Annotated in this window: 42 protein-coding genes and 1 pseudogene (1 of these 43 running past the window's edge); 16 read left to right on the plus strand and 27 right to left on the minus strand. The window is 42.4% G+C overall.

Annotation, left to right across the window (positions count from 1 at the left end):
• From K1M91_RS13175 to K1M91_RS13185, 3 genes are all read right to left on the minus strand, one after another.
• Positions 1 to 689, minus strand: a 689-nt coding sequence (locus K1M91_RS13175) for a condensation domain-containing protein (protein WP_232802478.1), incomplete at its 3' end; no start/stop codon positions are given.
• Positions 690 to 705: 16 nt separating this feature from the next.
• Complete coding sequence (locus K1M91_RS13180; protein WP_232802480.1) at positions 706 to 5,367, minus strand: aminotransferase class V-fold PLP-dependent enzyme; 4,662 nt, start codon at positions 5,365 to 5,367, stop codon at positions 706 to 708.
• Positions 5,368 to 5,391: 24 nt separating this feature from the next.
• Positions 5,392 to 6,993, minus strand: a complete 1,602-nt coding sequence (locus tag K1M91_RS13185) for a cyclic peptide export ABC transporter (protein ID WP_232802482.1) — start codon at positions 6,991 to 6,993, stop codon at positions 5,392 to 5,394.
• A gap of 517 nt (positions 6,994 to 7,510) precedes the next feature.
• Here K1M91_RS13185 and K1M91_RS13190 point away from each other — a divergent pair.
• Together K1M91_RS13190 and K1M91_RS13195 are read left to right on the plus strand one after the other, a co-directional pair.
• Positions 7,511 to 7,734: pseudogene (locus K1M91_RS13190) on the plus strand (IS1634 family transposase); the annotation flags it as partial.
• A 668-nt stretch (positions 7,735 to 8,402) separates the two neighbouring features.
• Positions 8,403 to 8,579, plus strand: coding sequence for a hypothetical protein (locus K1M91_RS13195; RefSeq protein WP_232802484.1), 177 nt, complete (start codon positions 8,403 to 8,405; stop codon positions 8,577 to 8,579).
• A gap of 48 nt (positions 8,580 to 8,627) precedes the next feature.
• Here K1M91_RS13195 and K1M91_RS13200 read toward each other — a convergent pair whose 3' ends face one another.
• On the minus strand, positions 8,628 to 10,016 hold the full coding sequence (locus K1M91_RS13200; RefSeq protein ID WP_232802486.1) for a cobyric acid synthase: 1,389 nt from the start codon (positions 10,014 to 10,016) through the stop codon (positions 8,628 to 8,630).
• 156 nt (positions 10,017 to 10,172) lie between these two features.
• Between K1M91_RS13200 and K1M91_RS13205 the strand changes: the two genes are divergently transcribed.
• Positions 10,173 to 11,660 carry a hypothetical protein gene (locus tag K1M91_RS13205; RefSeq protein WP_232802493.1) on the plus strand — a complete coding sequence of 496 codons (1,488 nt, stop codon included), beginning with the start codon at positions 10,173 to 10,175 and terminating at the stop codon, positions 11,658 to 11,660.
• 19 nt (positions 11,661 to 11,679) lie between these two features.
• On the opposite strand, the gene K1M91_RS13210 is transcribed toward K1M91_RS13205, so the two are convergent.
• Complete coding sequence (locus K1M91_RS13210; RefSeq protein WP_232802495.1) at positions 11,680 to 14,385, minus strand: bifunctional acetate--CoA ligase family protein/GNAT family N-acetyltransferase; 2,706 nt, start codon at positions 14,383 to 14,385, stop codon at positions 11,680 to 11,682.
• Positions 14,386 to 14,611: 226 nt separating this feature from the next.
• Here K1M91_RS13210 and K1M91_RS13215 point away from each other — a divergent pair, with 226 nt between their 5' ends.
• Positions 14,612 to 15,946: a DEAD/DEAH box helicase gene (locus K1M91_RS13215; protein ID WP_232802504.1), complete on the plus strand. Its 1,335-nt coding sequence runs from the start codon at positions 14,612 to 14,614 to the stop codon at positions 15,944 to 15,946.
• Between the two features lie 116 nt (positions 15,947 to 16,062).
• Here the strand turns inward: K1M91_RS13215 and dbpA are convergent, their stop codons facing one another.
• Positions 16,063 to 17,448 carry an ATP-dependent RNA helicase DbpA gene (gene dbpA, locus K1M91_RS13220; RefSeq protein WP_232802507.1) on the minus strand — a complete coding sequence of 462 codons (1,386 nt, stop codon included), beginning with the start codon at positions 17,446 to 17,448 and terminating at the stop codon, positions 16,063 to 16,065.
• Positions 17,449 to 17,693: 245 nt separating this feature from the next.
• Between dbpA and K1M91_RS13225 the strand changes: the two genes are divergently transcribed.
• Entirely contained in the window at positions 17,694 to 19,691 is a 1,998-nt protein-coding gene (locus K1M91_RS13225; protein ID WP_232802509.1) for a methyl-accepting chemotaxis protein, read from the plus strand.
• Positions 19,692 to 19,712: 21 nt separating this feature from the next.
• On the opposite strand, the gene K1M91_RS13230 is transcribed toward K1M91_RS13225, so the two are convergent.
• Entirely contained in the window at positions 19,713 to 21,509 is a 1,797-nt protein-coding gene (locus K1M91_RS13230) for a bifunctional diguanylate cyclase/phosphodiesterase (protein WP_232802513.1), read from the minus strand.
• A 409-nt stretch (positions 21,510 to 21,918) separates the two neighbouring features.
• On the opposite strand from K1M91_RS13230, the gene K1M91_RS13235 reads away from it, so the two are divergent.
• Positions 21,919 to 22,647, plus strand: coding sequence for a GGDEF domain-containing protein (locus K1M91_RS13235; RefSeq protein ID WP_232802514.1), 729 nt, complete (start codon positions 21,919 to 21,921; stop codon positions 22,645 to 22,647).
• 92 nt (positions 22,648 to 22,739) lie between these two features.
• Here the strand turns inward: K1M91_RS13235 and sucD are convergent, their stop codons facing one another.
• The 8 genes from sucD to sdhC all read right to left on the minus strand — a co-directional run bounded on the left by sucD (position 22,740) and on the right by sdhC (position 32,248).
• Positions 22,740 to 23,612 (minus strand): succinate--CoA ligase subunit alpha, encoded by an 873-nt coding sequence (sucD, locus tag K1M91_RS13240; RefSeq protein WP_232802515.1) that lies wholly within the window; start codon positions 23,610 to 23,612, stop codon positions 22,740 to 22,742.
• The gene (gene sucC / locus K1M91_RS13245) at positions 23,612 to 24,778 is read right to left on the minus strand and encodes an ADP-forming succinate--CoA ligase subunit beta (protein WP_232802516.1); all 1,167 of its coding nucleotides are present in this window, start codon (positions 24,776 to 24,778) and stop codon (positions 23,612 to 23,614) included. Before sucC ends, sucD begins: the two co-directional genes overlap by 1 nt.
• Positions 24,779 to 24,883: 105 nt before the next feature.
• On the minus strand, positions 24,884 to 26,059 hold the full coding sequence (odhB, locus tag K1M91_RS13250) for a 2-oxoglutarate dehydrogenase complex dihydrolipoyllysine-residue succinyltransferase (RefSeq protein WP_232802517.1): 1,176 nt from the start codon (positions 26,057 to 26,059) through the stop codon (positions 24,884 to 24,886).
• Between the two features lie 17 nt (positions 26,060 to 26,076).
• On the minus strand, positions 26,077 to 28,890 hold the full coding sequence (gene sucA, locus K1M91_RS13255; protein ID WP_232802518.1) for a 2-oxoglutarate dehydrogenase E1 component: 2,814 nt from the start codon (positions 28,888 to 28,890) through the stop codon (positions 26,077 to 26,079).
• Positions 28,891 to 29,031: 141 nt separating this feature from the next.
• Positions 29,032 to 29,745, minus strand: a complete 714-nt coding sequence (locus K1M91_RS13260; RefSeq protein WP_232802519.1) for a succinate dehydrogenase iron-sulfur subunit — start codon at positions 29,743 to 29,745, stop codon at positions 29,032 to 29,034.
• 12 nt (positions 29,746 to 29,757) lie between these two features.
• Positions 29,758 to 31,524, minus strand: coding sequence for a succinate dehydrogenase flavoprotein subunit (gene sdhA, locus K1M91_RS13265; protein WP_232802520.1), 1,767 nt, complete (start codon positions 31,522 to 31,524; stop codon positions 29,758 to 29,760).
• Positions 31,524 to 31,868, minus strand: coding sequence for a succinate dehydrogenase, hydrophobic membrane anchor protein (gene sdhD, locus K1M91_RS13270; protein ID WP_232802521.1), 345 nt, complete (start codon positions 31,866 to 31,868; stop codon positions 31,524 to 31,526). Before sdhD ends, sdhA begins: the two co-directional genes overlap by 1 nt.
• Complete coding sequence (gene sdhC / locus K1M91_RS13275) at positions 31,862 to 32,248, minus strand: succinate dehydrogenase cytochrome b556 subunit (RefSeq protein ID WP_232802522.1); 387 nt, start codon at positions 32,246 to 32,248, stop codon at positions 31,862 to 31,864. Before sdhC ends, sdhD begins: the two co-directional genes overlap by 7 nt.
• A 390-nt stretch (positions 32,249 to 32,638) precedes the next feature.
• Here sdhC and K1M91_RS13280 point away from each other — a divergent pair, with 390 nt between their 5' ends.
• Together K1M91_RS13280 and K1M91_RS13285 are read left to right on the plus strand one after the other, a co-directional pair.
• Positions 32,639 to 33,925, plus strand: a complete 1,287-nt coding sequence (locus tag K1M91_RS13280; protein ID WP_232802523.1) for a citrate synthase — start codon at positions 32,639 to 32,641, stop codon at positions 33,923 to 33,925.
• Between the two features lie 89 nt (positions 33,926 to 34,014).
• Entirely contained in the window at positions 34,015 to 34,335 is a 321-nt protein-coding gene (locus K1M91_RS13285; protein WP_232802524.1) for a DUF4377 domain-containing protein, read from the plus strand.
• A gap of 76 nt (positions 34,336 to 34,411) precedes the next feature.
• On the opposite strand, the gene kdsB is transcribed toward K1M91_RS13285, so the two are convergent.
• The 5 genes from kdsB to K1M91_RS13310 are packed head-to-tail and all read right to left on the minus strand — an operon-like array spanning position 34,412 to position 40,383.
• Entirely contained in the window at positions 34,412 to 35,155 is a 744-nt protein-coding gene (gene kdsB, locus K1M91_RS13290) for a 3-deoxy-manno-octulosonate cytidylyltransferase (protein WP_232802525.1), read from the minus strand.
• A complete protein-coding gene (locus tag K1M91_RS13295) occupies positions 35,152 to 35,337 on the minus strand; it encodes a Trm112 family protein (RefSeq protein WP_232802526.1) in 186 nt (61 codons plus the stop codon). Before K1M91_RS13295 ends, kdsB begins: the two co-directional genes overlap by 4 nt.
• Positions 35,324 to 36,307, minus strand: a complete 984-nt coding sequence (gene lpxK, locus K1M91_RS13300; RefSeq protein WP_232802527.1) for a tetraacyldisaccharide 4'-kinase — start codon at positions 36,305 to 36,307, stop codon at positions 35,324 to 35,326. Before lpxK ends, K1M91_RS13295 begins: the two co-directional genes overlap by 14 nt.
• A gap of 1 nt (position 36,308) precedes the next feature.
• The gene (gene msbA / locus K1M91_RS13305) at positions 36,309 to 38,057 is read right to left on the minus strand and encodes a lipid A ABC transporter ATP-binding protein/permease MsbA (protein ID WP_232802528.1); all 1,749 of its coding nucleotides are present in this window, start codon (positions 38,055 to 38,057) and stop codon (positions 36,309 to 36,311) included.
• A 28-nt stretch (positions 38,058 to 38,085) separates the two neighbouring features.
• Positions 38,086 to 40,383 carry a DNA internalization-related competence protein ComEC/Rec2 gene (locus tag K1M91_RS13310; protein ID WP_232802529.1) on the minus strand — a complete coding sequence of 766 codons (2,298 nt, stop codon included), beginning with the start codon at positions 40,381 to 40,383 and terminating at the stop codon, positions 38,086 to 38,088.
• 33 nt (positions 40,384 to 40,416) lie between these two features.
• On the opposite strand from K1M91_RS13310, the gene K1M91_RS13315 reads away from it, so the two are divergent.
• Positions 40,417 to 40,938 carry a DUF2062 domain-containing protein gene (locus tag K1M91_RS13315; protein WP_232802530.1) on the plus strand — a complete coding sequence of 174 codons (522 nt, stop codon included), beginning with the start codon at positions 40,417 to 40,419 and terminating at the stop codon, positions 40,936 to 40,938.
• A 278-nt stretch (positions 40,939 to 41,216) separates the two neighbouring features.
• Positions 41,217 to 42,209, plus strand: a complete 993-nt coding sequence (locus K1M91_RS13320; RefSeq protein WP_232802531.1) for a porin — start codon at positions 41,217 to 41,219, stop codon at positions 42,207 to 42,209.
• 399 nt (positions 42,210 to 42,608) lie between these two features.
• On the opposite strand, the gene lolE is transcribed toward K1M91_RS13320, so the two are convergent.
• Genes lolE through K1M91_RS13335 form a run of 3 tightly spaced genes read right to left on the minus strand, consistent with a single transcriptional unit; the run spans position 42,609 to position 45,761 of the window.
• A complete protein-coding gene (gene lolE / locus K1M91_RS13325) occupies positions 42,609 to 43,841 on the minus strand; it encodes a lipoprotein-releasing ABC transporter permease subunit LolE (RefSeq protein ID WP_232802532.1) in 1,233 nt (410 codons plus the stop codon).
• Positions 43,841 to 44,551, minus strand: coding sequence for a lipoprotein-releasing ABC transporter ATP-binding protein LolD (lolD, locus tag K1M91_RS13330; RefSeq protein WP_232802533.1), 711 nt, complete (start codon positions 44,549 to 44,551; stop codon positions 43,841 to 43,843). Before lolD ends, lolE begins: the two co-directional genes overlap by 1 nt.
• Positions 44,544 to 45,761 (minus strand): lipoprotein-releasing ABC transporter permease subunit, encoded by a 1,218-nt coding sequence (locus K1M91_RS13335; RefSeq protein ID WP_232802534.1) that lies wholly within the window; start codon positions 45,759 to 45,761, stop codon positions 44,544 to 44,546. The genes lolD and K1M91_RS13335 overlap by 8 nt, the downstream gene beginning before the upstream one ends.
• A gap of 84 nt (positions 45,762 to 45,845) precedes the next feature.
• On the opposite strand from K1M91_RS13335, the gene K1M91_RS13340 reads away from it, so the two are divergent.
• The 5 genes from K1M91_RS13340 (at position 45,846) to K1M91_RS13360 (ending at position 53,164) form a co-directional block, all read left to right on the plus strand.
• Positions 45,846 to 46,415: a PilZ domain-containing protein gene (locus tag K1M91_RS13340; RefSeq protein ID WP_232802535.1), complete on the plus strand. Its 570-nt coding sequence runs from the start codon at positions 45,846 to 45,848 to the stop codon at positions 46,413 to 46,415.
• A gap of 3 nt (positions 46,416 to 46,418) precedes the next feature.
• The gene (mfd, locus tag K1M91_RS13345) at positions 46,419 to 49,883 is read left to right on the plus strand and encodes a transcription-repair coupling factor (RefSeq protein ID WP_232802536.1); all 3,465 of its coding nucleotides are present in this window, start codon (positions 46,419 to 46,421) and stop codon (positions 49,881 to 49,883) included.
• Between the two features lie 9 nt (positions 49,884 to 49,892).
• Positions 49,893 to 50,588: a CsiV family protein gene (locus tag K1M91_RS13350; protein WP_232802537.1), complete on the plus strand. Its 696-nt coding sequence runs from the start codon at positions 49,893 to 49,895 to the stop codon at positions 50,586 to 50,588.
• Positions 50,589 to 50,902: 314 nt separating this feature from the next.
• Positions 50,903 to 52,537 (plus strand): HAMP domain-containing sensor histidine kinase, encoded by a 1,635-nt coding sequence (locus K1M91_RS13355; RefSeq protein WP_232802538.1) that lies wholly within the window; start codon positions 50,903 to 50,905, stop codon positions 52,535 to 52,537.
• A 75-nt stretch (positions 52,538 to 52,612) separates the two neighbouring features.
• Positions 52,613 to 53,164 (plus strand): hypothetical protein, encoded by a 552-nt coding sequence (locus K1M91_RS13360; protein ID WP_232802539.1) that lies wholly within the window; start codon positions 52,613 to 52,615, stop codon positions 53,162 to 53,164.
• A 13-nt stretch (positions 53,165 to 53,177) separates the two neighbouring features.
• On the opposite strand, the gene K1M91_RS13365 is transcribed toward K1M91_RS13360, so the two are convergent.
• Genes K1M91_RS13365 through K1M91_RS13375 form a run of 3 tightly spaced genes read right to left on the minus strand, consistent with a single transcriptional unit; the run spans position 53,178 to position 56,796 of the window.
• Positions 53,178 to 54,905, minus strand: coding sequence for a polyamine aminopropyltransferase (locus K1M91_RS13365; protein ID WP_232802540.1), 1,728 nt, complete (start codon positions 54,903 to 54,905; stop codon positions 53,178 to 53,180).
• Positions 54,906 to 54,910: 5 nt separating this feature from the next.
• Positions 54,911 to 55,810, minus strand: coding sequence for a DUF350 domain-containing protein (locus tag K1M91_RS13370; protein ID WP_232802541.1), 900 nt, complete (start codon positions 55,808 to 55,810; stop codon positions 54,911 to 54,913).
• Between the two features lie 14 nt (positions 55,811 to 55,824).
• Entirely contained in the window at positions 55,825 to 56,796 is a 972-nt protein-coding gene (locus K1M91_RS13375; RefSeq protein ID WP_232802542.1) for a hypothetical protein, read from the minus strand.
• Positions 56,797 to 57,053: 257 nt separating this feature from the next.
• On the opposite strand from K1M91_RS13375, the gene K1M91_RS13380 reads away from it, so the two are divergent.
• Entirely contained in the window at positions 57,054 to 57,542 is a 489-nt protein-coding gene (locus K1M91_RS13380; RefSeq protein WP_232802543.1) for a DUF2919 domain-containing protein, read from the plus strand.
• A 32-nt stretch (positions 57,543 to 57,574) separates the two neighbouring features.
• On the opposite strand, the gene K1M91_RS13385 is transcribed toward K1M91_RS13380, so the two are convergent.
• A protein-coding gene (locus K1M91_RS13385; protein ID WP_232802544.1) for an NAD(P)/FAD-dependent oxidoreductase crosses the window boundary here: on the minus strand, positions 57,575 to 57,671 show its 3' end. It continues 1,190 nt past the right edge of the window; 97 of the gene's 1,287 nt are visible here — the last part of the coding sequence; its start codon lies beyond the right edge, outside the window; its stop codon occupies positions 57,575 to 57,577.

A 57,671-nucleotide genomic window follows, 5' to 3' on the forward strand; every position in this document is an offset into this window, starting at 1 on the left:
GGCGTTTTACCTTGACTGTATGCGCTATACAGCGCCATGAATTCTTTGATTAATATACCGACCGACCAGCCGTCTGAGGCAATATGATGGACACACAGCAATAATTGCCAGTAAGTTTCTGACACCTTGACCAAAGTTACTCGTATCATAGGAGCAACTTCTAAATCAAAATTTGAACTTGCTATTTCTTGCGTTAAGGCTTGTAAGCGTTGCTCACGCTCATGCTTATCAAAACCTGTAAAGTCCTGAACGTCGATATTAAAGTCCAAACAATCTTGCACTATTTGATAAGGAACAGATTCAGCTAAATGATAAGTGGCTCTTAGTGATTCATGGCGTCGAAGGATGGTTTTAAAACTTTCATTCAAAGCCTTTAGATCAAACTTTCCATTAAAAGAGATACTTCGCATGATATTATAATGAGCACTACCTTGAGACATGCTATCTAACAGCCATAACCCTTGCTGACTGAATGATAAAGGGCAATATGCAATATCACTTGGTCGGGACTCTATGACCGGTATCGACTGCTTAAGCAACGCAGAAATGATACCCTCTTTATTATTAATAATGCTTTGTTTTAATGTATCTGTTAGCGCACCCTTTGCCGCTTTAAACGCAAGTTTCCCTTGGTCTAGATAGAGTTTTACGCCGGCTTTTGCCACATCATTTAGTACCTCAACTGACATCGACTATTATCCTTATCTAGAAAAATCCATCTTCAAGTTCAACTTCGGCATCTAGTCCCCTAGACGAGGTTAATAAGGCATTATCAATTACAGATGCAACTTCATAGATCGATGCATTCTCAAAAAAATCCCTAATTGATAACTTGACTGAAAATTCCTCAGAAATCATTCCTAATAACTTTGAGATCTTTATAGAGTCACCGCCCAGAGAGAAAAAGTCATCATAAATAGACTTAACAGGTAAACTGAGGTCTTCCGACCAAATTTTAAAAAGTACTTCTTGAGTCGTATTATTTGCTATGCCATCAGTAACATAAACTTGATCTACTGGTAAAACCAAAGCTCGTTTATTAACCTTGCCATTTGGTAACAACGGTATTTCCGAAACAGGTAAAACTCCATTTGGAAGCATGTAGGAAGGAAGTTTCTTTGAAATAAGTCTTAACAAATCCTGGTGTTGATAAAAGTCATTATAAACAACAAAAACCTGTATACCATTTGAATCGAACTTGACACAAGCATCTTTAACAAAATCAAATGTTAAAAGGCAAGACTTAATTTCGTTCAAGTCAACTCTTTGGCCTCGTATTTTTACTTGATCGTCTGTCCTTCCAAAACATTCCAGTACACCATTACTCACCCTCCTTACTAAGTCACCCGTTCGAAACATTTTTTTGAAAAATGATGGTTCACCCTTTATATAAAATGGATTATCGAGAAAAACTTCTCTTTGAAGAGAAGGGTTATTTAAATACCCTAGCGCTAAACTTTGACCAGATATATATAATTCCCCAATTTGTCCGTAAGGTACAACTTGCAAGTTTTCATCTAGAACATATGTTTCTACATTATCAATACTACTTCCAATAGGAGCGTTAAACCCTCCTAGGCTTTCAAAAGATTCATTATCTATTAAACATAATAAATTGTCATAACAGTCCTGATTTCTTTCAATATATTCACTAGATATAAATATCTGTTCATTTATAAGTTCTATAATATCATCTGTTGTGGTTAATGGATTTGATAAAACAACTCTAAAAACCCAGTTAACTCTACCTTCAATACTAAGTGACGTTTTGGAGGAAAAAGTATTATTTCTTTGAAATTGTATCTTCTGGATTTTTTTTGTAGCCTCATTAATCTGTTCAACTTCGTCTTTTGAATAATTTTTTTTGAATCTTAGTGATATAGGGATATATCTGTAATTTACTATATTTAGGTCTGGCTTACCCACTAACTCAAACGCATCAGTAGTTTCAATAAGTCGTACTAAAAAATTAGTAAGGTGGACACTTCTATCAATAAGCCAAGAATAGCCTTTAAGGCCCAATATTTTTAAGCTTGAATAAAGAAGTAAAGATTGTGCAGGACGAGACCCCTCAATGGTATACTGCCCAAGGTCAAAACTACCTTTATTTGATTGATAATTTGCGTAAGTAGCAATTGATGATGCTGAAGTAGGATCTTTAAACAAGCATAAACTGATACCTTGCGAGATATAAAGCATTTTATGTGGGCAAAAAGTAATGGTATCAGCTTGATCAATTCCTATTAGTCTATGCTTATTATTTTGTGACAACTTAAAAGCACCACCCCAAGCAGCATCTGCATGAAAGTGAATATTTTCTCTTGAAGCAACTCTAGCAATTTCACTTAAAGGGTCAACGGTACCAGTCTCTGTCGCGCCAGAAATACCAACAATGGCAATAATTAAAATATTATCTCGTCTGCATTCCTCGATAGCACTATTAAGACTATCAATGGACATTCTTCCATCTTTGTCTTTATCAATATAAATTATTGAATTTTCACCTAACCCCATGAGACTAAGGCTTTTTCTAATAGAATAATGCATAAGATCTGTACCAAGCACTACTGCTCTAGGTAAACCAAGCTTATTCAACCAATAATAAAATCCATCACTTCGAATATCATATTCTGCTACTCCAAGTTTCATGAGAGCATTATTTCTAGCGTAAGTTAGTGATGTTAGATTAGCCACGCTACCACCACTTGTTACAGCGCCATATACAAAATTTGGATTTTGTGATTCTAGATAAAATTCATTAGGATGATCGTAGAACAGCCTATGCATCATAGCCAGAACTTGACGCTCAATCAAAGTAAAGCTATTGGATGTTTCTACCTTAACCATATTCTGGTTTAGTTTCGATATCAACTTACTTAGCTCTGGTATGTAGCTAGGTAATTTCGATGTCATATGACCTATATATTTTTTATCACTAACATCAATACTGTTTGGTATAACTCTTTCATTTAAGTCATTTATAAATTCTTGAAAAGGAATACCTTCTTCCGAAATAATGGTATCAGAAAATGAGCCTTTAAAACCTTCATCAGTATCAATACATTTTTTAGATGAAAAAGCATCTTTTGATATGTTGAATAAACCCTCTCCATGTTGATCTTCAAAAAAATAATTCATCACGCTTCTATTGGATTCGTAGCCACTTACTTCGTGGAATGTTGAATCACCACCTGTCTCACTAGAACCATATAAGTTGATAAGTTTAGTTGTAGGTAATGCCTGGAAAAACATTCTAGCTTGGTCAATCCCTAATTGTTCTCCACTGGATATAACAATTCTTAAAGTTTTTAAATATTCGAGAGTAGAAGTATCAATCAAGGATTGTAAAAATGATGGTACAAGTGTTAAACGAGAGACTTTTTTTCTTTGAATTATTTTTTTTAGTTCGAATGGTGAAAGGAGCTCTTCTTTCGATAAAACAATAAGTTCATTACCTGCGACTAACGGCTGTAAAACTTCTGCTAAGTGGTCTACAAAGCTTACCGAGGTTTTAAAAGAAAAAACATCATCTGGAAGTGTTGGGTACTGTTTTTCAAACCAGCTTATACGATTAACGAGAGAATCATGACTCCCAATAACTCCTTTAGGTACTCCGGTAGATCCTGATGTATAGATAATATACGCTGCATTATCAATGAAAAAGCTTTCATCTTTACTAAAATCTGAATAGTTACTATTGATTTCTTCTATTCCAGAACTCGATACTTTCAAGCTACTCGTTGAGTCTTTAAGAATAAAATCAACCCGTTCTACTGGATAAGAAGGGTCAATCGGGACATAGATTAACCTTGATTTAAAAATTGCAATCATCCAAGATATCAACTCAATACTAGGATTAAGCTGAACCGCAACTCGTTTACCTGAAGATAGTCCATAGTTAACTTTTAAAACTTCAATTTTTTTATTAATATCTTCCCACAAATCTTTATATGAGTAATTAACTCCAAAACTATAAACTGCAACTTTATCTCCGTTTTTTTCAGCCGTTCTTTCGATTATGTCTGATATATTTCCCTCTAAATACTCATTGATTCCAATGCCGCTTCGCGATATTGCTCTTTCCCTTTTATCATAAAATTCAATAACTTCATTTGGACTATTGCATATAAAATCAACTAAATTCAAAAAATCGTCTCTAATTTCTTTTATATCACTAATACTAAAATATGACTGATTAAACTCAAGCCTCACTTCTAAAGAATCCGACTCCCAGAAATTAAATTGTAAAGGTGTTTGGTCCAATCCATTACTTAAACCAATAATCTCAACAACAGATCCCTCGACGAATGTAGTAATTTCTTTTGTTTGGTAGTTAAATCCAATTTCATACACCTTATCTCCACCTGAATAATCAGCTAGACTTTTTAAAATCTTGCTATGAGGATATTTCTGATATCTGAAAGATCTGGAAACAGAAGCCTTAACGTCCTTCGCAAAATTAACAAAAGTTTTACCTCTATTTGGAATAACTCTAATAGGTAGGATGCTTGTGAACATGCCTACTTTAGACTTTTCAACAGCCGATGTTCTATTATGTGTTGGACAACCGATAAAAAATTGTTTGTTTGCATAAAATCTAAAGCTAAAAACTGCAATAATACTTAAGTAAATCTGCTGTACTGACATAGATATATTATCAGCCAAAGATTTCAGGTTTTCATGAGTTCGTCCATTAATAGTAAACTTAGTCGTTTTACTCGGAACGAGACCTTTTTTAAAATTGTTCTTATAAAATGGAGTAAAAACAGGTTCAGGAACATATGCAACTTCATTAATCCAGAATTTTTCATCTCTTAAATAGCGAGAACTATTAATATATTCAAAATCAAACTCGACTATAGTCGACATTGAAGGATCTTGACTTTCCGATACTCCGTAATTATATATTTCACAAAGCTTAGTAAGCCAATTGTTAACTCCTATACCATCCATTAAAATATGATGAAATAGGATTACAAATCTATAATCATTTTCGTTAATTTTTACAAGCCAGACTTCATAAAGTTTCTTATATGTAATTGGAAGTTCATAATTTTTTACTGATAGTAATAGCTCACTAAAATCAAACTCAGGATTTAATTTATCACTAAAATCAACAAGGTTTATATTTGAATCTAACTCTCCATTTTTAATTTGGTAAGGAACTCCATTATCTTCTATAATATAGGTTTTAAAAACATCATGAGTCTGTATCACTTCAATATGTGATTCTTTAAACTTTGCCACATCGATTTTAGGCAGTTTCATAAATCCAAATATATTATATTGTGTATTAGAGCCGTTCTTTACAGAGTCAAAAAAGACGTCTTTCTGAACTAAAGTCAATTCCAATTTATACTCTTCCACCTTAACCTCTATTTAAAAAATAAATTAATAATTAATAAGAACGCCTGATTCAAACTTAAATATTTTGTCAGCCAGATAAAAATATCGATCATCGTGAGAGATCAATATAACGGTCTTACCTGATAGCTTTAACTCTGGAATAATGTCTTTATAAAATCGTTCTTTAAACTCAGGATCTTGATCTGCCGCCCACTCATCAAATATATATAAATCCCGTTCTTCCATTAGTGCTATTATTAAAGCAAGCCTTCTCCTTTGCCCATCAGATAATTTCAAAGTTGAAAACTTATTACCTTCAAGATCGACCTTACCTTTTAACCCAAGTTTCTCTATCAAAACTTTAAATTCTTTTATCTTAGCTTCTGTCGGTTGGAAGTTTAACTCTTTGAATAAGTAATAATCTGAGTAAATGCATGAAATTAATTTACGATATGACTTTATATTTGAGCTGGTTACCTCTACATCATCAAAAAAAATTGATCCAATATTTGGATAATTATGTAAACTTAGGATCTTTGAAAAAGTTGATTTACCACTTCCGTTCCCGCCAACTATAAAGACAACCTCATTCCTATTAATCTGACAATTTATATTTCTAATAGAAAAGTTTCCTTTTGTATATTGAAAACTTACATTTACAAATTTTATGCTCTTCCAGCTTTGGACATCTTGATATTGATTTGAAGCCATTTCACCGGGTAACATATCAATTATCTCATAATATTTTCTGAGTGATACATTTGCCTTACTCACTTCAGAGGCAACATTCACTAAATATGAAACAGGTCCTGATATGTATATCAACACCATCATCACACCAATTATTTCATTTATCTCAAATGATTCAGCATTCAAGAAATAAAAAATTGCAGTTGCAATAATTGTAAAAAAAATAAATTCAGCATAGCCTCTGTTGAATTGAAATATATAGTTTGCTTTTTTTTCTCTATCGACTACTTTTGTTTCTTTTTTGTATAAACCTTCCTCAATGAAAAAATCAGACTTTTCCGAATTAAGCTTGAGTTCTTTTGCTCCTAAAATTAAACCTCTAAACCCGTCTTGGAGTTGATCCATTTCTAGCCTGGACTCGGTCATCAGTTTACCACCAAATTTTATTGGAAACTGAAAGATAACTGAAGAAATCACCAGCGGAATAAATACTAGAAAAAAAATATCAGTGTTTATATAAGCTAAGTATGAGAAAAGACCAATTAGAGTTGCAATCTGAACACATATATCGGGGATTAAATTTGCTCCTGATACGATTCTTTGAACATCAGTATTTAAGGCTTGGTTCAGCTTTGACACACCAACACTTTCTATCTTTTTTATTTCAGCTTGATTTATTCTTCTATATAACCTTTTCCTCAGTGAGCTAGTTACACCCAAAGAAATATTATTAAGAATAACTTGCGATAAAATTTTTGAAAGCAGTATAAATAAAAATAATAGAATGAACACTTGCAAGTAACTTAAGTTAATAATTGCTGTCTTTAATTCATCTCCATTTATCGCTTTTAATATGACAGGTATGACCAAAGAATGACTTATTCCCGATATAATCCCAATGACTATAGATGCTAACAACATCCTCGGTGAATATTTGTAGAAGACTTTTACTAGCATATGAAACAAGTTGCTCTATTTATGGGGGGATTGTATTAAAGTGAAACAAGCTAAATTGACACCTCACAAATGTCAAACTTTTATTAAAAAAAATCAAATGCGACATTATCCTCCGTCACACTAAAAACAAGATAATCACACTACAAACCATGTAAAATAAACATTTTGTGTTGAATAAAACCTTTAAAATTTAGTTTATACTGTTAACGGCGTTATTTTTAATTGTGAAAAGTTAGCAAAACGACTCATTTTAGTGACAAAGCTCAAACCCTAGAGCAACATACCAGCTTGCTTGCTACTTACTGGCGAAAGCATAAGCTCTTTCATCAAATAGAGTGGTTAATTCCACCTGATTAGAATTACTCCGGTCAACCAAAACTGGACTATGTTGTAGGGCAAGGTTGTGAACATTTTTGACCATTTAGAACGAGCGATTTGACGAACTCAGTGACTATCGAAAATCTGCAACATTGATGTCGGTTTCCTAACAATCTACGCTACCACCGCCGGTGCCGGACTGGAGTATAAAATCCGCGAAGGGCTAAAGCATGCCGACGAATTCTTCCCCAGCATGGTCAAAAACAAGGCGACCTCAAAGCCGACAGCCGCAAGGTGTTTTTGAAATTCTAGGGCATAGACATGCTGGAGTTTGGCGAGCTGCGATTTATTACAGGGATGCAAGATTACCAGCGGCAGCTACTGCAGCGACTTGGCCAGTTGTATGAATCATTTTATTCTTAAATTGGCTGCGGAATGTCGGGTGAATGCAGTCCGTGACGAACCGGCCGACTGTATAGCAATTGATGCAACTGAGAATGATGCTCAGCTGGAAAACAGCATGGGCGTATTCAGATCAGAGAATATCATATCACAGCAGCAGTCGCTCTGGCTCAGAAGCTTCCAGCATAGAAAGGCCTGAAAACACTAAGGCTGGAAATAAGTTACCGTCTGGACAAAAAATCAGGAATACAGTCGCTAGAAGCTCGTTATTGCATTAGATCTGCAGAACTAGCAGGGACAGGTTTCCCGCAGCAGTTCGTGGGCACAGGGGTATTGAAAACAGCCAGCATTAGGTCTTGGATGCCTCATTGAACGAAGATGCTCGTCAGATTTATCGTGGTGATGGTACAAAGATCATGGCTTGTATCATTATGTTGCATTCAATATGCTTTGAGCGGAGACCTGCAGGAAAGTGAACAGCCGCCGAAAGCAGCAATGAGGCAGAGTTATGAGGCATATCTTTAGCCATTGCTATGCTAGAGCGCCGAGTGGATAAAAAACTAAGCAGCCAAATTCATCTATATATGTAAATTCGTGATTATCGCTGTTCTGTTTAAATCAAATTCATTCAATCGTACGCCAACATACCACGCTTTATGCTCTTTACGATTACAGATTGATGCCAGAGAGTGCTCTACTTTGGCGCGATGAAGGGCGGTAATGGTCCCGATGTTGAGATGGCATACGCTTATATGCAAAATCGGAAATATGAAGGCTTGAACATCACCCTGATTAAGCAAGATGTAACCCATGATCATAGTGCTGATCAAACCTTTAAAGATGCACTTCCACTATTATTCCCATAAGCGAGACGGGTATTCGAGCACAAGTCAGCAAGACTTGTGCTCTAACTTCTACAACCAGCCATCTCGCGCAAATTTTTCAGCTAAGCTATCTAGCTCAATATCTATTATCTGATGCCAATCTTGGGTCGGCAAATCTTGCCCTAATTGATGCACAAACCAGCTCATGAACACCGCATTTTCAAACGCACCGTGCAGGTAAATCCCCACTACATTTTCACGCTGCCAACCCAAATTAGATTGTAAAAATTCACTGACCTTACCGGTAGTTTGCGTTTGTCCATGGTGAATCTCATACCCGGTCATAGGTTGGTTTTGCCATTGAAAATGTACTTGCGAAGTAGACTTGATTTGCGCTAATTCAGTGGTTAATGGCAATAAGCCTAAGCCATCAAAATCACCGGCTTCTAAACGGCGCGGGTCAAGCAGCTTTTCACCTAATATTTGTAAACCGCCGCAAATACCCAGCACTAGCTTACCTAGTTGAGCCGCATCGATAACCGATTGAGCTAACCCCGTGTTAGCCAAATAGGCCATGCTGGCGCCTGAATTTTTACTGCCGGGTAAGATCACGGCATCAAAGCGTGACAAGCTTTGCTGTTCGCGGATCACCGTGACATTCACGCCTTGCTGATGAAACAGGGGATCAAACTCATCCATATTAGCGGCATAAGGATAAATCACTAACGCAATGTTTAGCTCGCCTTTAACAAAGGTGTCACTACCCCGAAAGGCATCTTCTTCTGGTAAACGGTGATCGTACATCGGAATGTTAGCCACCGTAGGAATACCGGTTTTTTCTTGTAACCAATCCATGGCATTGCCCAGCAGCAGCGGGTCGCCGCGAAATTTATTAAGCACAAAGCCTTTGATTAAGCCTTGCTCCTGCGGCGCTAAACACGCCCAAGTCCCTAGCAGATGAGCAAACGAGCCGCCACGATCAATATCAGAAATCAAATACACATCGGCCTGTGTTTCCAGCGCCACTGCCATATTGACAATATCACCGGCGCGTAAATTAATTTCCGCAGGGCTACCCGCTCCTTCTATCACTAACTGATCATAGTCAGATTGCAAACTGGTTAAGGCATTTTTTACATGCTGCCAGAGTAACGATTTACGTTCCATCCACGCCATGGCAGAAATTTCTGCATTGGCCACACCATTCACGATCACCTGGCTATAGGTATCGGCGCTAGGTTTCAGTAATACAGGGTTCATTCGCACATCGGGGGTGACTTTCGCGGCCAAAGCTTGCAAGTATTGCGCGCGACCAATTTCTAAACCATCGGGTGTAACGGCCGCATTATTACTCATATTTTGAGCTTTAAATGGTGCCACGTTAACACCGCGGTTAGCCAGAACACGGCAAGCCGCTGCTGCCAGTAAGGATTTGCCAGCATCACTGGTACATCCTAATAACATGATAGGTTTTGCCATTGTTTCCCTTTATGCAAAAAGTCGCCATCATACCGTTAAACTCACAGCGGTGAAATGGACGCGCTGACTTAATCCTCATGTCATCCAGTAAAAGCTGGCAACAGGCTCAATCTGATCTACACTATTTTAACTGTATATAAAAACAGGTGAGAGAGCATGAATACGCAACCGACTAAACTAACCTGCGCCATACTAACTGGGATGTTAACTGCCTTGAGTGCAAGTAGCAGTGCTGAAACCTGCTCCCAAACCCAGTTACAGCGGTTTTTAACGCAGCAAAACCAGGCCTACCATGCTGGCAATCCTTGTATCTCAGACTCATCTTTCGATCAACTCAATCAACTCCTCGCTCATCCAATCAGTACCTTAAACACAGACATAGACAATTCATGGGTGAGTCACCGTTACCCCATGAAAAGCCTTAATAGCACCACCAGCAAGCAAATGTTGTTGGAATTTATTAAACCCTTGTTGCAACGCGCCAATTCGTTAATCATTCAACCGAAAATTGATGGCATCGCGATTGAGCTTATTTATCATCACGGCCAATTAGCCCAAGCCAGTACGCGAGGAAACGGTGCAGCAGGTAAAGACATCACTGCATTGATCTTACTTGCTCCGCACATACCTAAACGGCTTAATCAAAAGGCGCAGCAAGAGGAGGTGGTTATTTATGGCGAACTGTTTATTCCCCAACAAGCGTTTAAGCAAATACAGGGTTATTCGAGTAGCCGACAGTTAACGGCCGCGTTGGCGCAACAAAAACAGCCCGATATGACGTTAGCCAATTTACTCAATTTCTTCCCATATCAATTGGCTCAACCGTTGCAGCCTAATGATCTGGCAAGCCAGCAGTTATTGGCGCAATGGGGCTTTAAAGCCACTCAAATCTTTAGCCAAACCATTAATGATATTGCGGATGCAGAGCGCTGGCTCAATACATGGCAACAAGATGTTGAACTGGATGCGGATATCGACGGCGTTGTGATAAAAGCCGCAGAACAAAACCTGCGCGACAGCTTAGGCAGTAATCAATCTTTTCCGCATTGGGCCATGGCGTTTAAGCCAAAAGCCAAGCGCGCGGAAGTAACCGTGACCAAACTGAGCTATCAAGTTGGTCGCACCGGTAAAATAACACCCATTTTGCATTTTCCGCCAGTGTCTTTGGGTAATAAAACCGTGCAGAAAGTCTCTGGACACTCAGTCAACTACATCAAACAACATGAAATAAACCAAGGTAGCTCAATCACAGTGGCATTGGCAGGTAAAGCCACGCCAACCATCACCAAAGTCATCACCACGAGCACAGAGCAAGGTTATCAATTACCGTTTGTTAGACTCGGCCTTTGTTTATCTAGCGGCTATGCTTGTAAGCAGCGCTTTAAGCTGCAAATAAAATACACCATGAAAAAGCTAGGCTTGCCCTTAAATGTGAGAAAAGAAGTAAATCAATTGGTTAAACAAGGTGTGATCACCCAGCTCGGTCAGCTTGGTCCCTTCTATCAAGCAACCTATCATCGCAACTTAACCAAGCAGCGCCTACTCGCTAGCCTAACAGCACGCCCTTTAACCCTGAGTCATTTAAGCGCAATGGAGCATGAGCTAGAAAGGCAGCGATTACTGTTAGCGCGCTTAAGCATTTAGGCGCGAACATCCGTTATACTTAAGAGGCGTCAGAGTCAGACAACGGCAGCACCATTTCTATCAAACCGTCCTCTAGCTCGATAGTCACTTTAAAGCCTAATTTTTTTGCTAGCTCTGACATGCCGCGGTTTTGGATCATGGTAAATCCCATCAGCACTTGGGTGCCGTTGGCTTTGTAGTAGCGGATCAGTTTTTCCAGTAAAAAGCGCCCTAACCCTTGGCCTTGCATGTCGCCTTTCACCACCATTGCAAATTCGGCATCGGTATTATCGGGATCCGTTGAAGCTCTAACCACGCCTAAGGTATCACCCTCACCATGTTCATCACACGCCACCGCGACAAAAGCCATTTCACGGGCATAATCAATTTGCGTAAGCAGTGCCATTTCTTCATGGGTCATTTGTGCGCGCTCACCAAAGTAACGCTTGTATCGGTCTTCTGCTGATAAGCCAGAATCAAACACGCGGTGTTTAGGCTCATCTTCCGGCAAAATAGGACGCACTAACACTTTATTGCCATTACGCAAGGTAAAATACTCTTCTAACTCTTTTGGATAAGGCCGGATCGCCAGTCTTGCCGCAGGGTCCCCTTCAAGAGACTGTAAGGTTACATTCACGTCTAACAAGGTAATGCTATCACCTGCTATTAATACTGGGTTGAAGTCAATGTCTAAGATCTCTGGACAATCAATGATCAAGTGCGCCACTTGAGTCAGCATCACACAAAGGGCTTCTATGTCAAAGCCAAGGGGCAAGTGACGGTCACGAATTTTTTGACTCTTAAGGGCATTAATCACCATATAACGAGCCAGCGCCATGTTTAGTGGTGGTAAAGCAACTGCTGCATCGCGACTGATATCCCACTCAGAGCCACCTTCTCCCAACAAAATAGCGGGACCAAATACAGGATCGTTTTTCACTGCAATGCGCAGCTCTTGTGCCCCTGCCGTTAATGCCATTTTTTGTACTATCATGCCGTCAATTCTTGCCGTTGGAAAACGGTCTATTACCCGTTGCGTTACCGATTGCGCGGCTTGCAAAACTTCAATTTGAGAATTAAGGTTAAGCACCACGCCATGCACATCTGACTTATGATGAATGTCGGGTGATTGCACTTTCAGCGCCACTGGGTAGCCTATGCGGTTGGCTGTCTCTACGGCTTCACTGGCATCTTTCGCGTACCAAGTCGGAATGGTTTTTAATCCGTAAGCTTCCAAGACTGGCTGCATTTCGTGGGTTTCTAACACAGACTTACCCTTATCTAGAGCACGCTGTAATATGTCTCTGGCACGCTGAGCATTAGCGGGTAAATTAGCTGGGATAGATTGCGGCGTTTCCATCAATAGTTTTTGGTTGCGGCGGTATTCCACCATGTGCATAAACGCCCCGACAGCGCCCTCTGGCGTGCGATAGGTGGGTAAACCCGCAGCAGAGAATAATTTTCTGGCTTCATAGGCGGCTTGCTCGCCCGTCCAGTTGGTTAATATATTGAATCGTCGTTGATTTGGGTGCAATTTTACCGCACTGATCACAGCTTCCGCTGTTTCGCCACTATGGGCTAACGCAGAAGGTGAGTGCATAACCAAGACGGCATCGATATCCTTAGAGTTCATTAACACATCTACCGCTCGCGCATAACGCTCAGGAGTGGCATCGCCAATAATATCGACGGGATTAGCACGCGACCAATTAGAAGGTAGTACTTTATCTAGTTCCGCTATCACCTGCTCGTCTAATTTAGCTAACTTTCCACCTCGTTCAATGAGTGCATCCACCGCTAACACGCCGGGCCCTCCGCCGTTGGTCACGATGGCAAGGCGTTCACCTTTCAAAGGATTGGAGTGCGCTAGGGTCTCTACCGCGGCAAACAATTCATGTAAATCTTTTACCCGCAGCATACCCGCACGTTTAAATGCTGCATCATAAACTGCATCACTACCTGTTACGCCACCGGTATGTAATTCAGCAGCAATCGCACCTTCATGACTGCGACCGGATTTGATCACCAAAATCGGTTTGTTGCGCGAGGCTGCTCGCGCCGCTGACATAAAGTCGCGACTTTGGTGCACTGAATCAACGTATAACATGATCGCGCGGGTTTTACTGTCTCGGCCAAGTAAATCGAGCAATTCATCAAAGTCGACATTAATACCATCACCGAGGGAAATAAAATGGGAAAAGCCGATACCTTTGTTATTAGCCCAATCTAATACTGTGGTACAGATTGCTGCCGATTGAGACACAAAGGCCAATTTTCCCGGTTGCGTGCCCGCGTGCGCTAAGCTGGCATTTAAGCCTATATTTGGCAAGATCAGTCCTAAGCTATTAGGCCCTAAAATTCGAATGCCGTACTTTTTGGCAAAATCATTCAATTGCTGTTTTAGCTCAATACCATCTTCACTGCACAATTGATCAAAACCACCAGAGATGACCACCGCCGCCTTACAGCCATGTTGTCCTAATTTTTCAACGATCCGAGGTACACGTAACGCTGCCGTACAAATAATTGCTAAATCAGGCACTTGTGGTAAGGCTTCTATATTTGGATAAGCCAACACGCCCAATACAGCTTTGTATCTTGGTGTTACTGGCATAATAGGGCCAGAAAAACCACCAGAAAGCAGGTTTTTCATCACCACATTGCCAGCACGTAGCTCACGAATAGAAGCACCAATAACGGCAATGGATTGAGGTTTAAACAACAAATCTAAATTACGTTGGCTCATAACAAATACACTCAGAGGTTTACTTAGCTAAATAGTTTACTTGTGAATGATCCGAGCAGCCAATTTTTTCATGAGTAAATCATAAAGTTATGAATAAAATCACTTGTGTATAATATTATCGTTTTCGTCAAGTAAGAGCTTTGATTGCACCCCGTGGTGATTTACGCTACCCTGCTTGCCCGCTAACGTGCGGTTCCCCTCAAAAGACACCGATAAGAGAGCAACTATGAGCTTTGCCAATTTGGGCCTTTCTGCCCAAATCCTTGATGCCGTGACCCAACAAGGTTACACCACCCCTTCACCGATCCAAGCCGAAGCAATACCCGCGGTGATCCAAGGCAAAGATGTCATGGCAGCAGCGCAAACTGGTACCGGTAAAACCGCCGGTTTTACCTTGCCATTGTTACAAAAGCTTTCTCAAGGTCAACGTGCACAAGCAAACCAAGTACGCGCATTGGTATTGACGCCAACGCGTGAGCTAGCGGCACAAGTCGGCGAGAGTGTTGCTCTTTATGGCCGCAACTTACCGCTAACCTCTATGGTTGTTTTTGGAGGCGTAAACATTAAACCGCAAATAGCAGGATTACGCCGCGGTGCGGATATCTTAGTCGCCACACCAGGCCGCCTGCTGGATTTGTACCAGCAGAAAGTAATTAATTTTAAACGTTTAGAAATTCTGGTTTTAGATGAAGCCGACCGCATGCTCGACATGGGCTTTATTCACGACATTAAAAAAGTATTGGCCGTGCTGCCTAAGCAACGTCAAAACTTATTATTTTCAGCAACTTTTTCTGACGATATTCGCAAACTGGCCAAAGGCTTAGTTAATAATCCAGTTGAAATTTCAGTGGCACCGCGCAACACCACTGCCGCGCGCATTGAGCAATGGGTTTATCCCGTTGATAAAACTCGTAAAGCGCCTCTACTTGGCCAGTTAATTAAAGAAAATGACTGGAAACAAGTATTAGTGTTTACCAAGACAAAACACGGCGCTAACCGCCTCAGCCAAAACTTAGAAGCCAATGGCCTTAAAGCTGCCGCGATCCATGGTAATAAAAGCCAAGCTGCACGCACTAAAGCATTGGCAGGCTTTAAATCAGGCGAAATCCGCATTTTGGTAGCAACTGACATTGCCGCACGTGGTTTGGATATTGACCAACTGCCACACGTAGTGAACTTTGATTTACCTAATGTGTCTGAAGACTATGTCCACCGCATTGGCCGTACAGGCCGCGCTGGCGCTAGCGGTGAAGCCATTTCTCTCGTATGCCATGACGATGCAAAGCTGCTGCAAGATATCGAAAAGTTGATCAATAAAACCATTGAACGAAAGACTATTCCTGGGTTTGAGATCAGCACAGAATTGCCCACCAAAAACTTTGCGCCGGCGAAAAAGCAAACCAACCAAGCTCGTCGCTCACGTAATCCCAATGCGCCAAAAAAACAGGGTAATCGTTCAGGTAGTAGTAATGCCAATAATAGCGGTAATGGTGCGCAGCCGAATAAACCTGCGACACGCCGACCTTCACGTCATCGTCCAGTGAATAAAACCGCGGCCTAACTAGGCGCGGTACTAAAAAAGTTTTACCATAAAAAAGCCCCTAAATAATTTAGAGGCTTTTTTTTAATCCTTATGTTTGATGGAGCAAGTACCACCAATAAGGTTTTATCTCGTGGTTAACGCATGCGAGCGATACGGAATTTGCGGCCTTTTATCTTGCCTGCTTCTAGCTTTTTCAATGCGACCGTCGCCACTTCACTGCCGACCGCCACATAAGCCCAATTATCAAGGACTTGAATTTTGCCGATTTGCTTAAAATCGATACCATTATCACCTGTTAACGCGCCAACAATATCACCTGGGCGCACTTTTTGTTTTTTGCCGCCATCGATACGCAGTGATACCATTTTCGGCTTAGCAATCACGCCGTCTAGCACAGATAATTCAGGTAAGTGCTCCGCTTCAATGCGAATACCTAAGTAGTCTTCTAAAATGATTACTTTGTTCGCGTCTTTCGCACTGAACAATGAGCAAGCAACCCCTTTGCTGCCAGCACGGCCAGTGCGGCCAATGCGGTGCACATGCACCTCAGGATCGTGTGACAATTGGTAGTTAATCACCGCGTCAAGGGCGTCAATATCTAAGCCCCGCGCAGCAACGTCCGTTGCCACTAATACTGAAACACTTTTATTCGCAAAACGCACTAAGGTTTGGTCACGGTCTTTTTGCTCTAAATCGCCGTTTAATGCCAACGCACTAAAACCATAATTACACAGCTCATCCGCCACTTCCTGCGTGTCTTTTTTCATATTACAAAACACCACACAAGATTCCGGTTGGTGCTTCATCAGTAGCAAACGGATCGCCAGTAAACGCTCTTCAAAGTTATTCACTTCATAAAAATGCTGTGAAATGGTGCTCTGTTCATGTGTCGATTCAACCTTAACAAATTCAGGCTGATCCATGATGCGATCGGCGATAGATTTTATTTCATCGGGGAATGTCGCACTAAACAATAATGTTTGTCGCTGTGTTGGCATTTTCTCAATAATCGCATCTAAAGCAGGCTGAAACCCCATGTCTAACATGCGATCAGCTTCATCCAATACAAAGGTATTGATGTTATCTAAAACTAATGTACCTTTCTCAATATGATCTAATACTCGACCTGGCGTACCCACAACAATATGCGCGCCGTGCTCTAAAGAGCCAATTTGCGGACCAAAAGGCATACCGCCACATAATGTCAGTACTTTAATATTATGTATGGCGCGTGCCAGTTTACGGATCTCTGTTGCCACTTGGTCAGCCAACTCACGAGTGGGACAAAGCACTAAGGTTTGAATACGAAAACGTTTCACATCAAGGGACTGCAACAAGCCAAGACCAAAAGCGGCCGTTTTCCCTGAGCCAGTTTTGCCTTGCGCAATCACATCTTTACCAGCAATGATTGCCGGTAAACTTTGCGCTTGGATCGGCGTCATCGATTGGTAACCAAGGGACTCAAGGTTACTGAGTAATTCGGTGCGTAAGGATAAAGAAGAAAAACAAACTTGGCTCAAAACAATCGTCCCGTGTTCATGGATCAAAAAAACAATGCCAGCATTAGGCAGAGATAGGTGCAAGATTATAACAGCTGTTAACAATAAATATTGATTTTTCAGCTTAAGGTTGCAGCGATTAATTACAGGTAAAAACTTGAACTAAATCACACTTAAATACCTTCCAATATACTTTAGATATAAAAGTAAAAATTTTGTCACATTGCCATCTATATTGAAGTAACAGCACTAAAAAGGTAATAACAATGAATCGGTTCTTAGCCAATCTCACTATCAGAACAAAATTAATTTTAGTGGTACTGCTTCCCCTCTTAGGACTTACGTATTTCGGCGTCAATTATGTATCAGAGGCCTACTTCAATAAACAACAAGCAGAAAGCCTCAGCCAGTTAACAGTACTCGCGCGAGTCAGTAGTGAGTGGGTTCATGAACTACAAAAAGAAAGAGGTATGTCGGCTGGATACCTTGGTTCAAAGGGAAGTAAGTTCAAAGATCAACTTCCTGAGCAACGGCTACTGGTTGACACTAAGAGACAAGCCTTTAAAGCTCATATTGAAAAAGTTCACTTCGCACCAGAATTAGCGGCCCTGAATCAAGATATATTAACTCAAGCTCAACGGCTGGCAACCATCCGTAACCAAGTTTCTCAGTTGCAAATAAGCGTAGCGGATGAAGTGGCTTATTATACTCAACTTAATAAAAAACTGTTAAGCGCCCTTGATACTGTTGCTAATCAAAGTACTGAAGCATCCTTGGCAATAGACGCTGTTGCAATCGGCGCTTTTCTTCAACATAAGGAGCGAGCAGGAATTGAACGCGCAGTGTTATCAAATACCTTCGCAGCAGATCATTTCTTACCCGGCTTTTATGAACGATTTATTCGCTTAATCGCAGAGCAAGATGCTTACCTAGATAGATTCATCGCCCACAGACCCGATTTAATATCTTACATGAAACAACAACTACAGAGCCCAGAAATAAAAAAAGTAAATGAACTGAGACAATTAGCCCTTGATAAAGCCCAACAAGGCGGCTTTAACCAAGACCCAGAAGCTTGGTTTGCTGCTATTACTAAAAAAATAAATATATTAAAGAAGATTGAAGACATGCTGATTGACACTCTTGAGAAAGAAAGTGCGACTCAAATAGGCCAGCAAACACAAGCCTTTTGGCTTAGCTTAGCCATTACGCTTCCCTGTTTAATCATATCCATTATATTTAGTTTTTTCTTAGCAAAACAACTGACCCAGAGCATTACTATTAGCGTTAACACCATTGACTCTATCATCAACAATAAAAATTTTTCCACTCGTATCCCAATAACTGGAAAAGACGAGATAAATGTCATAGCAAAGCTCATTAATCACTTACTAGCAAATATTGAGCAATTATTAACAGAAATTAAAACCTCTACAGAAACCCTCACTGACGCATCAATAGAAAATGAAAAACTCACGAAAAACATGCTGCAACAAATAAATGGCGGCATGACACAGATAGATTTAGTCGCCACGGCGATGAACGAAATGAACGCGACTGTTCATGACATTGCTCACAATGCGGTAAATGCATCAGAGCAGACTGAAGCAGCAACGAATCAAGCCAGCCACGGCGATGAGGAAGTTGATGCCACAGTACTTGCCATTTCTACCTTGCAAGAAGAAATGGGCTTAGTAATGAAAGTAGTAAAAGAGCTGGATAAGTCGGCCAACGAGATCGGTCAATTTCTCGATGTGATAAAAAATATTTCTGAACAAACTAATTTATTAGCCCTGAATGCTGCAATAGAAGCAGCTCGAGCTGGTGAGTCAGGGCGAGGTTTTGCTGTTGTCGCAGACGAAGTAAGGTCATTATCAACCCAAACACGCAATAGTACATTACAAATAGAAACGATGACCAAAACGCTAAAAAGTGGCGCGAGTGAAGCCGTCGAAACAATGAACCGGGGCATGGAACAAGTTGAAGCAAGTGTTACAGAGGCCAAACGTGCTGGTCAAGATATTAGTGAAATAGTGAATAATATCAAGGCTATCAGCTTAATGAATATTCAAGTGGCAACAGCAGCGGAGGAACAAAGTAGTGTCACTGAGGAGATAAATCGAAACGTCTCGGATATGCAAGGAAACTTCCAGCAGATCGACCATTCATCTCAGCAGTTAAATCAGGTAAATAATAATTTAACCGCATTAGCCAAACAGCTTGATACGGTGCTAAGTGAGTATAACTTAGGCAGAGTTGGGTAAGCTAACGAGAAGAAGAGAGCGTTATTTTTTGCCATTCTGTTCACTATTAAGAAATAACACTCTCATTTCTTCAGGGTTTATTGGTTTAGAAAATAAATAGCCTTGGTACTCATCGCAGCCTTCTGCGTTCAACAAGGCCAGTTGCTGTTCATCTTCCACCCCTTCAGCTGTCACCGACATACCAAGGTTATGCCCAAGTTGAACCACGGTTCTGACTATCATGTGATCTTTATGATTGCAGACACAATCATCAACAAAGGATTTGTCAATTTTGAGCACATCAATGGGCAAGCGGCGCAAATAATTTAACGAAGAATAAGCCACGCCAAAATCATCAATCGCCACTTTAACCCCTATGTCTCGTAAGCGGCTAAAAGTATCAATAATATGATTAGGATTTTCCATAATTGCGCTTTCTGTTATTTCTACCTGCAATAAATAGGCAGGAAAAGCAGCTTCAAGTAGTGCGCGTTTAATCATTTCCAGAACATTGTCATGGGCTAATTGCACCGCGGACACATTGACCGAGATAACAACCTCTTTGCCCGCGTCCAGCCACCTCTTTCCTTGATGACAAGATTGTTGCATCACCCAAGCACCTAAGGCGATAATTTGCTGACTTTCTTCGGCTATCGAGATGAAATCACTGGGGGGAATAACGCCTAAGTCAGGATGCTTCCACCTTACTAGTGCCTCGACACCAGAAATAACCCCCTTTTTAACATCCACCTTAGGCTGATAAAGCAAGTAAAATTGCTCTTGCTCTAGGGCATACATTAACTCTTGTTCAAGTTGATATTTACGAATCGTTTCTTGGATTAGATCGTGGTCAAACCAGTGATAAGTATTCTTACCTTGTGCTTTTGAACGATACATAGCGATATCGGCATTACGACACCAGATATCATTTAAACCGGACGCGTCACTGTATAAGGCAATACCAATACTCGCGGTTAAATGATATTCGCGCTTTGCCAGATGATATGGGCTGTCAGCAAAGGCAATAATACGCTGAGCTAACACATTGACCTCTCGCTCTAACTCGCTATTCTTTCTAACTACGACAGCAAACTCATCACCACCAATGCGATAAGCACGGATAAAATCAGATTCAACAGACTTTAGTCGATGCGCAAACTCTTTTAGAACTAAGTCGCCAATATTGTGGCCCATATTATCGTTGATACGCTTGAAGCCATCTAGATCAATTTGCAGTAAGGCTGTGGGGGTATGTGTTGACTCCATCTTCATTTTCATTTTCGCTATATCACGATAAAAACCCTTTCGATTAGGCAATTGAGTCAAATAATCCGTCATACTCTCTTTTTTATAATTATTCATTTGAAACTGCAGCTTCTGCTGAAAAAAAGCCATCACAGAGGCAAAACTACTAATCGTGATAAGCTCAAGAGCATCTTCAATAAACTCATCAAACTCGTTCCCCTTGAGCTGAAATAAATAGGTCGAGAGTATCAAAAAAGCACTGGTGATAGGCCACAGTGAACTTGGGAATAAAATGATATAAGTAAGTGGGATCAATATAAATGTTTCTTCAACTTGATCCAAAGACAGTGGGTCAACAATACCACCAGTAACAATAAGGCTAAGGGAAAAAATACTTGTCATTATTTTTAACTTGCGTGAATCGGCACGTTTAGCAAACAGCATTAAGATGGGATAAAGCAAGTAAGTATAAGGAGCAATCTGATGCTCGCTGTACAAAGTATAAGAAATGAGAGCGACGGCCACATAATAAAACAAACTAATCCAAGGCTTTATCGACAGCAAAGATCGCAGTGTCTTGTTGATAGTGGCCATAAGCGTCCTTAATTGTTGGCTTTAATCAGTATGGCAAAGGCTCAAGCACAACTAAAGAACACAATTAAAATGTTACACAATTTGTCGTCAACCTCACACTAGCCGTTCGCTTAAAATAGGTTTAATGATCCAATAACCTAAGTGAAATTCTTGAACATTGTTCAAACAATAAGATAAGTCATCCAATAATGAAGCAATTACCTGCCGCACAAGATAGTTTTACAGCGCTTCGCCTAGTAAGTTATCATGGAGTAGTGTTTCCACTCGTTCATGCTTTCGCGCTACACGAAACATAACTAATTTGTTTAAAAAATGCGTACTAAACAACACTTTTATTTATAAAAAACTGATTTATGACGCTAATTTAGCTATCTGCGCTAAAATAGGCTTATCGATAGCAAGGAGGGCTATGATGAAAAACTTGTCTCGTTCATTAAGCTTTACCAGTGCCGCTAAGCGCGACCTAATCATTATTAGCATCTGCTCATTGCCTTTGCTCATTACACTGTTGACTTTAGATATATCTGAAACAATGGTGACTTTCTTCCAGCAATATGAGCATTTTGAGCTAGATGAGTTAATGCCGCTGGGCATGTTTTTATCATTATGCTTCACCTGGTTTTCTTGGCGACGTTGGCGTGAAATAAAAGGGCTCTACCTAGTAGTAGAGAAATTGTCTTTACAAGATCCCATTACCCTTAGCCATAACCGCCGAGCAGCGATCATCGAGCTCAGTAAATTACAGAAATCAAAGGCTCCATTTGGCTTAATTTTAGTTGATTTAGATAACTTTAAGCAGATAAACGAAAGCTTTGGTTACGATATTGGCGATGAAGTATTAGTAAAAAAAGCGCAGCTGTTACAACGTTATTGTGGCAAACACCAATTTAGCGCGCGTTGGGCTGGGGCACAATTTATTGTCATCGCCCATGGTTACGATGTTCACCAAACCCAACAATTGGCGAAAAAGTTACACCGAGCGGTGGTGGATGAGTTGTTTAATAGCATGGAAATCGTTTGCCGTTTAGGACTGACCCAAAACCACCCCAATGACTCGGTGGAGCAAGCTTTACAGCGTGCGCAAGATGCACTACTTGAAGCAAAATTAAGAGATGAAGACATCTATCAACAATGGTAATTACGTTGTCTAGCCCTTAGGCGATATGCATATAATTTTAAATACAAAAAAGCCTCGCTAAAGCGAGGCTTTTTGCTAGTAAAGACTTGAAATTACCAGCCTGTTACTTCTTTTAGTGCTGAGCCGATTTCAGCTAGCGATTTAGTGGTTTTAACACCCGCCGCTTCTAGTGCAGCAAATTTATCTTCAGCTGTACCTTTACCGCCAGAGATAATTGCGCCAGCATGGCCCATACGCTTACCTGGAGGCGCTGTAACACCTGCAATGTAAGATACAACAGGCTTAGTGACATTGGCCTTGATATAAGCAGCAGCTTCTTCTTCAGCGGTACCACCGATTTCACCGATCATTACAATCGCTTCTGTCGCTGGATCGTTTTGGAACATTTCCAATACGTCGATGAAGTTAGTGCCAGGGATAGGGTCACCACCGATACCAACACAAGTAGACTGACCAAAACCAGCATCGGTAGTTTGCTTAACCGCTTCGTACGTTAGTGTACCAGAGCGAGAAACAATACCTACTTTACCTGGCTTGTGGATGTGGCCTGGCATAATACCAATCTTACATTCACCTGGCGTGATCACACCCGGACAGTTAGGACCGATCATGCGAACACCCGTCTCTTCTAGCTTCACTTTAACGTCAAGCATGTCAAGAGTAGGAATACCTTCAGTGATAGTAACGATTAGCTCGATACCGGCATCAATAGCTTCTAAGATTGCGTCTTTACAAAAAGCCGCTGGTACGTAGATAACAGTTGCTGTTGCGCCAGTGGCTTCAACGGCTTCACGCACTGTGTTAAACACAGGCAGGCCTAAATGCTCTTGACCGCCTTTACCTGGCGATACACCACCGACCATTTGCGTACCGTAAGCAATTGCTTGCTCTGAGTGGAATGTACCTTGGCCGCCAGTGAAACCTTGACAGATTACTTTGGTATCTTTATTGATTAATACAGACATTATTTGCCCTCCGCAGCTTTAACTACTTGCTCAGCCGCGTCAGTTAGACTTGTAGCAGCAATGATATCGAGACCAGACTTAGCTAGCACTTCACGGCCTAATTCCGCGTTGGTACCTTCAAGACGAACCACTACAGGCACTTCTACGCCTACTTCTTTAACCGCGCCGATAATACCTTCTGCAATCATGTCACAACGCACAATACCGCCAAAGATGTTAACTAACACAGCCTTAACATTCGAATCAGATAGGATGATTTTGAATGCTTCAGCTACGCGCTCTTTAGTTGCGCCGCCACCAACATCCAAGAAGTTAGCTGGCTTGCCACCGTGTAGGTTGACGATGTCCATGGTACCCATCGCTAGGCCTGCACCGTTAACCATGCAACCTACGTTACCGTCTAGCGCTACGTAGTTAAGTTCAAACTTAGCTGCGTGTGCTTCACGCTCATCTTCTTGTGAAGGATCGTGCATTTCACGTAATTTAGGTTGACGGTACATCGCGTTTGAGTCGATGTTGATTTTACCGTCTAGGCAAACTAGGTTGCCCTCACCTGTCACAACCAAAGGGTTGATTTCTAGCAGTGCTAGGTCATGCTGAATAAACATGTTGCCTAGACCTAAGAAAATCTTAGTAAATTGTTTAATTTGGTCACCTTTTAGGCCCAATTTAAACGCTAATTCACGGCCTTGGTAAGCTTGTGGGCCTACTAGCGGATCAATCGCAGCTTTGTGAATAAGCTCAGGTGTTTCTTCAGCAACCGTCTCAATGTCCATGCCGCCTTCAGTTGACGCCATGAATACCACGCGACGTGAACCACGATCAACCACTGCACCTAGGTATAACTCGTTAGCAATGTTTGACGCTTCTTCAACCAAGATTTGAGTAACTGGCTGACCATTTGCGTCGGTTTGGTAAGTCACAAGGTTCTTACCTAACCATTTCTCAGCAAAGCCTTTAATGCCTTCTTTGGTGGTATGTAGCTCAACGCCACCCGCTTTACCACGGCCGCCTGCGTGTACCTGACACTTAACAACCCATTTTTCTCCACCGATTTTATCGGCTGATTCAGCAGCGGCTTCTGCAGTGCTAGAAGCGAAACCTACTGGGACTGGCAATCCAAAGTCAGCAAAAAGCTGTTTTGCCTGGTACTCATGCAAATTCATGATGTTCTATCCGTTTTTTTTAACAACGTTCTTTAGGTGTGAATCACCCTGCGAAATGGGCTTATCAAACAATAAGCCCAAACTTTTAAACTTTCTGATTACGACTTATACATCAAGTAGTAAGCGTGTTGGATCTTCTAGTAATTCTTTAACAGTTACTAAGAAACCAACTGATTCTTTACCATCGATTAAACGATGATCATAAGATAAGGCCAAGTACATCATAGGTAAAATTTCAACTTTACCATTCACAGCCATTGGGCGGTCTTGGATCTTATGCATGCCTAAAATCGCCGCTTGTGGCGGGTTGATGATAGGAGTAGATAATAGTGAACCGAACACACCACCATTAGTGATAGTGAAGTTACCACCCATCATTTCCTCAACCGTTAACTTACCGTCACGACCTTTCAGGGCTAGTTCACGAATACCTTTCTCGATATCAGCTAGACCTAACGTATCGCAGTCGCGTAATACAGGCGTAACCAGACCGCGAGGCGTTGAAACGGCAATGCTCACGTCGAAGAAATTGTGGTAAACAATATCATCGCCATCAATAGATGCATTTACCTCTGGGTAACGTTTTAGCGCTTCGGTGATCGCTTTAACATAGAAAGACATAAAGCCAAGACGAATGCCGTGTTTCTTTTCAAACACTTCTTGATATTGTTTACGAATATCCATGATCGGCTTCATGTTGATTTCGTTAAACGTAGTCAACATTGCTGTTGAGTTTTTCGCTTCAAGCAAACGCTCAGCAATACGTTTACGCAGACGCGTCATCGGTACGCGTTTTTCGCTACGAGCAGCCACTGATTCAGATGCAACAGGTGCTGTTGCGGCCGCTGTAGGTGCTGCTTTAGCATTGCGGAAATTCTCAACGTCTTCTTTAGTGATCACGCCGCCTTTGCCTGAGCCTTTAATCTGGCTGGCATCAATACCGTGTTCGTTCATTAAGCGACGTACTGAAGGGCTAGCATCCGCCGCGCCTTTTGCTGCTGGCGCTTCTTCAGAACTGGCTGCGGGTGCAGCGGCAGTCGCAGCACCTGGTTTGATACGTCCAAGCAATTGTTTAGAAAGAACCGTTGCACCTTCTTCTTCGGTAATTGCTTCTAAAATACCTGATTCAGAAGCAGGTACTTCAAGGACCACTTTGTCCGTTTCGATATCCACTAGGATTTCGTCGCGTTCAACAAACTCGCCTGGTTTTACATGCCAAGTTGCCACGGTTGCATCCGCGACAGACTCAGGTAAATCGGGAACTAATATTTCGATAGCCATTTAGCTTTCCTTCACTCTTATTCTTTCAGACCAAGTGCGTCATTAACCAACGCTTTTTGTTGTTTTAAATGTACAGAGATATAACCAACCGCCGGTGATGCAGAAGCAGCACGACCGGTATAAGTTAATGTCGCACCTTCAGGTAATACATTTCTGAAGTGATGCTGACTACAATACCAAGCACCTTGGTTTTGCGGCTCTTCTTGACACCAAACAAATTCTTTCACATGTTGATATTGCTTAAGAATCTCTTCTACTTCTTCTGTTGGGAATGGGTAGAGTTGTTCAATACGAATAATCGCAACATGGCTCAATTCATTGTTACGGCGCTGCTCGAGTAGATCGTAATAGACTTTACCGCTACACATCACTAAACGAGTCACTTGTTTGGGATCAAGATCATCAATTTCATCAATTGCGTTATAGAAACGGCCATTCGCTAACTCATCAAGGCTAGAAACCGCTAATGGATGACGCAACAAGGATTTAGGCGACATGACGATCAAAGGACGACGCATTGGGCGTACCACTTGACGACGCAGCATTTGATAAACTTGCGCAGGTGTAGAAGGCACCACCACCTGCATATTATGTTCAGCACATAATTGTAAGTAGCGCTCTAGACGAGCGGATGAATGTTCTGGGCCTTGGCCTTCATAACCGTGCGGTAATAGCAAAGTAAGACCACACATACGGCCCCACTTCTGTTCACCTGAACTCAAGAATTGGTCGAATACCACTTGAGCACCGTTAGCAAAGTCACCAAATTGCGCTTCCCAAATCGCTAGCCCTTTCGGCTCTGCAGTCGAGTAACCGTATTCAAACGCTAGCACCGCTTCTTCAGACAAAACTGAATCATAGATATCTATCTTACCTTGGCCCTCTTTTAAATGAGCTAAAGGCAAATAAGTGGCCGCATCCGTTTGATTATGAAGCACAGCATGACGATGGAAGAAAGTACCGCGTCCAGAATCTTGGCCGACAATACGTACGTTATATTGACTGTCTAAGATAGTGGCATAGGCCAATGTTTCAGCAAAGCCCCAATCTATCATTTTTTCACCGCGGATCATCGACAAACGATCTTGATAAATCTTATCAACACGGGAATGAAGTTTATGGCTGTCAGGATATTGACAAACTCTCTCACCAAGCTCTTTCAGATGTTCGAGCGGGTACTGAGATTCATAAGAGGTGTCCCAATCATGCTTCAGGTATGGCGTCCAATCAACCGAATGTTTCTGCATTGGACGCCATTCATCAACCACACAATCGCCTTTATCAAGGGCATCACGGTAACCGTCAACAAACGCCTTCGCTTGCGCTTTATCAATGACACCTTCATTAACCAGCTGGTCAGCATAGATACTGCGCGGTGTTGGATGTTTTTTGATTTTTTGATACATCAATGGCTGAGTTGCGTTCGGCTCATCAGCTTCGTTATGCCCATGGCGACGGTAACACACCAGATCAATAACCACATCGCGTTTAAATGTATTTCTAAAGTCTAATGCGATTTGCGTAACTAAGATAACCGCTTCAGGGTCATCCGCATTGACGTGGAAAATAGGCGCTTGAACCATTTTTGCAATATCTGTGCAATACATGGTTGAACGAGTATCTTCTGGATTCGAGGTAGTGAAACCAATTTGGTTGTTGATCACGATGCGAATAGTTCCGCCAACCTTAAATGCACGCGCTTGCGACATATTAAAGGTTTCTTGAACCACACCCTGACCTGCAATAGCCGAGTCACCGTGCACTGTAATAGGTAATACTGAAGAGCCATCCTTGCAGCCTAAGCGTTCTTGACGAGCACGAACAGAGCCTAAGACAACAGGATTTACTATCTCTAAATGAGATGGGTTAAACGCCAATGCTAAATGCACGTCTCCACCCGGCGTGGCAAAGTCAGAACTAAAACCTTGGTGATATTTAACGTCACCCGCACTGTCATCATAAACTTTTTTGCCAGCAAACTCATCAAACAAGTCCGTTGGTTTTTTACCCAATACGTTCACTAACATATTAAGTCGACCACGGTGTGCCATACCGATAACCACTTCTTTGGCACCCTGCTCGCCGGAACGACGGATCAGCTCTTTTACCATCGGAACGAAGCTATCACCGCCTTCTAGAGAGAAGCGTTTTGCCCCTGGGAATTTAGAGCCGATGTATTTTTCTAACCCTTCAGCCGCAGTTAACCCTTCAAGAAAACGTTTTTTCGCATCAGTGCTAAATGAAGGCTTACCTTCACAAGACTCAATTCGATTTTGGATCCAACGTTTCTGTTCTGTATTGGTGATGTGCATATATTCAGCACCAATAGAGCCACAGTAAGTACGTTTCAGCGAATCGACAAGGTCTTTAAGCACCATGGTGCCATTACCAACGGCGTATGAACCAACATTAAAGCTGGCATCAAAATCCGCGCCTTCCAAATCATGGAAGAAAGGATCAAGTTCACGCACTGATTTACGCTGCCATAAACGCAATGGGTCAAGCTGAGCTTGTTGGTGACCACGGAATCGATAAGCATTGATAAGTTGTAATACCTTAACTTGCTTTTCATCGTTGTGCATTTCACCAGAAGACGCAGTGAAACGTTTAGGTGATTTTGCTAAGCGACGAAATTCTTCAATGACTTCTGAATGCGCCTGCTCTTGAGTTGCGTTTTCAAGGCCAGGAAGTTCATCGAAAATGGTACGCCACGTAGGGTCGATTTTTGTAGGGTCTTGCAGATAGGCTTCATACAGCTCTTCAATATAAGCTGCGTTAGCACCAGCCAGGTGAGAAGATTCTAGCCAGGCTTTCATCACACTGTTTTGCATCAATTATCCCTTATTATACTTCTTGAGCAAACCGTTCCGCTTTATGCGGTTGTAGGGTAGTTTTACCAAAAAAATAGCCACCTCTCCAGAGATGGCTATTCAGTTTTTGCTGCAAAACATCACGTTTGGCAACAAATTATACTAAACAGCCTTGTTTAGCAGCATTGACTTGATATGGCCAATGGCTTTAGTAGGGTTTAATCCCTTAGGACAAACACTGACACAATTCATGATGCCATGACAGCGAAATACGCTAAACGCATCGTCAAGACCGGCTAAACGTTCATCTGTGGCAGTATCACGACTATCGATTAAGAATCGATAAGCAGCTAGCAGCCCTGCAGGACCAATGAATTTGTCAGGGTTCCACCAAAATGAAGGACAAGAAGTAGAACAACATGCACAAAGAATACATTCGTACAAACCGTCTAATTTTGCTCTTTGTTCTGGTGACTGCAAGTTTTCACCTGCAGGTGGTAATGCATTGTCTGTGATTAGGTATGGCTTGATCTTCTCATATTGAGTAAAGAACTGAGTCATATCAATAACTAAGTCACGCACAACCGGTAAACCAGGTAGTGGACGAATCACTATTTTGCCGTTACCTGATAGATCAGATAGGGGTGTGATACAGGCCAAACCATTTTTGCCGTTCATGTTTACGCCATCAGAGCCACATACCCCTTCGCGACACGAACGTCGGAAGGATAACGTAGGATCTTGCTCTTTAAGCATCAGTAATGCATCTAACACCATGATGTCAGAGCCATCTTCAAGATTAAGGGTATAATCTTTCATGTATGGCACGTTATCTACATCTGGGTTGTATCGGTATACCGAAAATTCAACTTTCATCTTAGCAACCCCTTAATACGTTCTGATCTTCGGCTCAAATGCTTCGCGGTGTACTGGCGTCATATTGACGTCACGCTTAACCATTTGTTCCGTTTCAGGGTTATAAAGAGAGTGACACAACCAACTTGCATCATCACGATCTGGGAAGTCAAAACGACTATGAGCGCCGCGACTTTCTGTTCTAAAGTTTGCAGCTAGCGCTGTTGCGTAGGCCGTTTCCATGAGGTTATCAAGCTCTAAACATTCGATACGCTGAGTATTAAACTCTGAACTGGTGTCTGACAACTTAGCATCTTTTAAACGCTCACGAATGGCTTTTAGTTCAGCCAGACCTTCAGCCATGGCTTTACCTTCACGGAATACCGAGAAATTCTTCTGCATACACTGCTGCATGTCTTTTTTGATTTGCACCGGACATTCACTGCCTTGGCCGCTTTCCCAACGATTAAAGCGAGCCAAAGAGGCTTGGATGTTCTCTTCTGAGGCTTCTTTAATATCAACGAGTTGGTCTAGAGCTTTACCTAAGTGCTGGCCAGCAGCGCGGCCAAATACGACTAAATCAAGTAACGAGTTACCGCCTAAGCGGTTAGCGCCGTGTACCGATACACAAGCAATTTCGCCAACGGCAAATAAACCGGTAACATCCATCTCTTTGCCATCAGTATCTTGTTTAATCACTTGGCCAGTTACACGTGTCGGTAACCCACCCATCATATAGTGACAAGTTGGAATAACAGGGATCGGCTCTTTAACTGGATCAACGTGAGCAAAGGTACGCGATAACTCACAAATACCAGGCAGTTTAGATTCCAGCATTTCTTTGCCAAGATGATCCAACTTCAGCTTAACGTGTGGACCCCAAGGACCTTCACAGCCGCGACCTTCACGAATTTCAATCATGATCGAACGAGCAACAACGTCACGGCCTGCTAAATCTTTCGCATTCGGCGCGTAACGCTCCATGAAGCGTTCGCCATCTTTATTTAACAGATAACCACCTTCACCACGGCAACCTTCGGTCACTAAGGTGCCAGCTCCGGCAATACCTGTTGGGTGAAACTGCCACATTTCCATGTCTTGTACTGGCACGCCAGCACGAATCGCCATGCCAACACCGTCACCAGTGTTAATGTGGGCGTTAGTTGTTGACGCATAAATGCGCCCTGCTCCGCCCGTTGCTAAGATAGTGGCTTTTGATTTGAAATAAACCACTTCACCGGTTTCAATCTCAATAGCGGTACAACCCACTACGGCGCCTTCGTCATTTTTAACTAAGTCCAAGGCATACCATTCGGAAAAGACCATGGTCTTATTTTTAACGTTTTGCTGATATAGAGTGTGTAATAACGCATGGCCTGTACGGTCAGCAGCAGCAGCCGTACGCGCCGCTTGCTCACCACCGAACTCTTTGGATTGACCACCAAAAGGTCGTTGGTAAACGCGGCCATTGTCAAAACGAGAGAAAGGCAAGCCCATATTCTCAAGTTCTGTGATCGCTTCAGGGCCAGTCTTACACATATACTCAATCGCGTCTTGGTCACCGATATAATCAGAACCTTTCACGGTATCGTACATGTGCCACTGCCAGTTATCTGCGTGTGCGTTACCTAACGCAACGGTGATACCACCTTGCGCAGAAACTGTATGTGAACGGGTTGGAAAAACTTTAGATAATAGCGCGCAGCTTTTACCTTCTTTAGAAATTTGCAGTGCAGCGCGCATGCCTGCACCACCGGCGCCGATAACAACAGCGTCAAATTCGCGAACTGGAATACTCACTAAACACCCCACAATACAGAGAAGCCAACGAACACATAAATAAAGGCTACAGATGTCAGTACAAACTGTAAACTTCCGCGCAGTAACGCGCATTTGATGTAATCAGTTAATACTTGCCACAAGCCAATCCAAGCATGCACTAACATGGCAACTAGCGCTAACATAGTGAAAGCTTTAGTAAACACGCCAGAGAAAAACCCCTGCCAAGATTCATATGTGATATCGGTGAAGGCAATAAAGCCAACAAGGTAGAGAGTGTAAAGTGTTAAGATGACGGCTGATGCGCGGATCAGTACAAAATCATGTACGCCACTGCGGCCTAAGCCTGATGCGATTTTTACCATACCATAATCCCCGCAAGTAGTGACAAGATGATGGCGATAATGAAGCTCACTTTCGCGCTTTGTGTACCAGATTCTAGTTCTTCCCAGTAACCCAGATCCATGATCATATGTCGGACACCTACCACGATGTGGTAAGCCAATGCAGTCAGTATTCCCCAAAGAATGAATTTGATGAAGAAATTGTCGGCTAGACTAGCGACGCTTTCAAATCCTTCCTTTGAGCCTAACGATTGCGCTAATAGCGATAGCAAGATAGCTAGTGCTACAAACACAATGACGCCAGATACACGATGCAAGATAGATGCAATAGCAGTTACAGGAAAGCTTATTGTCTGTAGGTCGAGGTTTACAGGTCTTTGCTTTTTCACGGTGTTGCCCACTCAGCTCCATTGAGAGCATGCTTGTTATAGTTATATTCCCCGGAACAAACGCACTTATCTCAACGCTCAAATAAGTTGTTAATTGGTTGTTGCGGCCTTTATAACATTTCTCAAAGATAGCGTTATCACCGCTATCCTCGGAATGGCTTAAAACCAAGCCAACAAACCATCCGGAGACCTCGGCGCCATTATATGAAGGGCATTACGCTTTTACAATGAAGTTTCAACATTTTGCATCACATTCTGTTAAGAAATAGTAACTAGCACTCATTTTTTCATTAACATACCACTTATATAAGCACAACAAAATTGACAAACGAGAGCAAGATCTGTAGAAATGAGCGGCGTTTGTTATTCCAACTCGCATATAAAGAGCAAAGGAGACGTGCTATGGCTGATCAAAAAGCCACTTTACATCTACCGGGCCAAGAGCCTATTGAGCTGCCTATTTTAGAAGCAGCAGCAGGCTACAATGTACTAGACGTACGCGGCTTGGGTAAACATGGTTATTTCACTTTCGATCCCGGTTTTTTAGCAACCGCATCGTGTGAGTCAGAAATTACCTATATTGATGGTGCAAAAGGTGTATTACTGCACCGTGGTTATCCGATTGACCAATTAGCAAAGAAATCTGATTTTCTAGAGGTTTGTTACATACTTCTGAACGGAGAGGTGCCCAACCGTAAAGAATTCGATGATTTTCATCGTGTTGTAATGCACCACACCATGGTTCATGAGCAATTAACAGACTTTTTCTCAGGTTTCCGTCGTGATTCTCATCCAATGGCAATCATGTGTGGTGTTGTAGGTGCATTATCTGCTTTCTACCATGACTCACTTGATATTTCAGATGCTAGACACCGTGAAATTGCGGCTTACCGTTTATTATCAAAAATGCCAACATTAGCAGCGATGAGCTACAAGTACTCTATGGGTCAACCATTTGTGTACCCACGCAATGATCTAAGCTACGCTGGTAACTTCCTGCATATGATGTTTGCCGTTCCTTGTGAAGAGTACGTGGTTAACCCAGTACTTGAAAAAGCAATGGATCGCATCATGATTTTACATGCTGATCACGAGCAAAATGCTTCTACATCAACAGTTCGATTGGCAGGCTCATCGGGGGCAAACCCATTTGCTTGTATCGCAGCGGGTATTGCATCACTTTGGGGCCCCGCTCATGGCGGCGCTAATGAAGCATGCTTAAATATGTTAGAAGAAATTGGTACTGTTGATCGTATTGATGAGTTTGTAGCACGTGCTAAGGACAAAGAAGACCCATTCCGCTTAATGGGCTTTGGTCATCGCGTTTACAAAAACTTTGACCCTCGCGCAACCGTTATGCGTGAAACTTGTCACGAAGTGCTAAAAGAACTAAACATTCAAGATCCACTTTTAGACGTAGCCATGCGTTTAGAGCAGATTGCGCTTGAAGACCCTTACTTCGTAGAGAAGAAACTTTACCCTAACGTTGATTTCTACTCAGGAATTATCTTGAAAGCCATGGGCATTCCGACCTCTATGTTTACTGTAATTTTTGCAGTTTCTCGCACAGTAGGCTGGATCGCACACTGGAATGAAATGCTAAGCCAACCAGGACAAAAAATTGGTCGCCCTCGTCAGCTTTACACGGGTCATACATCTCGTGATTTCAGCTCAATTGACGAACGATAATTAAGTTATTGAAAAGTATTAGACTAATACTAACAAATGCATAAAATAAAAGAGGCTATTCACGGCCTCTTTTTTTATGGGAGAACAAAATGAAAAAACTATACCTTTTAGCACCTGCGCTATTACTCGCAGCATGTGCTAGTCAACCCCTGACTCAAGAAACCCTATTATATGTTAACGCTGAAACCGTAGAATGTACCGGTGTTGCCCCGATGAACTGCTTGCAGGTGAAAACACCAGAAACCCAAGAGTGGCAACTTTTTTACCAAAATATAGAAGGTTTTACTTTCGAACCAGGTTTCCAGTATCAGTTACAAGTGAAAAAAGAAATGGTCGAAAACCCACCAGCGGATGCTTCATCAGTGAAGTACAGTTTGATTAAGGTTATTAGTAAGTTACCAATGAAATAAAGCCCATTATAAAGAAAGAGAAAAATGGGCAGCCAGGTTTGCCCACTTTCTTAATAATAGATAACCAACATCACACCTAGGACCTTGTTAACAACTGATTAACCCGCTCATAATCTTCTGGTGTATCGATGCCTGCCGCAGGCGTTTCCTGAGCTACCGCCACATGAATTTTTTCACCATGCCATAGCACTCGAAGTTGCTCTAACTTTTCAATCTGCTCTAATGGTGATTCACTCATGCCGATATATTTCGTAATGAATCCAGCACGATAAGCATAAATGCCAATATGACGTAGTAAAGGGCAATGCGCATCGACTTGATGCGGAAAATGATCACGCTGCCAAGGCACACTGGCACGGCTGAAATATAATGCGTAACCTTGTTTATCCAGCACCACTTTGACTGCATTAGGATTAAATACTTCATCTGCAGATGCAATACTCGTCGCTAAGGTAGCCATAGGTGCAGCCGTCTGGTTGGCTAAGTTGGCCGCTACTTGTTGTATGATGCTAGCAGGAATAAGGGGCTCATCGCCTTGCACATTTACAATCACTTCGTCAGCGGAAAAGCCGCACAATGCAACCACTTCAGCTAAGCGCTCGGTGCCAGATTGATGATCTGCACGTGTCATACACACTTCACAATCAACCGCATCGGCAATGCGCTGATCATCCGTCGCAACAATTATTCGCGCCGCGCCGCTTTCACGAGCGCGATCAACCACATGTTGCACCATAGGTTTGCCCGCAAGGGAAAGTAGTGGCTTGCCCGGCAGGCGCTCAGACTGATAGCGCGCAGGGATCACCACGACAAAGCTCATGAACTCACCTCATCTAAGCTTAACTCACGTGCTTTCTCTTCAATTAACACCGGGATCCCCTCTGTGATAGGGTACGCCAAACGATCGAACTTACAGATTAACTCTTGCTGCGCCTTGTCAAAATGCAGTTTTCCTTTGCACACAGGGCAAGCAATTATTTCAAATAGATTATGGTCTAACATTTTGATTTATCTCTTTTAATTTCATAATAAAGTGTTCTTTAAATGGCGCAGCGATGAGCGCAGAAACAGGTAAATACCAAGCTTGTTTCAACTCGAAATCACGGCACTTGACTGCGTCTTTTTCGGTCATAAATAATGGATACTGTTGCTCTAAAGCCTGAATTTCTTCTTGCTTAAAAGCGTGGTGATCAGCAAAGGCTCTTTGTTGTACTAGTTCAAAGCCTAACCCTTTTAACGTATTGAAAAAGCGTGGAGGATGACCGATACCGGCGCAAGCATTCACTTTTTTGCCCACCTCAGCAGCATCAAATTCAACCTGGCCAACTACCGATTTAGGCGTACTCGGCTTTAATGACATCGCAAATTCGTTACCTTGTGGATCGGCGCCATTATTAATTACAAAATCGACGCTGTTTAATCTCTTTTTACTTTCTCTTAAAGGACCTGCAGGCAGTAAAAGACCATTACCAAAGCGTCGTTCACCGTCAACCACCACAATTTCAATATCACGTTGTAAAGCATAATGCTGCAGGCCATCATCTGAAATAATCACATTGACATCGCAATGTTCAATTAAATATTGTGCTGATTCAATACGCTTTGGTGACACTACAACCGGACAACCAGTGCGATGATAAATTAATACTGGCTCATCACCTGCTTGCGCACCTGTAGTATGCGTATCAACCAATAGCGGGTAATGAGGAGCGTTGCCTCCATAACCGCGGCTAATGACACCAGGGCGATAACCGAGTTGTGTTAGCCATTCGCATAAACCGATAACCACGGGCGTTTTGCCATTTCCGCCAACACTTATGTTACCGACGACTATCGTCGGCACTCCGACATGAACAGACTTTAGCCAACCTTGACGAAAAGCAAATCGGCGTGTTGCTGCAATTAAACCAAACAGCCAAGACAATGGCCAAAGTAAGCAGGTTATGCCATCTATGCGATACCAGAACTTCATATTACGACGCTGCTGTTTGCATTTTAACTAAGCTGGCATACACCCCATCATGCTCACTTAAGAGTTGATGAGTGCCCTGCTCAATGATCCGCCCTTGATCAACCACCAAAATTTGGTCTGCATTTTCAATGGTAGACAAGCGATGCGCAATCACTATTGAGGTACGATCTTTTTGCAACGCCTCTAACGCGGACTGAATATGGCGCTCAGACTCAGTATCAAGTGCTGAAGTAGCTTCATCTAAAATCAAAATAGGAGCATCACGCAGCAGTGCCCGTGCAATGGCAATACGTTGCCTTTGTCCACCAGACAACATCACGCCATCTTCACCTACTAATGTATCTAAGCCATCAGGAAACTGCTCAATAAACTCCATGGCATGAGCCGTTGTCGCTGCAGCAATTATTTGCTCACGGCTGTAGTTGTCCCCTGTTGCATAAGCGATATTGTTGGCAATAGTGTCATCAAACAAGTGTACTTTTTGCGATACATAGGCCATTTGTGAGCGCAAATTGTCAAGCGGAAAATCATAAATACTCTGTCCATCGATGCTCACGTCACCTTCAATACCGTCGTAAAAACGCGTGATAATGGAAGCGATGGTTGATTTACCTGAGCCTGACCGGCCAACCAAAGCGATACTTTTCCCAGCCTCAACGGTAAAACTAATATTATCCAACGCTGGCTTCTCTTTACCTTGGTAGCGAAATGTCACCTTATCAAAAGCAATTTGCCCTTTTACGCGCGCTATCGGTTTTTTCCCCGTGTCTTTTTCTAATTCACTGTCCAAAATAGCGAACAAGCTGTCACAAGCCGCTAAACCTTTTTGAATTTCATTATTCACTTGAGTAATCGATTTTATTGGCTTCATCAACGCGAACATCGAGCTAATGATCAGAGTAAACGTACCGGGGGTTAAGGTATCCATGACTTGTGGGAAAGTTGCTAAATACAGCACAAATGCTAACGCTATCGAAGCTAAAAACTGGATCACCGGCACACTGATTGCTTGCGCCGATATCATTTTCATATTTTGCCGACGCACCTTGTTACTCACATTGGCAAATTTTTCTTGCTCAAGTGATTGCCCACCAAACATTAACACTTCTTTGTGGCCTTTTAACATTTGCTCCGATGACGTAGTCACTGAGCCCATTGCCGCCTGAATTTGATGACCTAAACCACGAAAACGCTTACTGACTTTATTGATCACAAAGCCCACGACAGGGCCAACCACGAAGAAAATTAACGAGAGTTGCCAGCTTTGGTAAAACATCATCGCAAGCAACGCCACCACCATGGCCCCTTCACGGAAAATACTCACTAGGGAATTACTGGCGGCATTAGCCACTTGGTTACAATCGTAAGTAATTTTCGACAGCAAATCCCCAGTGCTATTTTTATCAAAAAAAGCCACTGGCATTTGCATCAAATGATTAAAAACTGCGCGTTGCAGCTTCATCACGACATGATTACCCACCCAAGCCATACAATAGCTGCTCATAAAAGCCGCCAAGCCGCGCGCGGTAATGATGACTAAAACAAAAATAGGCATAAAAGTGAGTACATCTGGGTTTTTGCCGGTTAACCCTTCATCAAGTAGTGGTTTCAGAGAATATAAAAATGTAGCGTCAACAGCGGCATAGCCTAACATTCCAATCACGCCACCGAGGATCCCGAGTTTCTTATCTTTAACGTATTCAAGTAAGCGTTTGAAGGTGACAAAAGAAGAAGTTGTCGATTGTGTCATAATGGCCACTTATGAAAAAAGAAACATTTTAACCTCTAGGAACAAAAGGTAAAAGCGCTGAGTGATACCAATATGGTGAGATAGCATCACGAAAGCCTTTTATTACCCAGCTTTCACCTTGTGGGGCGATAATTAACATGCCTTGTTTGGCAGTGTTAGCCCCTCGCGCTCCAGCCTTTAAGTAGCGCTGGACAACTTCTTGATGAGGAAACCCCCAAGGGTTATACCTACCAGCGCTATAAACCACCCAACTGGGTATGGTTGCATCAACAAATGCCGCAGAGGAAGAGGTTTTACTACCATGATGCGCAGCGATCACTACATCTGCTTTTATTTGATGCCCTGCCATTTTTATTAGCTGCGCCTCTGCACGGGCTTCAATATCACCTGGGATCAAGATACTAAAATCGCCATTGGTTAAATGCAGTACACATGAATTATTGTTACGAGAACGGCCCACCGCTTTACCCCGCTGGGTGAAAAAGCGCCCGGTAAATGCACCTAAGCTAATTTGTTGGCCTTGCTGGCAATACTGAAATGGCCACTGCGGTTGACTGTGCCAATAACGACTTATTGTTAAGTTCGCCGCTATATCCTGCCAACCGCCGGCATGATCGTTATCTTTATGGCTAACAATAAAGTGTCGTAATTCACTAATATTGTTGGCTTTTAAATAGGGTAATATAACGCTTTTTGCCATACTAAAGCCTGTCGAGGTAGCAAACCCTGTATCAAACAGCAGGTACTCTTGCCGACTTTGCATCAATACACTCAAGCCTTGGCCAACATCAAAAACAACCACTTGCCAGTCTGGCTTGTTGGGAATGAACCATGTTCGTCCTGCAACCAGACTCATAGTCGCAAGCATTATTAGCGCAAGCCGAAAAACAATAGGTGCTCTTCGTTGCCATGCCCAATATAAAAGTGAGCCAATAGCTAAAAACCAAATAGTCCAGCTTATACTTTGCTTATCTAATTCTAGCCAAGCGGTTGGTAAGTAAGTTAACACGAGTACCAACCACTCCAATACCCGATCAACCCAAGATAACAGCCATAGCCCTATTGACGGAGCTAAGAGCAGCAACGCCGTAACTAGCAAGCAGCCTGGCAGTACTAAAATGCTAACAACTGGAATAAACACTAAATTATAAACAGGCGACAAAGCACTAATACCTGAGAAATAAAATACCTGAACTGGCATCAGCAACAGCCAAAGCAATATTTGAAAATACAATAGATAGAGCAACCAGCGCCTACCTGTTGCGGCTTTCTTTTGGCCTAGCTTGATGATCAAGAAAATACCAATCACAGCACTAAACGAAAGCCACAAACTAACACTTAAAATAGCGAGAGGATCCCATAACAATAAGCAAAATAGAACGAGTAACAATGTATCAACAGACGTGACTTTACGATTAAATATAAGGGCAAAAGCTGCAATTAAAAACATCAGTAAAGCGCGCTGTGTCGGTAAACTAAATCCAGCCAGCCAAGCGTAAGTAAAAGCGGCAACAACACCACTTATAATAGACCAACTCGCCAGCTTCACTGGCACAGCAAAGATATAGCTGAGCCCAGTTAAAAAAAGATAAGCCAAGGCGCTGCAAGCCCCCGCAACCAACATGATGTGCAAACCAGAAATCACTAGCAAGTGAGCCAGCCCCATTTTTTGCACTTGCTGCTTTAAGTTATCATCCAGCCCGGTCTTATCGGCAAACACTAATGCCAACAATAACCCTTGCTCAGACATATCTTGAGTTAACGCGCTAATGCGTTCGTATAACAGAGCTCGCCAAGATAAAGTCTCACTGATAAACCCCTGAAATGACTTTACCGAAACCTGATAGCCAATATGTTGGCTAAAGAGATAGGATTGTTTATTAAACGAAGCGAGATTTGCCCTGCCCCAAACAGGTTTTATCTTAGCCTTTAACTTAACTACCTGACCTGCTTTGAAATTCAGCTTAGCGCGATACCATGTTAAGCGAACTTTTTTGGTAAGCAATGGCTGGTAATCATCGATTGTGATTAAGTCTCCTTGATAAAAATAGGGCATTGGAGAGGAATTTAATGAATTTATTCTCACAACTATGGTATGTTCTGCGCCTGAATCAAACTCGTCTGGTAACCAGTTTAATTGCCAATGAGCAACGCAACTAAACCAGACGAGCGCTAAGGGGAAACCGCTTAGCGCGCGCATTTGTTGTTTAGCAAGCAATAGCGCTGCGAAAATAACACTCAATATGCATTGTTGTAACGATAGCAGCTGGGGTAAGAACAGCCCGCATGTTATGCCTGCGACAAAGCAAAAGTACCATCTGCGCATTGGATAAACACCTAACTACAATAAGTAAACTATATGCCAAAAAAGCTGATTAAGCGGTATACGCCCAACCCTGAAACGCTGAAAAATCATAAACACTTGAAAATATTTGGCGATTTACTGCATGACGCGAACTTATGGCATTTAAACAGACGCTCTGCGGCAGGTGCATTTGCTGTTGGTTTATTTATGTGTTGGATCCCGCTGCCATCTCAAATGATAATGGCTGCCGGACTGGCAATCTTATTTCGAGTGAACTTACCCCTATCTGTTGCTTTGGTGTGGATTTCCAACCCTATAACCATGCCACCTATGTTCTATTTTGCTTATCTGATCGGCGCCTATTGCTTGCAACAACCGATTCAGCACTGGCAGTTTGAACTTTCTTGGCAATGGCTAATGGAAATACTTAATACCATCGGCCCAGCATTATTATTAGGTTGTGTCTTGTTGGCAGTGATCAGTGCAGCATTAGGCTATTTGGGAATTCATTGGTTATGGAGGCTATCAGTGATCCGTAACCGATCTCAGCGTAAATCAAGAAAATTCAAAAAATAGCCGTATACTGATAAAGATAAAAATAAAGTCGCTTACAGCGAATTTTTAAGTCTTATTACTGATTCACTTTGATTTATGTGATCTTTATCCTGTTCAACTTAACATATGTAATATTAAGTTCATAAATCTCGACTAGTATTTAGTTCGTAAATTAGGACCAAATAAAAATTGATAATCATTTCTGTTATCATTATATTTGTTCAGCATTATTTTTTCAGCTCATATTGAGCTGATTAATAACAAGATTCTTGCTCCCTATAATAAATTAAGGAAATATTGTGAAAAAGACGCTATTAACCTCAGCTATTCTAGCTGCACTTGCTTCTGGTTCTGTTTCAGCTGCTGAAGTTTACAAAGACGAAACTCACAAAGTTGACGTGTACGGTAAAATCCAAGGCATGTACTACGACTCTAAAGACAAAGGCGAAGAAGGCGATCAGAGCTACTTCCGTCTAGGTGTTAAAGCTAAATCTGCTATCACAGAATCTGCTTACGCTTTTGGTCGCTTTGAAGTTGAATATGCAGCAAACACAAGCGATGACTTAGACGTACGTCTTGGTTACGCTGGCCTAGGTGACAAGCAATTTGGTGCCCTTTCTTACGGTCGCCAATACGGTGCTTACACACTAGTATCTGATTTCACTGACGTGCTATACGAGTTCGGTGGCGATGCTTCTGGTACAGGTACTGATCACTTCGGTACAGGTAAAGCAGACAGCCTACTGAAATACTCGGTTGAATTTGGTGGTGCTACTTTTGAAGCTAACTACCAACTAGATAATACTAAAGAAGAAAAAGAAAGCGGCATTAACGATACCGCAACTTCTTACGGCCTTTCAGCCACATACGGTTTCGATTTTGGTGTTAACATCGGCGCAGCTTACAACAACGGTGAGCGCTTAACTGTTGGTGCTGGTGATGCAGAGATGACAGCTATTGCAATCAACTATGATGCAAACGGCGTTTATGCTGCACTTCTTTACTCTTTCGGTGAAAACTGGGGTAAAAGCGCAACGACTATCAATAACACAGACTTCACAGCATTCGAAGCTGCATTAGGCTATGATTTTGCTAATGGTTTCGGCGTACTTGCAGGCTACAACAAGCAAGAAGCTGAAGCTGGCAACGTATCAACTGATACCGTTGACTACTACACTTTTGGTACTCGCTACCAATACAACAAACAGTTCGCTGTTCTTGCAGAATACAAAGCTGACCAAATCAAAGGCAACGAAGACGTTGTAGCTCTAGCCGCTGTTTACAAGTTCTAATATCTTTTGAACTTACTTAATTAAATAAATCCTGCCTCGGCAGGATTTTTTTTGCCTAAAATAATACACTGCCTAACTTTACCTCAGTTTTACTTGAGCTTATCTCAGCCGCTAAAGAAGATTTTTAGATGAATAGGCGAACGGGGATATCAACTCAGATTAACTGCACCAAACAGCCGGGCAAGAGTATTGCAACAGTCCATCTAAGTGGCTACTTTCTAAGCCCATTTGATACAAAATAGAATGGCGTAAACCAACACTTGGTACACAAGTATTTTGTCAATGTTCTGTTTAAAAATAAGCGTAGAAGCAATAGAAATAAAGCAAAGGTATGCCTTGAGCAGTTGTACTACCAATAACATACCCCACTGCTTGTAAGCGTTATGCATTTAGCATGAATTAGCCGTGCCCTAGTTGCTGGGCAGGTTTTATCTTACTCGCACGCCATGCAGGGTAAAGCGTTGCTAGTAAGCTCATTAACACTGCGATACCGGCAATAACAACCACGTCTAGCGGTTGCACCAAAGACGGCATAAAATCAATAAAGTAAATCTCGCCAGACAACACCTTTTGTCCAGTGAAAGACTCAAAAAACTGGAATATTTCCGTTAGGTTAAGTGCTACAATAACGCCTAAAATTACACCAAACAATGCACCAATCACACCGTTTAACAAGCCTTGCACAATAAAAATATTACGCAGCAAAGCATTACCTGCCCCCATGGTTTGTAAAATAGCAATATCGCCTTTTTTCTCGTTCACAGCCATCACTAAGGTTGACACTATATTGAAACAGGCCACCGCAACCACAAGAAATAAAATGACATACATCAGTACTTTAACCATTTGAATATCTTGATAAACATTTCCTTGGCTAAACACCCAAGGCTTAATGTAAACCAATAAGCCTGAAGCATAAGCCACGCGGCGGGTAATAGACACGGCATCCATTACATCCGTGGTTTTAAAAGCCACACCGTTTACGCCAGCCGTTAATTCATTGCCTGTATTCAAATGAATAAAACCCAAGCTATGGTCAAGTTGACCGCCCATTTCCAGTAGACCGACTAAAGTAAAGGTAAGCCGCCTTGGCGCGGATAACTTGTTATCATTGCTTAAGTTAGGTAGTAACAAGGTAACATTATCATTAACCTGTAAACCCAGTTTATCGGCAATCCCCTTACCCAAAATAAGCTGATAACCCGGCTCAGCTAAGCGCTGCCAGCCATCGCCGGTAACAAACTGTGACATCTGTGTCACCTTATCTTCTAATTCTGGCTCAATAGCGCGTAGTGCTACTCCTTTCATTTCATTGCCTTTTTGTAGCAACCCAGTGACATTTATATAGGGTGCAGCGGCTATCACTTGTCGGTCTTGCTCAACTTGCTTTACTAAGGCAGGCCAATTTGCAAAGGGGCCTTGGGCCGATTCTAACTCACCGTGAGGGATCACCGATAAAATGCGCTCATGTAGCTCACGTTCAAAACCGTTCATCGCTGACACGCCAACGATCAACACAGCTACGCCAAGCATAATGCCCAACAATGACGACAAAGATATAAATGATATAAAACGATTTTTTTGTTTCGCGCGGCTGTAACGAAGGCCAATAAACGCCGATAAAGGTAACACTAAGATGGCTCTCCAACGCTGGCTAAAGAATGAGCACCTTGCAATACGCCATCACGCATATGCAATTGTCGATCTAGCTTATTCGCTAAGCTTAAATCATGAGTGACCACGACAAAGGCCGTGTTTAAGCTCTGGTTTAGCTCTCGGATCAGCTGATAGATATTGTCAGCACTTTGTGCATCCAAATTCCCCGTTGGCTCATCTGCCAATAAAATAGCAGGCTGATTAATTAATGCCCGCGCAATCGCAACCCGCTGACGTTCACCACCAGAAAGCTCGGAAGGGCGATGTTCAATGCGGTGCGCCAACCCTACTTTATCAAGCATGGCAATGGCTTGCTGCTTAGCTTGTTTAACCGGCAGCTTAGCGATCAACAAAGGCATCATGACATTTTCTAATGCGGTAAATTCGCCGAGCAAATGATGGAATTGATACACAAACCCCATCTCTTGATTACGTAACCGCGCTTGTTGTTTGGCAGACATTTGGTGAATGTTACAACCATTAAATAGCACTTCACCGCCACTGACGGAGTCAAGTGCGCCAAGTAAGTGCAACAAAGTACTCTTACCTGAGCCCGAACTGCCTACAATCGCCAGTAATTCACCCGGTTTCACATCCAAATCCACACCATGCAACACTTGCGTTGCCACATCACCATCTTGGTATACCTTGGTGATATTACGACACGTTAACAAAAAATCATTCATATCTAAGAGCCTCTGCGGGTTTAACACGGGCCGCTCGCCAAGCAGGGTAAAAAGTCGCAGCAAAACTTAACAGCATTGCGCCCAAAATAATGTTTACTATTTGCCAACCATTAAACAAAACAGGAAGTTGGCCACCCACTGCTGTGTATAAGTCAAAACCTAAAAATGCCAATAACGGATTGATATAAAGCGCTAATAGCATGCCTATCACAGCGCCAAATAACGCACCTAACACACCACTCCACGCCCCCTGCACCATGAACACGGCAATGATGTTGCTATTACTCATGCCTAAGGTTTTTAATATCGCGACTTCGCCTTCTTTATCTGTTACTAACATTACTGAGGAAGATAAAATATTAAACGCAGCGACGGCCACTATCAGGCATAACAACATACCAATCATGTTTTTTTCCATCTTTATTGCTTGGAAAAACTGGCCATGGCTGGTGCGCCAATCATAGACATAAAGATCTTGCGGCAATGTCAGTTGTTCAAAGCCTTGAATATGAAAGGGGTCATCGAGAAAAAAGCGAATACCTGTAGCTGCACCTTTGGGCAAGCGCATTAAACGAGCCGCATCTGCACCGTGTAAAAATATTTGGTTAGCGTCAGCTTCTGAGCCTAAAGTGAAAATCCCCGCCACAACAAAGTTACGCTGGCTCGGGATCCGTCCTAACGGTGTAAACACTGAGCCTCGGGTAGAAATAATACGCAGCTTGTCATTTAAGCCAATATCCAATTCTTTTGCTAACTCACTGCCTATTAGCACGCTATAACTACCCGCGGTCAAATTATCTAACCGACCTAAATTAATCGCCTGCTTTAAAGTATTTGGTGCCCATTGCTCTGGGAAAATCCCTTGGATCTCAACTGCACGTAACTGTTTAGGGGTTTGCACCATGGCTTCAGCGTTGACCATGGCCGATACACCTTCAACATTAGCAATATCACCAATATCGCGCATCACACTTTGCCAATCAGGCAACAATTGCGCTTGATTGGTGATCACCACGTGAGGGATAGCGCCTAGTACGCGCTTTTTTTGTTTCTCTTCAAAGCCATTCATCACGGACAAAACCAAGATCAACGACATCACCCCGAGCAAGATGCCACCCGTTGAAAACAAGGATACAAACGAAACAAATCCATTGCTGCGTTTAGCTTTGGTATAGCGAAGCCCAATAAAGAGGCTGAGTGGATAAAACATAAGTGTCTATTCAATAGCTTGCGAAAGCACAAAGATAAAGGATAATAAAGGGAATACAGGTTAAGACACAAGGGCAATCTTTTAATGGACACAGAATCCTATTTTAGCGTGACGCATCCCCTAACGGTGAACATTGAGCCCTTGGCAAAAAATGACACAGTGCCCAATGCCGATGAATTGGTGCGCCACATGCCCGCCTCTTTTCAAATTGCCAGTGAAATTGCGCAGGTAGATGCAAACTCGTTGCGCTTTCTCAACCAACTGGGCGAGCAAACCCAAGACTTAGTAAACTACCTCAGCCTACAATCAAAAAAAATAAACATGCTACTTTGTCACATGATGGCACAAGAAGATGAGATTCAGTATCGCCATCATACCCTTGCCTTTGGTGGCGGCGGTATTCGTTATCTACATTCTCAAGCTATGGAAGTTGGCCAATTCGCCAGCTTAAAAATATTTTTAGTCGATGAAGCCGCTGCCGTTTTTTGCTATGGTCAGGTCAGCCAGTGCCAGGCTGTCGAACAAGGCTATGAAATAGAGATGCATTTTGCCAGTATTCGTGAAACCGATCGCGACGTATTAATCAAAGCCAGTCTGCACATTCAATCGAAACAATTAAAACGACGCGCGGAGCTGCGCCAGGAACAAAACTAAGACATGACAGTCTCTTCGTTACTTACTCTTCCCGCATTAAAAAAAGCGGGCGACAAACAATTTTTGGGCCAACTTTCTGGATCTAGCTTGGCATTAGGCGTAGCCGAATTTGCCCTGCAGCATCAAGGCATGGTGCTATTATTGGTGGCCGATACACCCAGTGCCCTTAGATTAGAGCAAGAAGTCACCTTCTTCTTACAAGGTAAAAAACCAGTACTGAGTTTACCGGACTGGGAAACCTTACCTTACGATAGTTTTTCACCCCATCAAGACATTATTTCAACGCGCCTTACTACCTTGTATCGCTTACCGCAAGTGACCACTGGCGTGTTAATCGTCCCTGTGGCGACCTTACTACTACGCTGTGCCCCTGCCAGCTATTTAACCCAACATAGTTTGTTACTTAATACCGGTGAACAACGAACGATTCAAAGCTTACGGCAACAACTTGAGCAAGCGGGTTATTATCAAGTGGAACAGGTGATGGAGCACGGTGAATACAGCGCTCGTGGTGCAGTATTTGATCTGTTCCCAATGGGCAGCACCCACCCGTATCGCTTAGACTATTTTGATGACGAAATTGAGTCGATCAAAGAATTTGATCCTGAAACACAGCGAAGCACACAAACTGTCAAGTCCATAGAGCTGTTACCAGCACGAGAATTTCCCACCGACAAAGCAGCTATTGAGCGTTTTCGCAGCCAATATCGTGAGCGTTTTAATGCCAGTCGTGAAGCGCAATCCGTTTACCAACAAGTCAGTAAAGGCACCTTCCCCGCGGGTATTGAATACTATTTGCCGCTCTTTTTCGAGCAAACGGCCTGCTTATTTGATTACTTGCCCGATACCACGGCCATTGCAGTGGTCGGCGACATTCAACAAGCCGCGACCCACTTTTTAGACGATGTAGAGCAGCGCTACGAAAACCGCCGCCACGACATCCAGCGACCTTTACTGCCCCCTCATGAGCTGTACTTGCGTATTGAAGAATGCTTTAGCCAGTTAAAGCAGTTTCCTCGCTTACATTTTAGTGAAGCAACACTGGATACCGAAAAAGCCGGTTACTTCAACGCGGGCACGCAAAGCCTGCCCACTATCGCGGTAAGTCACAATCAACCGCAACCACTTGCCGCCCTTACCGACTTTTTAGCGGATTTTGATGGCAAGATACTCTTTTGCGTAGAGTCTCAAGGGCGCCGTGAAACCTTACTGAGCTTACTTGATAAAGTAAAACTCAAACCGAAACAATTTCAGCAATTAGTTGACTTTACCCAGTCTGAAGCACGTTTAGGCCTGATCGTTGGCGACGTTAGTCGAAGCTTTGTTCTTCCATCCGCTAATATTGCCTTTATTTGTGAAACGGAACTACTTGGCGATCGCGTGGTACAACGCCGCCGTAAAGACAGCAAAAAAACCGTTAACACCGACGCGCTAATCCGCAACCTTGCCGAATTGGCTATTGGCCAAGCGGTAGTACATTTAGATCATGGTATTGGCCGATATCAAGGGCTCCAGACCCTCGATATCGGCGGCATGGAAACCGAGTACCTCACTTTAGAATATGCGGGTGGCGATAAATTATATGTCCCGGTAACGGCCTTACACTTAATCAGTCGCTACAGCGGCGGTGATGATGAAACCGCTCATATTCATAAACTTGGTGGTGAAACATGGAGTAAGGCGAAACGCCGCGCAGCGGAAAAAGTACGTGATGTCGCAGCCGAATTACTCAATGTTTACGCTAATCGCGAAGTCAAGCCTGGCCATATCTTCGCCATTGATAAAGAACAATACGCCAGCTTTGCCGCGGCATTCCCATTTGAAGAAACCGATGACCAAATAAGCGCGATTAATGCAGTACTGAGTGACATGTCGCAAAACAAAGCCATGGATCGCTTGGTGTGTGGTGATGTTGGCTTTGGTAAAACCGAAGTGGCCATGCGCGCCGCTTTCGTAGCAGTTAACGCTGGCAAGCAGGTCGCAGTGCTGGTACCGACTACCTTACTAGCGCAACAACATTATGAAAACTTTAAAGATCGCTTTGCTGACTGGCCAGTAGAAGTGGAAGTGATGTCGCGCTTTAAAACCGCCAAGGAACAAAAAGAAGTATTGGTGCGATTAAAAGAAGGTAAAGTCGATATCTTGATCGGCACCCATAAACTACTTGGCGCCGATATCGAGTTTATTGACTTGGGCTTGCTTATCGTCGATGAGGAACATCGCTTTGGCGTACGTCAAAAAGAAAAAATCAAGGCGCTGCGGGCCAACATTGACATTCTCACTCTAACAGCCACACCTATCCCTCGAACCTTGAATATGGCGATGAGTGGCATGAGAGATTTATCGATTATCGCCACACCACCAGCGAAACGCCTTGCCGTTAAAACCTTTGTACGCCAACGTGAAGATGCGCTAATCAAAGAAGCGATTACCCGTGAGATCATGCGCGGTGGCCAGGTCTATTTTTTACATAACGCCGTGGATACCATTGAAAAAACCGCTGCAGATTTAGCCGAGCTTGTCCCAGAGGCAAGGATCATCGTTGGTCATGGCCAAATGCGTGAGCGCGAACTGGAAAAAGTCATGTCTGATTTTTATCATCAGCGTTACAACATTCTGGTCTGTACCACCATTATCGAAACAGGCATTGATGTACCGACGGCGAACACCATGATCATTGATCGCGCCGATAATCTAGGTTTGGCACAGTTACATCAATTAAGAGGGCGTGTTGGCCGTTCACATCACCAAGCTTATGCCTACTTATTAGCGCCCCATAAAAAGCTCATGAGTAAAGATGCGAAAAAGCGTTTAGAGGCCATCGCGTCTTTGGAAGCCCTTGGTGCCGGCTTTACACTTGCCACTCACGACTTAGAAATACGTGGCGCTGGGGAACTACTGGGTGATGACCAAAGTGGTCAAATTCACTCTATTGGCTTTAGCTTGTACATGGAAATGCTCGAACAAGCCGTTAACGCGCTGCGCGAAGGCAAAGAGCCGGATTTAACGCAATTGCTTAATCAACAAACAGAGATTGAGCTACGTATACCAGCGTTATTACCTGATGACTATATTGGCGACGTCAACATGCGTTTGTCACTTTATAAACGCATTGCCAGTTGCACGAATAAAGATGAGCTAGATGATTTACAAATTGAACTCATTGACCGTTTTGGTCTATTACCTGAGCCAAGCAAACATTTACTGAAAGTAGCTGAATTTAAGTTAGCCGCATCAGCCATTGGCATAAAAAAAATCGAAGCTCATGCAGCAGGCGGCTACATAGAATTTGCAGAAAAAACTAAGGTAAATCCGGCATATCTGGTATCTTTACTGCAAAATCAACCGAAAATTTATCGCATGGAAGGGCCAACACGCCTGCGTTTTGCCATTCCGGCTCAAGAGCGAAGCGATAGAATTAAACTGGTGCAAACTATGTTGACTGCACTGACAGAAAACACCTTATAAAGGAACAAGATGTTGCAACGTTTGTTATTTATTTTCATAATGTTAGTAAGCCTGTCGAACGCACAAGCCAGCGAGCGTTATGAAGTTGAAGTCATCGCTTTTAAACACTATGTCGCTGCAGATAGTGCACCAGAAAACCTGAGCTATCAATTACCGTTATTACCCGTCGATCAAGGGATCAATATATTAGCAGGCTTACTGCCCAGCCAAACAATGCCTACAGTTATCGATGGCGAACAAGTATTTTCAGGCTCAGAAAGCATCCAGATTCTGCCTAAGTCTAGCTTAACCATGAATACGGAGATGAAGCGCCTTACCCGTAACTTAGCTTTCACACCACTCATTCATCTTGGTTGGTCAGTAGAGCTAACGGAAGCAGGTGCTCCCTCAGTACGCATTTTAGCGGGCAAAAACTTTCAAGGCCGCTACCCACTTAGTAATAGCCAAAACAATGTGGATGTTGCAGGGCCTTTATTTGAGTTAGATGGTCTCATCACACTGTATAACGATCAACAGCTCTATCTAGAAACAGAACTGGTATTGCGTGCACCTCCGCCGTATCGTGGCACAGCAACGGAAGGAACCCAGCCAGCCCCGTCATTGATAGAGTTTCCAGTGAAACAACGCCAAGCGATTAACAGTGGAGACACCTATTACCTTGACCATCCACTATTGGGTTTATTGGTAACGATCCGTAAAATTTAGCGCCTACTTAATCGCATTGAAAGCTCTCCTGCCTTGTTTTAAATACTAGGCAAGCTAATCAAGATTCTAAACCACTTAGCGTAATAACCTAATGGGAGCACTGAGGTGCTCCAAAAGGGCAAGATGTACCCACTAGTTAAAATCAAGCATCCTTCAGATTGATTGGCTATAAATAGCTTCTGAATAAATTCAGAAACACGCGTTTACCTAGTAAATTAAAAGCCGCACTAAGCCACTCCAAAGTCAGTTTTTGTCTTCTATACTGAGGTAAATCCCTCTTTTTTTATAGTGCCTTGCAAAAGTATCGATATCGTTTGTTCATTAAATTACTATTGCCCACAGCCCTTGCCGTGTCTGCACTGAGTTTGTTACTGGTTTTTTGGGTACCAGAGCTCACCTATAACTTACAAAAGCAAGATCAAGTGAATACCCTCGAACATCTCAATCTTTTTTTTCAACAACAGTTTGACCGTGTCTCTTTACAAGATACGTATCCTTTCCACCCTGCATTTAGCCATGATAATGAAGAATCCACTGCCACAATTAAACTTTTACCCATCAAGCCCAGACACAATGAAATGGAATTTGCCATCAATAAACACTTCATTAGAAACCCAAACTCTGACTACTTCGAGTGGACGAATACTGAAGAATATAAAACTCACTTTATGGTAAGTCCAATAAGGCTCAATCAAGTAAAGTGCGTGGCTTGTCATAATCAGTACCAAGTGGGTAGAAACAGGGCCTGGCGTGAAGGGGACATTGCTGGCTTTATTGCCTATGCAACGGACCGTGAGCATATCATTAACCAGGGAAGCGAAGTAAGAACGAACATCACAGTGATAATGTTACCATTTATGATATTAATGCTGGCCTGCGCCCTACTGAACTACCGAAAAACAAAAACAAATGTAGCTCGTTTACTGGATGCCGCCGCTGATATTACGCACGGCAATCTACAGCGACGCGTAGCAATAAAAGGACATGATGAACTTGCTCTATTTGGTCAGGCAATGAACATCATGCTGGATACGCTAGAACAAACACAATCTGAGCTGATGGCGAGCCAGCAGAACTTACGTAAAGTAAGTAAAGAGCTTAAGTTACTGAACATCGAATTAGAACAACGTATTTTTGAACGGACTGATGCCTTGAACTCCGCTCTATTAAACTTAAAAGAAACTCAAGAAGAGCTCATTAAAAACCAAGGAGCCATCACCGCCTCAACCTTAGTTGCTGGCATCGCCCACGACATCAATAATCCATTAGGCATAGCACTAACAGCCATCACCTACTTGCGCGATGAGAACTTAAAAATACAAGATAAGATCCAACATAACAGCATAAGGCGTTCAGAAATAACCACCTATATCGATCATGTCAACGAAAACTCTGACATTATTGAAAACAACCTTCGCCAAGCCACTCAGCTGATCCGTAGCTTCAAAGAGCTCAGCATAAACCAATGTAACGATGCGTTACAGCCAATCCAGCTACAGCCATTTCTTGAAAGCTTGTTTTTGAGCCTAAGTCCAGAGTTAAAAAAAGGACAAATATCCTATCAACTTAACGTTCCTTCCGATTTGTCTTTGCTAAGTTATCCTGGATTTATAAGTCAAATATTTACTAACTTAGTGCTTAATTCCATTCGTCATGGCTACAGTAAAAACCAAAAAGGGAAGATACAACTCACAGTGACACAAACTGGCGAGTTACTAGCATTTGACTACGCCGATGATGGTTGCGGCATAAACTCAGAAGTAACAAAAAAAATGTTCACCCCTTTTTTCACGACCCGTAAATCCAAAGGGGGCTCAGGTCTAGGCTTGAACATGGTGAAAGAGTTGATCAAACAAAAACTTAAAGGTGATATTAGCGTCTACAACGTCCGCCCCCATGGCTTGGGATTTATTATCACTTTGCCTCAACTAAATGAAGAACAATTATAAATGTCACAAATACTTCACACGAATATCCTGTTTTAACACTATATTTACAAAATATTAATGTTAAAGAGCGACCCAATGAGCACCACTATTAAACCAAGCTGCAAACAGATCAAAATGACCACCTTAAGCCAAACCCTTGAAAAGTTAATTGCCTGCTACCCTGAGGCCACTGTCATTAACTTTACCAAACACAAAATGGATATAGAGTTGCCTGCTAACTTATGTTGGCTAGATGTTAACCCTAAAGGCAAGACGCGAGTAAACCAATCACAAGTTTTAACGGGTAGCCTGACCGAATTAGATTGGTTAGTGCATCTTGATAAAACCACGAACCAAAAATTCATCATCTTAATCAGTGAAAACAAAAAGTACACCTATGAGCAGTTACAGTATTTATTAGATACGTTATCCAGTTGGGCACCTTGTATCGATTTATTAGTCGATAAACAAGTGAAAGATAATCCTGCTCGCTGGCCAATCAATGATTTGCATGAAGCACTAGAGCTTATCGACGTAAAAGATATAGAACTGACTAAAGTACCTAAATCTTGGCTAAAGCGCATTCAGTACTGGTTAGGTGTTAGAACCCACTACCAAGTCTATCATTATGGCTCTCTTGATTTTTAATACGTTCGCTTCGTTACTTTTCTGCCGTAGTATCAATTTCTAATCCCATTTCGGATTGCCAAGCTTGGTGATGATACTGATATAAAGTATGCGTGCCCAACTCATTGACCAACACTTGATCTCGTTGCCGATAGTAATCGGCAGGAAAAACCAAAGCAGCCTGAAACACCTCAGCATTTAACCAAGTTAGTTCAAAAGGAAATAAAGGCTGTTGTTGCTGCGCCCGAACACTGGCGGGAGCGCCCATTTTAGTGGCAATACTCCACCCCCATTCACCAAAACTAGGCACATTCTGATGATATTGCTCAGTGTGAGAGAATCCAGCAGCGGCAAGGGTTTTACCAATAGAAATAAAAGCCTGCTTAGCATGAAACGGCGACGTAGATTGCACAACTATCGCCCCGTCACCATACAATAGTTGACGCAGTCTGGCATAGAAGTGCTTGCTGTATAACTTATTTAGGTCAGGATGACTGGGATCTGGTAAATCAACAATAATAGTGTCAAATAAAGCCCCTTGTTGCAGGAGTGAGTCCACTTCTACAAAAGCATCACTATTAACCACAGATACTCTCGAATCGTTAAAAGCGTTTTGTGTTAAACGCATGACCACTCGACTGAGGTCATCCGGCAGGTAGCGCTCAGGGTATTGAAAAAGATCAACTAATTCATCATCTAAGTCTATTAATTTAACACTTTCAACAGGCCACTTAAGCACTTCACGTAAGGCTAATCCATCTCCTCCACCAATAATTAATACTTTGTTATGACGGGCCGACACGGACATAGCAGGGTGAACCAGCATTTGATGGTAAATTTGCTCATCCATACTCGAAAACTGTAAACGACCATTGATGTAGAAACTGTAGGCTGAAGGCAAGTTACCCGACATATCTCGGCGAGTGAAAACAAGGTTCTGAAAGCGAGTTTGCTGCTGATGTACCACTTTATCTAAATAGAGTAGATCCTGCATTTTGTTCGACCACTGGCCACCATAGCAATACACCATGAAAATCATTAAAGCTAATATCAAATGACTGATGACCAGCCACACCCGAGTTTTAATTTGTCCTCGGTAGCGCACAAAAAATATCACTCCCGCTACCAAGTTTAGACTCGCGGTTAGAGCCGCAGCTTGGTTAATTTCAATTTTTAGCATCACGATCACCCAGATCGCAGCACCTACACCAGCCCCTATATAGTCCGCACCATAAATAGTGCCAACATTATTACTTAAGTGTTTACCGTAAATATCCTCACGAATTCGTGCAATAAGTGGAATTTCCATGCCAATAAGAAAGCCAAGTAAAAAGCCAAAAACATAGGGCATCACTAAAGAAAACTTGACTAAACTTTCGAACATGCCTCCTAGTGGAAGCATGTCAACAGGAATAGCAAAAGTGTCAGCAATAATTTGCGGTAAATATTGAGTAAAACCAATTAAGCTCGCAAGGAATATCGTTGCGCCGCAGCCAATAAGGGCAACACTTACTTCTAGCCAAGCAAAGCCTAAGTAGGGGTCTTTAATTTTTTTTGCCGCAAACGCGCCTAAACCCATAGCGACGATCATAATGCCTATCATGGCATAGATAACCGTTTCCATACTGCCTAGTACGCGAGCGCTGTAATGAGAGAGAAGGTATTCGTAGATTAAACCACACGCGGCCAATACTGCCATAATGCCAATAAGCAGGCAGTCATCGAGCAGCAACCTAGGGTTGCTGCGTAAGTTTTTCAACATAAGAATTAAGCCATTAATGCACTAAGAACTAACGCAATCGATACATTAATCGCAAATTCAATAGATGCCACGCCAACATTATGTTGCTGTTCAATTTCGACATCACGTTTAATGCCCAGTAGCACCATGCGCTTGGCAATATAAGCAAGCACTTTCAGTAGTACCATCATCACTAGACTAATTGCAAACCACGACAATAAACCAGCCACTAGATATGCCGGGTCATAGAAGACAAAATGGCTTGCCGCAGTCACTGCAACCGCAGTACCAATAAGGTGACCACTATAGCGCACCGCTAAAGCAACATTACCTTGGATAAGTGCATGCTGAAACCCCGCAACATTGTTTTGGTTATAGCGTTTCTCACGGATGCGAGACACTAAAACCAAAATAATTTGACTGATTAACCAGCCAGACAAAATGGCAGTGAAGGTAGAAATATCAAAGCCTTCTACCCAAATTAACACAGCGCGAACAATAATGGCCGTCGCAATAGCACTTGCGGCATCTGTGATAGCAACAGCAGTGTTACGCTCTAAAATAAGTTGCGCTTTATTAAACTGCCCCAATGAAAATTTATCATGGACCCAACGACCCGCCTTTATCAACAGCAAACCCGCGATGCCATAAACCGACATACCAATAATTTCATTGAGATAATTGTTTGCACTTTCACCAGTGATAGCCCCTGTTAACACGATACCCATGGCCAATACACTGCCCGCCATACTAATGCCATAAGCAAAATTATCACGTTTAGCTAGCTCTTCAGTGGTATCAATTTTCCCCATGACTCCCATGATATAGCGCATGGTACTTAACAACAAAATGGCGATGACTACATCGATCAATAGGTAAACCAATAGTTCCGGATTAAATTCTAAAATGGCATTGATGGTGTTCATTTTATTGCCCTTCCTTATTTGCCACGACTGGGGCTACGCGAGCTAGTATTACGGTTAGTTCGAAAGCTACTACTGTTTGATGTAGTACTGCTTGATTTAGATTTAGCATTGGAGTAACTCGATCGACTAGCAAAACCAGTCGTCGCCTTTGCTTTTTGGCTGGCACTGGAAACTTGGCTGCTGCCAGTACGACTCTTAGCGTAAGGGCTGCTAAATTTACTATTATTATTGCCAAATTTTTTGGCTGTTCGAGCAACTTGTTGCTCTTGGGCTTTATATTGTTTAGGGCTGGTGTAGCGTGAACGACCATAGTCGTTGTAATAACTGTAATCACGACCACGTGACCATGAATCATAAAGTACTGGCCGTGTTAAATTCGAGAATAAGGCATACATACCGTACCATTCCCAAAACGACACGCCATTACTATTTTGGCTCCATTGTCCGTAATTTGGGTTGCCGACTAACTGACTGCCATCACCAAAGTCCTGTGCACCATTGGCTTGTAAACTCGATTGCTTACTTACCGCATTAACCCGAGCCAGTTTGCCATCTGACATATCCGCCAATACATTGATGGGATCAGATAGCGCATCAGAAAATAAATCTGGATTCGCCGCCTCGATGATATTTTCAAGTTCAGCTAGCTGCTCTTCCTTTGATACAAAATTTTGTGGCGAGTCTACAGCTTGTTTCAGACGCTTTTGCAACCCAGTGAACATGGGGCCTGCAGTCGTGGCATCTTTAGCCAGCTCATCAATAAGCGGCCCATAATCCGGCTTTTGCTGCTTAAGCAAAACAGCATATTGCTTTAATAAGGTTGCATTACGTACTTGACCTGCATCTAATTCACTTGCAAGGGTATTTAAACGCAGCTTAGCAACTCGTGTGTTAGCATCAATGGCCTCTGCTAGTTTATCACTGCACCCAGAGATAAATAATACGAGCCAAAATAATAAAAATGCCCCCACCTTCGGATGGTTCATTTTGCTCCCTTAGTCTATTGACTGATAATGCCAGAATTTTACTTAAAATTGATTAAAATTAACAGTAATATTAATGCGTTAGTTACTGTTTCAAAAAAAATGCCGATAATAAAAGGCATCTTAGATCAACAATAGTAGAACACAGCAGTAACTAAAAAGGGTTGAGAATGGCGATATCAGCATTGCCATACTTGAAATTCGTGACATAGCCCACATATCTGTTTAACCTATGGCTCTACGTTAAGGATAACCATGCCATGCGACATTTGTACCCCATCTCACAATATGACAATAATGGCGATCTAAAGCCGCCTATTTGGTTTTACGCTAGCTTGTTTTTTCTCGCGCGAACTTGGGTTATATGGATCATGTCTGCAACGATCCGCCCTGATGGCAGTAAAATAATGGCACTATTTTACCCCATCAAAGTGCATTTTTTCATGGGTATGGCCAGTGGCACATTGGCAGTCGTACTCTTTCTCATCGCTAGCCGTAAAGAAAATAAATGGATTGCACCGCTTTGGCATAAAGGCAGAGTATTGCTGTTGATCGCGGTTCTTGTTGATTTTGGCTTGTTACTTAATGCTATTATGGATCAACATTTTAGTTATTCTTGGACTAGCGCTGTACAACTGGTTTTTGTTAGTTGGATTTTGCTCTACACCATAAAGAGCCAACGTTTAGCCGATTGCTTTAATAATTACCAACTGGGAACGAAAACGACCAACAAAAAAATACCTGCATGAGCAGGTATTTTTATCGGAATTGTAACCAAAAATCAGTGCAATTTTAATCGCGGTCGTAGCACTCGGTTGATTCGCCCTACGACCGTCATCAATGCAGTCTTGACATAACCATGTAATGCTATTTGGTGC

Origin of the sequence: Motilimonas sp. E26 (assembly GCF_021278025.1) — a bacterium.
GTDB lineage: Bacteria > Pseudomonadota > Gammaproteobacteria > Enterobacterales > CBDFNC01 > Motilimonas.

Bases quoted from the DNA above. Each gene is read 5' to 3' on its own strand.
- K1M91_RS13370 (WP_232802541.1), bottom strand. From the start codon at position 55,810: ATGAACACCATCAATGCCATTTTAGAATTTAATCCGGAACTATTGGTT.
- K1M91_RS13340 (WP_232802535.1), top strand. From the start codon at position 45,846: ATGGACACAGAATCCTATTTTAGCGTGACGCATCCCCTAACGGTGAAC.
- K1M91_RS13285 (WP_232802524.1), top strand. From the start codon at position 34,015: ATGAAAAAACTATACCTTTTAGCACCTGCGCTATTACTCGCAGCATGT.
- sdhD (WP_232802521.1), bottom strand. From the start codon at position 31,868: ATGGTAAAAATCGCATCAGGCTTAGGCCGCAGTGGCGTACATGATTTT.
- K1M91_RS13185 (WP_232802482.1), bottom strand. From the start codon at position 6,993: ATGCTAGTAAAAGTCTTCTACAAATATTCACCGAGGATGTTGTTAGCA.
- K1M91_RS13200 (WP_232802486.1), bottom strand. From the start codon at position 10,016: ATGGCAAAACCTATCATGTTATTAGGATGTACCAGTGATGCTGGCAAA.
- sucA (WP_232802518.1), bottom strand. From the start codon at position 28,890: ATGCAAAACAGTGTGATGAAAGCCTGGCTAGAATCTTCTCACCTGGCT.
- K1M91_RS13230 (WP_232802513.1), bottom strand. From the start codon at position 21,509: ATGGCCACTATCAACAAGACACTGCGATCTTTGCTGTCGATAAAGCCT.
- K1M91_RS13380 (WP_232802543.1), top strand. From the start codon at position 57,054: ATGCGACATTTGTACCCCATCTCACAATATGACAATAATGGCGATCTA.
- K1M91_RS13315 (WP_232802530.1), top strand. From the start codon at position 40,417: ATGCCAAAAAAGCTGATTAAGCGGTATACGCCCAACCCTGAAACGCTG.
- sucC (WP_232802516.1), bottom strand. From the start codon at position 24,778: ATGAATTTGCATGAGTACCAGGCAAAACAGCTTTTTGCTGACTTTGGA.
- lpxK (WP_232802527.1), bottom strand. From the start codon at position 36,307: ATGAAGTTCTGGTATCGCATAGATGGCATAACCTGCTTACTTTGGCCA.
- K1M91_RS13210 (WP_232802495.1), bottom strand. From the start codon at position 14,385: ATGAGCCAACGTAATTTAGATTTGTTGTTTAAACCTCAATCCATTGCC.
- K1M91_RS13350 (WP_232802537.1), top strand. From the start codon at position 49,893: ATGTTGCAACGTTTGTTATTTATTTTCATAATGTTAGTAAGCCTGTCG.
- K1M91_RS13295 (WP_232802526.1), bottom strand. From the start codon at position 35,337: ATGTTAGACCATAATCTATTTGAAATAATTGCTTGCCCTGTGTGCAAA.
- K1M91_RS13360 (WP_232802539.1), top strand. From the start codon at position 52,613: ATGAGCACCACTATTAAACCAAGCTGCAAACAGATCAAAATGACCACC.
- K1M91_RS13215 (WP_232802504.1), top strand. From the start codon at position 14,612: ATGAGCTTTGCCAATTTGGGCCTTTCTGCCCAAATCCTTGATGCCGTG.
- K1M91_RS13365 (WP_232802540.1), bottom strand. From the start codon at position 54,905: ATGTTGAAAAACTTACGCAGCAACCCTAGGTTGCTGCTCGATGACTGC.
- lolD (WP_232802533.1), bottom strand. From the start codon at position 44,551: ATGAATGATTTTTTGTTAACGTGTCGTAATATCACCAAGGTATACCAA.
- K1M91_RS13205 (WP_232802493.1), top strand. From the start codon at position 10,173: ATGAATACGCAACCGACTAAACTAACCTGCGCCATACTAACTGGGATG.
- K1M91_RS13235 (WP_232802514.1), top strand. From the start codon at position 21,919: ATGATGAAAAACTTGTCTCGTTCATTAAGCTTTACCAGTGCCGCTAAG.
- odhB (WP_232802517.1), bottom strand. From the start codon at position 26,059: ATGGCTATCGAAATATTAGTTCCCGATTTACCTGAGTCTGTCGCGGAT.
- K1M91_RS13335 (WP_232802534.1), bottom strand. From the start codon at position 45,761: ATGTTTTATCCACTCAGCCTCTTTATTGGGCTTCGCTATACCAAAGCT.
- K1M91_RS13260 (WP_232802519.1), bottom strand. From the start codon at position 29,745: ATGAAAGTTGAATTTTCGGTATACCGATACAACCCAGATGTAGATAAC.
- K1M91_RS13310 (WP_232802529.1), bottom strand. From the start codon at position 40,383: ATGCGCAGATGGTACTTTTGCTTTGTCGCAGGCATAACATGCGGGCTG.
- K1M91_RS13280 (WP_232802523.1), top strand. From the start codon at position 32,639: ATGGCTGATCAAAAAGCCACTTTACATCTACCGGGCCAAGAGCCTATT.
- kdsB (WP_232802525.1), bottom strand. From the start codon at position 35,155: ATGAGCTTTGTCGTGGTGATCCCTGCGCGCTATCAGTCTGAGCGCCTG.
- K1M91_RS13225 (WP_232802509.1), top strand. From the start codon at position 17,694: ATGAATCGGTTCTTAGCCAATCTCACTATCAGAACAAAATTAATTTTA.
- sucD (WP_232802515.1), bottom strand. From the start codon at position 23,612: ATGTCTGTATTAATCAATAAAGATACCAAAGTAATCTGTCAAGGTTTC.
- msbA (WP_232802528.1), bottom strand. From the start codon at position 38,057: ATGACACAATCGACAACTTCTTCTTTTGTCACCTTCAAACGCTTACTT.
- mfd (WP_232802536.1), top strand. From the start codon at position 46,419: ATGACAGTCTCTTCGTTACTTACTCTTCCCGCATTAAAAAAAGCGGGC.
- K1M91_RS13375 (WP_232802542.1), bottom strand. From the start codon at position 56,796: ATGAACCATCCGAAGGTGGGGGCATTTTTATTATTTTGGCTCGTATTA.